67 protein-coding genes (1 of these 67 only partly in view) are annotated in these 53,406 nt (G+C 63.6%); 48 read left to right on the top strand and 19 right to left on the bottom strand.

Annotation, left to right across the window (positions count from 1 at the left end):
- From HV701_RS17990 to HV701_RS17960, 7 genes are all read left to right on the top strand, one after another.
- Positions 1-153, top strand: the 3' end of a protein-coding gene (locus HV701_RS17990) for a hypothetical protein (RefSeq protein WP_175134385.1). 324 nt of this gene lie to the left of the window's left edge; only the last 153 of its 477 coding nucleotides appear in the window; its start codon lies beyond the left edge, outside the window; its stop codon occupies positions 151-153.
- On the top strand, positions 150-728 hold the full coding sequence (locus tag HV701_RS17985; RefSeq protein WP_254595200.1) for a RuvC family protein: 579 nt from the start codon (positions 150-152) through the stop codon (positions 726-728). Before HV701_RS17990 ends, HV701_RS17985 begins: the two co-directional genes overlap by 4 nt.
- An 83-nt stretch (positions 729-811) precedes the next feature.
- Positions 812-1,048: a hypothetical protein gene (locus tag HV701_RS17980; RefSeq protein WP_175134384.1), complete on the top strand. Its 237-nt coding sequence runs from the start codon at positions 812-814 to the stop codon at positions 1,046-1,048.
- Positions 1,045-1,296, top strand: coding sequence for a hypothetical protein (locus HV701_RS17975; protein ID WP_175134383.1), 252 nt, complete (start codon positions 1,045-1,047; stop codon positions 1,294-1,296). Before HV701_RS17980 ends, HV701_RS17975 begins: the two co-directional genes overlap by 4 nt.
- Positions 1,293-1,718 (top strand): hypothetical protein, encoded by a 426-nt coding sequence (locus tag HV701_RS17970; protein WP_175134382.1) that lies wholly within the window; start codon positions 1,293-1,295, stop codon positions 1,716-1,718. The genes HV701_RS17975 and HV701_RS17970 overlap by 4 nt, the downstream gene beginning before the upstream one ends.
- Positions 1,715-1,921, top strand: a complete 207-nt coding sequence (locus HV701_RS17965; protein WP_175134381.1) for a hypothetical protein — start codon at positions 1,715-1,717, stop codon at positions 1,919-1,921. Before HV701_RS17970 ends, HV701_RS17965 begins: the two co-directional genes overlap by 4 nt.
- On the top strand, positions 1,918-2,367 hold the full coding sequence (locus HV701_RS17960; protein WP_175134380.1) for a hypothetical protein: 450 nt from the start codon (positions 1,918-1,920) through the stop codon (positions 2,365-2,367). The genes HV701_RS17965 and HV701_RS17960 overlap by 4 nt, the downstream gene beginning before the upstream one ends.
- A 385-nt stretch (positions 2,368-2,752) precedes the next feature.
- On the opposite strand, the gene HV701_RS17955 is transcribed toward HV701_RS17960, so the two are convergent.
- Positions 2,753-2,980 carry a hypothetical protein gene (locus tag HV701_RS17955; protein WP_175134379.1) on the bottom strand — a complete coding sequence of 76 codons (228 nt, stop codon included), beginning with the start codon at positions 2,978-2,980 and terminating at the stop codon, positions 2,753-2,755.
- A 208-nt stretch (positions 2,981-3,188) separates the two neighbouring features.
- Here HV701_RS17955 and HV701_RS17950 point away from each other — a divergent pair, with 208 nt between their 5' ends.
- The 30 genes from HV701_RS17950 to HV701_RS17800 all read left to right on the top strand — a co-directional run bounded on the left by HV701_RS17950 (position 3,189) and on the right by HV701_RS17800 (position 25,284).
- Entirely contained in the window at positions 3,189-3,869 is a 681-nt protein-coding gene (locus tag HV701_RS17950) for a hypothetical protein (RefSeq protein WP_175134378.1), read from the top strand.
- Positions 3,787-5,289, top strand: coding sequence for a phage terminase large subunit (gene terL / locus HV701_RS17945; protein ID WP_175134377.1), 1,503 nt, complete (start codon positions 3,787-3,789; stop codon positions 5,287-5,289). The genes HV701_RS17950 and terL overlap by 83 nt, the downstream gene beginning before the upstream one ends.
- On the top strand, positions 5,286-6,836 hold the full coding sequence (locus tag HV701_RS17940; protein WP_175134376.1) for a DUF1073 domain-containing protein: 1,551 nt from the start codon (positions 5,286-5,288) through the stop codon (positions 6,834-6,836). Before terL ends, HV701_RS17940 begins: the two co-directional genes overlap by 4 nt.
- Positions 6,829-7,713, top strand: coding sequence for a phage head morphogenesis protein (locus HV701_RS17935; RefSeq protein ID WP_217467976.1), 885 nt, complete (start codon positions 6,829-6,831; stop codon positions 7,711-7,713). The genes HV701_RS17940 and HV701_RS17935 overlap by 8 nt, the downstream gene beginning before the upstream one ends.
- Complete coding sequence (locus HV701_RS17930; RefSeq protein ID WP_175134375.1) at positions 7,710-9,080, top strand: DUF2213 domain-containing protein; 1,371 nt, start codon at positions 7,710-7,712, stop codon at positions 9,078-9,080. Before HV701_RS17935 ends, HV701_RS17930 begins: the two co-directional genes overlap by 4 nt.
- Positions 9,081-9,566 (top strand): structural cement protein Gp24, encoded by a 486-nt coding sequence (locus tag HV701_RS17925; RefSeq protein ID WP_175134374.1) that lies wholly within the window; start codon positions 9,081-9,083, stop codon positions 9,564-9,566.
- Between the two features lie 4 nt (positions 9,567-9,570).
- On the top strand, positions 9,571-10,590 hold the full coding sequence (locus HV701_RS17920; protein WP_175134373.1) for a DUF2184 domain-containing protein: 1,020 nt from the start codon (positions 9,571-9,573) through the stop codon (positions 10,588-10,590).
- 67 nt (positions 10,591-10,657) lie between these two features.
- On the top strand, positions 10,658-10,996 hold the full coding sequence (locus HV701_RS17915; RefSeq protein ID WP_175134372.1) for a hypothetical protein: 339 nt from the start codon (positions 10,658-10,660) through the stop codon (positions 10,994-10,996).
- Positions 10,997-11,005: 9 nt separating this feature from the next.
- Positions 11,006-11,437 carry a DUF4054 domain-containing protein gene (locus HV701_RS17910; protein ID WP_175134371.1) on the top strand — a complete coding sequence of 144 codons (432 nt, stop codon included), beginning with the start codon at positions 11,006-11,008 and terminating at the stop codon, positions 11,435-11,437.
- A gap of 41 nt (positions 11,438-11,478) precedes the next feature.
- Positions 11,479-11,877 (top strand): hypothetical protein, encoded by a 399-nt coding sequence (locus HV701_RS17905; RefSeq protein ID WP_217467975.1) that lies wholly within the window; start codon positions 11,479-11,481, stop codon positions 11,875-11,877.
- Complete coding sequence (locus tag HV701_RS17900) at positions 11,874-12,251, top strand: hypothetical protein (RefSeq protein ID WP_175134369.1); 378 nt, start codon at positions 11,874-11,876, stop codon at positions 12,249-12,251. Before HV701_RS17905 ends, HV701_RS17900 begins: the two co-directional genes overlap by 4 nt.
- Positions 12,248-12,781: a phage neck terminator protein gene (locus tag HV701_RS17895; RefSeq protein ID WP_054435360.1), complete on the top strand. Its 534-nt coding sequence runs from the start codon at positions 12,248-12,250 to the stop codon at positions 12,779-12,781. Before HV701_RS17900 ends, HV701_RS17895 begins: the two co-directional genes overlap by 4 nt.
- A 4-nt stretch (positions 12,782-12,785) precedes the next feature.
- Positions 12,786-14,264, top strand: coding sequence for a DUF3383 domain-containing protein (locus HV701_RS17890; protein ID WP_175134368.1), 1,479 nt, complete (start codon positions 12,786-12,788; stop codon positions 14,262-14,264).
- A 12-nt stretch (positions 14,265-14,276) separates the two neighbouring features.
- Positions 14,277-14,708, top strand: a complete 432-nt coding sequence (locus HV701_RS17885) for a phage tail fiber protein (protein ID WP_175134367.1) — start codon at positions 14,277-14,279, stop codon at positions 14,706-14,708.
- Position 14,709: 1 nt separating this feature from the next.
- Complete coding sequence (locus HV701_RS17880; protein ID WP_175134366.1) at positions 14,710-15,147, top strand: hypothetical protein; 438 nt, start codon at positions 14,710-14,712, stop codon at positions 15,145-15,147.
- 169 nt (positions 15,148-15,316) lie between these two features.
- On the top strand, positions 15,317-17,137 hold the full coding sequence (locus HV701_RS17870; RefSeq protein WP_175134365.1) for a phage tail tip lysozyme: 1,821 nt from the start codon (positions 15,317-15,319) through the stop codon (positions 17,135-17,137).
- Positions 17,137-17,772, top strand: coding sequence for a hypothetical protein (locus HV701_RS17865; protein WP_175134364.1), 636 nt, complete (start codon positions 17,137-17,139; stop codon positions 17,770-17,772). Before HV701_RS17870 ends, HV701_RS17865 begins: the two co-directional genes overlap by 1 nt.
- Positions 17,769-18,068: a phage baseplate plug family protein gene (locus HV701_RS17860; protein WP_175134363.1), complete on the top strand. Its 300-nt coding sequence runs from the start codon at positions 17,769-17,771 to the stop codon at positions 18,066-18,068. The genes HV701_RS17865 and HV701_RS17860 overlap by 4 nt, the downstream gene beginning before the upstream one ends.
- On the top strand, positions 18,065-18,928 hold the full coding sequence (locus tag HV701_RS17855; RefSeq protein WP_175134362.1) for a baseplate hub protein: 864 nt from the start codon (positions 18,065-18,067) through the stop codon (positions 18,926-18,928). The genes HV701_RS17860 and HV701_RS17855 overlap by 4 nt, the downstream gene beginning before the upstream one ends.
- Positions 18,921-19,700 carry an oxidoreductase gene (locus tag HV701_RS17850; protein ID WP_175134361.1) on the top strand — a complete coding sequence of 260 codons (780 nt, stop codon included), beginning with the start codon at positions 18,921-18,923 and terminating at the stop codon, positions 19,698-19,700. Before HV701_RS17855 ends, HV701_RS17850 begins: the two co-directional genes overlap by 8 nt.
- Complete coding sequence (locus tag HV701_RS17845) at positions 19,697-20,047, top strand: contractile injection system sheath initiator (RefSeq protein ID WP_175134360.1); 351 nt, start codon at positions 19,697-19,699, stop codon at positions 20,045-20,047. Before HV701_RS17850 ends, HV701_RS17845 begins: the two co-directional genes overlap by 4 nt.
- Before the next feature lie 7 nt (positions 20,048-20,054).
- Positions 20,055-21,263, top strand: a complete 1,209-nt coding sequence (locus HV701_RS17840; protein WP_175134359.1) for a baseplate J/gp47 family protein — start codon at positions 20,055-20,057, stop codon at positions 21,261-21,263.
- The gene (locus HV701_RS17835; protein WP_175134358.1) at positions 21,260-21,934 is read left to right on the top strand and encodes a DUF2612 domain-containing protein; all 675 of its coding nucleotides are present in this window, start codon (positions 21,260-21,262) and stop codon (positions 21,932-21,934) included. The genes HV701_RS17840 and HV701_RS17835 overlap by 4 nt, the downstream gene beginning before the upstream one ends.
- Complete coding sequence (locus HV701_RS26645) at positions 21,924-22,724, top strand: gp53-like domain-containing protein (protein ID WP_217467974.1); 801 nt, start codon at positions 21,924-21,926, stop codon at positions 22,722-22,724. The genes HV701_RS17835 and HV701_RS26645 overlap by 11 nt, the downstream gene beginning before the upstream one ends.
- 17 nt (positions 22,725-22,741) lie before the next feature.
- Positions 22,742-23,122: a phage tail assembly chaperone gene (locus HV701_RS27045; RefSeq protein ID WP_420867822.1), complete on the top strand. Its 381-nt coding sequence runs from the start codon at positions 22,742-22,744 to the stop codon at positions 23,120-23,122.
- A gap of 20 nt (positions 23,123-23,142) precedes the next feature.
- Complete coding sequence (locus tag HV701_RS17820; RefSeq protein ID WP_175134356.1) at positions 23,143-23,652, top strand: hypothetical protein; 510 nt, start codon at positions 23,143-23,145, stop codon at positions 23,650-23,652.
- 136 nt (positions 23,653-23,788) lie between these two features.
- Complete coding sequence (locus HV701_RS17815) at positions 23,789-24,121, top strand: hypothetical protein (protein WP_175134355.1); 333 nt, start codon at positions 23,789-23,791, stop codon at positions 24,119-24,121.
- Complete coding sequence (locus tag HV701_RS17810; protein WP_175134354.1) at positions 24,118-24,336, top strand: DUF7940 domain-containing protein; 219 nt, start codon at positions 24,118-24,120, stop codon at positions 24,334-24,336. The genes HV701_RS17815 and HV701_RS17810 overlap by 4 nt, the downstream gene beginning before the upstream one ends.
- The gene (locus HV701_RS17805; protein ID WP_175134353.1) at positions 24,320-24,823 is read left to right on the top strand and encodes a lysozyme; all 504 of its coding nucleotides are present in this window, start codon (positions 24,320-24,322) and stop codon (positions 24,821-24,823) included. Before HV701_RS17810 ends, HV701_RS17805 begins: the two co-directional genes overlap by 17 nt.
- On the top strand, positions 24,820-25,284 hold the full coding sequence (locus tag HV701_RS17800; protein WP_175134352.1) for a hypothetical protein: 465 nt from the start codon (positions 24,820-24,822) through the stop codon (positions 25,282-25,284). Before HV701_RS17805 ends, HV701_RS17800 begins: the two co-directional genes overlap by 4 nt.
- Here HV701_RS17800 and HV701_RS17795 read toward each other — a convergent pair.
- The 3 genes from HV701_RS17795 to HV701_RS26990 all read right to left on the bottom strand — a co-directional run bounded on the left by HV701_RS17795 (position 25,281) and on the right by HV701_RS26990 (position 26,640).
- Positions 25,281-25,499: a hypothetical protein gene (locus HV701_RS17795; protein WP_175134351.1), complete on the bottom strand. Its 219-nt coding sequence runs from the start codon at positions 25,497-25,499 to the stop codon at positions 25,281-25,283. The genes HV701_RS17800 and HV701_RS17795 overlap by 4 nt on opposite strands.
- 290 nt (positions 25,500-25,789) lie before the next feature.
- Positions 25,790-26,293: a site-specific integrase gene (locus HV701_RS26830; RefSeq protein ID WP_254595199.1), complete on the bottom strand. Its 504-nt coding sequence runs from the start codon at positions 26,291-26,293 to the stop codon at positions 25,790-25,792.
- Positions 26,290-26,640 (bottom strand): DUF1173 family protein, encoded by a 351-nt coding sequence (locus HV701_RS26990; RefSeq protein WP_338077771.1) that lies wholly within the window; start codon positions 26,638-26,640, stop codon positions 26,290-26,292. Before HV701_RS26990 ends, HV701_RS26830 begins: the two co-directional genes overlap by 4 nt.
- Between HV701_RS26990 and HV701_RS17780 the strand changes: the two genes are divergently transcribed.
- From HV701_RS17780 to HV701_RS17770, 4 genes are all read left to right on the top strand, one after another.
- Entirely contained in the window at positions 26,639-26,788 is a 150-nt protein-coding gene (locus tag HV701_RS17780; protein ID WP_175134327.1) for a hypothetical protein, read from the top strand. The two genes, HV701_RS26990 and HV701_RS17780, sit on opposite strands and share 2 nt — an antisense overlap.
- A gap of 58 nt (positions 26,789-26,846) precedes the next feature.
- The gene (locus HV701_RS17775) at positions 26,847-27,065 is read left to right on the top strand and encodes a hypothetical protein (RefSeq protein ID WP_175134349.1); all 219 of its coding nucleotides are present in this window, start codon (positions 26,847-26,849) and stop codon (positions 27,063-27,065) included.
- A 258-nt stretch (positions 27,066-27,323) separates the two neighbouring features.
- Positions 27,324-27,569 carry a toxin-antitoxin system TumE family protein gene (locus HV701_RS26985; protein WP_338077770.1) on the top strand — a complete coding sequence of 82 codons (246 nt, stop codon included), beginning with the start codon at positions 27,324-27,326 and terminating at the stop codon, positions 27,567-27,569.
- 2 nt (positions 27,570-27,571) lie between these two features.
- A complete protein-coding gene (locus tag HV701_RS17770; RefSeq protein ID WP_175134348.1) occupies positions 27,572-27,949 on the top strand; it encodes an HVO_A0114 family putative DNA-binding protein in 378 nt (125 codons plus the stop codon).
- A gap of 328 nt (positions 27,950-28,277) precedes the next feature.
- On the opposite strand, the gene HV701_RS17765 is transcribed toward HV701_RS17770, so the two are convergent.
- The 7 genes from HV701_RS17765 to HV701_RS17735 are packed head-to-tail and all read right to left on the bottom strand — an operon-like array spanning position 28,278 to position 33,384.
- A complete protein-coding gene (locus tag HV701_RS17765; RefSeq protein ID WP_175134347.1) occupies positions 28,278-28,799 on the bottom strand; it encodes a 4'-phosphopantetheinyl transferase family protein in 522 nt (173 codons plus the stop codon).
- Positions 28,774-29,157, bottom strand: a complete 384-nt coding sequence (locus HV701_RS17760) for a thioesterase family protein (RefSeq protein WP_175134346.1) — start codon at positions 29,155-29,157, stop codon at positions 28,774-28,776. Before HV701_RS17760 ends, HV701_RS17765 begins: the two co-directional genes overlap by 26 nt.
- Positions 29,158-29,943 carry a class-II aminoacyl-tRNA synthetase family protein gene (locus HV701_RS17755; protein WP_175134345.1) on the bottom strand — a complete coding sequence of 262 codons (786 nt, stop codon included), beginning with the start codon at positions 29,941-29,943 and terminating at the stop codon, positions 29,158-29,160.
- A gap of 56 nt (positions 29,944-29,999) precedes the next feature.
- On the bottom strand, positions 30,000-30,956 hold the full coding sequence (locus HV701_RS17750; protein ID WP_175134344.1) for an NAD(P)H-dependent flavin oxidoreductase: 957 nt from the start codon (positions 30,954-30,956) through the stop codon (positions 30,000-30,002).
- Positions 30,957-30,970: 14 nt separating this feature from the next.
- A complete protein-coding gene (locus HV701_RS17745) occupies positions 30,971-31,864 on the bottom strand; it encodes a diiron oxygenase (protein WP_175134343.1) in 894 nt (297 codons plus the stop codon).
- A 22-nt stretch (positions 31,865-31,886) separates the two neighbouring features.
- Positions 31,887-32,135: an acyl carrier protein gene (locus HV701_RS17740; protein ID WP_175134342.1), complete on the bottom strand. Its 249-nt coding sequence runs from the start codon at positions 32,133-32,135 to the stop codon at positions 31,887-31,889.
- A gap of 31 nt (positions 32,136-32,166) precedes the next feature.
- A complete protein-coding gene (locus HV701_RS17735; protein WP_254595198.1) occupies positions 32,167-33,384 on the bottom strand; it encodes a methyltransferase in 1,218 nt (405 codons plus the stop codon).
- Between the two features lie 123 nt (positions 33,385-33,507).
- On the opposite strand from HV701_RS17735, the gene HV701_RS17730 reads away from it, so the two are divergent.
- Complete coding sequence (locus HV701_RS17730; RefSeq protein ID WP_236756046.1) at positions 33,508-34,260, top strand: sulfite exporter TauE/SafE family protein; 753 nt, start codon at positions 33,508-33,510, stop codon at positions 34,258-34,260.
- Positions 34,261-34,276: 16 nt separating this feature from the next.
- Here the strand turns inward: HV701_RS17730 and HV701_RS17725 are convergent, their stop codons facing one another.
- The 6 genes from HV701_RS17725 to HV701_RS17700 form a co-directional block, all read right to left on the bottom strand.
- Positions 34,277-34,675, bottom strand: coding sequence for a PPC domain-containing DNA-binding protein (locus HV701_RS17725; protein ID WP_175134340.1), 399 nt, complete (start codon positions 34,673-34,675; stop codon positions 34,277-34,279).
- Positions 34,662-35,243, bottom strand: coding sequence for a PPC domain-containing DNA-binding protein (locus HV701_RS17720; protein ID WP_175134339.1), 582 nt, complete (start codon positions 35,241-35,243; stop codon positions 34,662-34,664). Before HV701_RS17720 ends, HV701_RS17725 begins: the two co-directional genes overlap by 14 nt.
- A 55-nt stretch (positions 35,244-35,298) precedes the next feature.
- Positions 35,299-36,063, bottom strand: coding sequence for an SDR family NAD(P)-dependent oxidoreductase (locus HV701_RS17715; RefSeq protein WP_175134338.1), 765 nt, complete (start codon positions 36,061-36,063; stop codon positions 35,299-35,301).
- A gap of 87 nt (positions 36,064-36,150) precedes the next feature.
- Positions 36,151-37,794, bottom strand: coding sequence for an acyl-CoA synthetase (locus tag HV701_RS17710; protein WP_175134337.1), 1,644 nt, complete (start codon positions 37,792-37,794; stop codon positions 36,151-36,153).
- On the bottom strand, positions 37,791-38,963 hold the full coding sequence (locus HV701_RS17705; protein ID WP_175134336.1) for an acetyl-CoA acetyltransferase: 1,173 nt from the start codon (positions 38,961-38,963) through the stop codon (positions 37,791-37,793). The genes HV701_RS17710 and HV701_RS17705 overlap by 4 nt, the downstream gene beginning before the upstream one ends.
- A 45-nt stretch (positions 38,964-39,008) precedes the next feature.
- Positions 39,009-39,836, bottom strand: coding sequence for an IclR family transcriptional regulator (locus HV701_RS17700; RefSeq protein ID WP_236756048.1), 828 nt, complete (start codon positions 39,834-39,836; stop codon positions 39,009-39,011).
- Between the two features lie 235 nt (positions 39,837-40,071).
- Here HV701_RS17700 and HV701_RS17695 point away from each other — a divergent pair, with 235 nt between their 5' ends.
- Both HV701_RS17695 and HV701_RS17690 read left to right on the top strand, forming a co-directional pair.
- Positions 40,072-41,085: a TRAP transporter substrate-binding protein gene (locus tag HV701_RS17695; RefSeq protein ID WP_175134334.1), complete on the top strand. Its 1,014-nt coding sequence runs from the start codon at positions 40,072-40,074 to the stop codon at positions 41,083-41,085.
- A gap of 8 nt (positions 41,086-41,093) precedes the next feature.
- Complete coding sequence (locus HV701_RS17690) at positions 41,094-42,974, top strand: TRAP transporter large permease (RefSeq protein ID WP_254595197.1); 1,881 nt, start codon at positions 41,094-41,096, stop codon at positions 42,972-42,974.
- A 118-nt stretch (positions 42,975-43,092) separates the two neighbouring features.
- Here the strand turns inward: HV701_RS17690 and HV701_RS26820 are convergent, their stop codons facing one another.
- The gene (locus HV701_RS26820; RefSeq protein WP_236757102.1) at positions 43,093-43,632 is read right to left on the bottom strand and encodes a hypothetical protein; all 540 of its coding nucleotides are present in this window, start codon (positions 43,630-43,632) and stop codon (positions 43,093-43,095) included.
- On the opposite strand from HV701_RS26820, the gene HV701_RS17685 reads away from it, so the two are divergent.
- The gene (locus tag HV701_RS17685; RefSeq protein WP_236757002.1) at positions 43,567-43,719 is read left to right on the top strand and encodes a cold shock domain-containing protein; all 153 of its coding nucleotides are present in this window, start codon (positions 43,567-43,569) and stop codon (positions 43,717-43,719) included. The two genes, HV701_RS26820 and HV701_RS17685, sit on opposite strands and share 66 nt — an antisense overlap.
- Positions 43,720-43,932: 213 nt before the next feature.
- Here HV701_RS17685 and HV701_RS17680 read toward each other — a convergent pair whose 3' ends face one another.
- Positions 43,933-47,193: an autotransporter family protein gene (locus HV701_RS17680; protein ID WP_175134332.1), complete on the bottom strand. Its 3,261-nt coding sequence runs from the start codon at positions 47,191-47,193 to the stop codon at positions 43,933-43,935.
- 675 nt (positions 47,194-47,868) lie between these two features.
- Here HV701_RS17680 and HV701_RS17675 point away from each other — a divergent pair.
- The 3 genes from HV701_RS17675 (at position 47,869) to HV701_RS17665 (ending at position 53,154) form a co-directional block, all read left to right on the top strand.
- Positions 47,869-49,116, top strand: coding sequence for an EAL domain-containing response regulator (locus HV701_RS17675; RefSeq protein ID WP_175134331.1), 1,248 nt, complete (start codon positions 47,869-47,871; stop codon positions 49,114-49,116).
- Positions 49,117-49,212: 96 nt separating this feature from the next.
- Positions 49,213-52,482 carry a hybrid sensor histidine kinase/response regulator gene (locus HV701_RS17670; RefSeq protein WP_175134330.1) on the top strand — a complete coding sequence of 1,090 codons (3,270 nt, stop codon included), beginning with the start codon at positions 49,213-49,215 and terminating at the stop codon, positions 52,480-52,482.
- Positions 52,483-52,512: 30 nt separating this feature from the next.
- On the top strand, positions 52,513-53,154 hold the full coding sequence (locus HV701_RS17665) for a response regulator (protein ID WP_175134329.1): 642 nt from the start codon (positions 52,513-52,515) through the stop codon (positions 53,152-53,154).
- Positions 53,155-53,406 lie beyond the last annotated feature (252 nt).

Genomic DNA, 53,406 nt, shown 5'->3' with positions numbered 1-53,406 from the left:
CGCGGCGTCACCGCCTACCACCTGGGCGTCCACATGCTCCGCGTCCTGGGAGACGAATGCCGCCAGCCCCAGGAACACATGGGCACCCCGAAACGCGCCGGCCAGGGGACGACCTGGCTGGACCAAAACCAACCCGAGGAAATCGACGCATGACCTCTTCACAGAACCTCACGGACGCCTACGACCCGATGGCCGGCACGCTGGCCAGGACCGCGATGCAGTGCGCTGCCCGCGGCTGCGACGGGTGCCTGGTGTGCAGGCCTGCCGCACCGGACAGCTTCGCGCGCGCGCTGGACGAAATTGCCAACTTTCGAAATTCGGAAAGTTCGGTTCCCGGCGCCGCGCCGGCGCTGAACGTCAACATCCTGGCGCTCGACCTGGGCACGAAGCTGGGCTGGGCGGTGCGCGCTCGCGACGGCGCGGTATGGCATGGAACCGAGGTCTTCACGCCGCGCAAGAGCTGGACACCAGGGCAGCGCTGGCTGCGCGCGCGGTCATTCGTCACGGATCTGGTGGTCCGCCACCAGGTTCACGCCATCGCCTACGAAGATGTGAAGCGCCACGCCGGCACCGACGCCGCCCATGCCTATGGCGCCTTCCTGTGCCTGGTGCAGATGGTGGCCGACAGCCACCGCGCCGCGCTCATGCCGGTGGGCGTGGGCACGATCAAGAAGCACTGGACGGGGAAGGGCAACGCCGACAAGGCCGCCATGGAAGCCCAGGCGTGAGCCCGCGGCTTCCGCCCCGATTCCGACAACGACGCCGACGCCCTGGCAATCCTGCACTGGGCCGTGGCGCAGGAGCGCAAAGCATGAAGCCCGGCCGCAAGCAACCCTACACCGCTGCCGGCATCCGCCGCCTGGCCTGCGTGCGCTGCGGCGGCCAGGCGCGCTTCCAGTGGAACGTGTGCGCGGACGGGAATCTCTTCCGGCCGATCTGCACGCCCTGCGACATCGCGCTCAACGAGCTGGTGCTGAAGTGGATGAAGGACCCGCATTGGAAGGCCAAGATCGCCGCCTATCGGCAAGAGAAGGAGCTGCGTCCATGAGCGGCCACCTTGCCCTGGGCGTGTGGCCCGTCATCCGCCTGGAGGGCTGGGGCCTGCTGCCGTTCCGCGGCGACAAGGCCCACTACTTCCAGCGCGGCAACGAAACAGGCGACGGCGGCCGGTTCGTGCATTCCACCTGCGGCATGCGCGGCGCCGAAACCCACCAGGTGCCGCTGCTGGTGCCGGGCAACTTCCCGCGCTGCCAGCGCTGCGCTCAAGCGCTTCCTCACGCGAAGAGGTTTTCATGACCACCACCCACGAACAGACCGCGCGCAACGCGGAAATCGTTTCGCGCCGCCTGGCCGGCGAAGGCACGGCCGCCCTGGCGCGCGAATACGGTGTGACGTCCACGCGCATCGCCCAGCTGGTGCGCCGCCACCGGGAAAAGATCGGCGAAATTCCGACCCGGCCCCGCGTCAAGGCCAAGCCGAGAAAGCGCGAGCCGCGCGAGGTGAAGGCCGCCGGCGCACCGCGGCGCAGGGTGGCGCAGGCCGTAGTGCCAGTGTGGCCGGATCAGCCCTACACCGGCCCGGTGACTGTCGTGCCCGGAACGCAGGTGGCGGCGCGCCCGTTCTCTATGTCGCCGGCTATGGCGCTTGCCGCCGCGCGTGCCCGCGCCGAGCAGGAACCGCTGCGCTCGCTGGCCGGGATCAGGGAGCGGCGCATATGACCTGGGCCCGCCGAGCCGAGCGCGGCGACCCGGCCAAGCTGCTGGAGCGCCGCCAAGAGCCGCCGCCGGCGCGCACCTGCGCGGGCTGCAAGGAAATCCGCCTGATCACCAACCCATTCGGCGGCCGGCGCGTCCTGCGCTGCGCCTTGGGCGAAGAGATCGGCCAACGTTGTTCGAAGTACGAGGAGCGCACCGCGCCATGACCATTCCGAAACTGCTCCTGGACCGGCTGCCGGCCGACTTTCACGAACGGCTTGAAAATTGGGGCGCGGTGATGCGCGATCGGCCGTCATTCTCGGTATCGCCCACGTATCAGGTATGCCAGGAACTGGCGCGCAAGGCTGGCAAGCTGCCGCGTGGAGAAGACAGTGAGCATCTGCGCCCGGAGAAAGACGAGGCGGATGCAGAGTTGATCGAGGCCTGCTGGCGGACGGCGGCGGGATACCGAGGTCTGCCACGCGAAACGGCGCTGTTGCGCTCCTACTACGTTCTGCGACAGCCGCCGGCCATCATCTGCCGCATGCAGGGGATGCGTGTACGGGAGTTCGACGACATTCTGGTTCGGGCTGTCTACGAATTCGAGTCTTATGTTGCCAAGTTCGTCTCCCGGGTGCATAATCCCCCTCAATCCGTGATGACTACCGTCTAACGACGAGACTGATGCCCGTAGGCGGATGTCGCGTTTCCGGAAGAAAAGCCCCGAGCCAATGGCCGGGGCTTTTTGCATTGCGGGCGTCGTCGTCTGACCGTGATCGAGCTGACGACATTGGTGCATCTGCACCTTTTGTTTCCAGAGAGCAGGGGCCAGAGAGAACCGTCCGCCGGGCCGCATGGGCACCGGCTGGCAGACGTCACGTTCTGGCCTCTGCTCTGTGGGAACAGCCGCCGCAATCGACCAGACAGCAGCGCGCCGCCGCGGCCGCTGCACTCGGGGAACGCCCCGTACCGCTGGCTCCGACCGGCGCCGCCCGAAGTCTCCCTGCGCCACACAGCGCCACGTGCAACGCGTGCTTGGGGGAGGGGCCCCACAGTCATCAACCGACCAGGATCTCGATTTCCTGGGCCACGTAGACGCCGACGCCGTACTTGAAGTGGCGAGATTTCACCGTGAACGTCCCGCTGTGTTCCGGCGACGGTTGCAGCGTTACCGTGTCGCCTGGCACCGGAAGCGGCGTGCCTATTGGCACATGGGCGATGGCGGAGACATTGACGATTTTTCCGCTATCGATGCGAAACACCACCTTGTTGGTCTCTTCCGACATATCTGGCTCCTTGGCCGTTGAGGGAAGCCAACGATAGCACCTTCGTAACACCCCCATGAGTCGCCTCAGCTGGCCTGGCGCCCGCGCAGGGGCAAATGCGCGGGGCACTTCTTTCCGGTCTTGTCGCCGGCGGCCAGCACGACGAGAACCGCCGCGCCCAGCCCGCCGTGGCGGGTAGTCGGATGGGGGCAACCACACCGAGAACCGAATGACACAGCCCAAGAAGGCGCAACCCGACTGGGAGCGCATCGAGGCGGGCTACCGCGCGGGCGTCATGTCCTTGCGCGAACTCGCCACCCTGCACGGAATCACCGAGGGGGCCATCCGCAAGCGTGCCAAGCGCGACGAGTGGCCCCGTGACCTGGCTGCGAAGGTGCAGGCCAAGGCCGACGAGCTGGTACGCAGGGAGGAGGTACGCAAGGAGGTACGCAGTGAATCAATTGCGTACCGCGAAGCGGAAGCGGTGGCCATCGGCGCCAAGCTGGTGGCCGAGGTCAAGCTGTCGCACAAGACCTCGCTGACGCGCATGCGCACCCTGTGCGACACCCTGATGAGCGAGATCGAGGCCGAGACGAACACCCCCGGCCTGTTCCAGGAGCTGGGCGAGTTCCTGCGGGGCGAGGACGACGCGTCGGCCGACAAGCGGGCCGAGGTCTACCGGCGCGCCATATCGAGCGCTGGTCGTCTGGACGGCGCCAAAAAGCTGGCCGACATGCTGAAGGTGCTGATCCCGCTGGAGCGCGAGGCCTACGGCATCCTGCCGACGCCGCAGCAGATCAACCTGAACACGACGCCGCGGAAGGCCGATGACCTCACCGACGAAGAGCTACTTGCCCTCGCGACAGGAAGCGGCCAGGGAGCTGCTGATCCGCAGGCGGGCGAGGGCTGACATCCTCCAGTACGCCAACGCCATCGAGGTGCCTGGGCGCCCGGTAGACGAGGAAGACCCCGACACCGAGTTTTTCGAGCCCATCGAGACCACCATGGCGGTGCACCACCGCTTGCTGCTGGCCAAGCTGGAAGAGACCAGCCAGCGCCGGCACGGCCGGATGATCGTCTGCATGCCGCCCGGGAGCGCCAAGTCAACGTATGCGTCGGTGGTGTTCCCCTCGAAGTACCTGGGCGCCACGCCCGGCCGGCGAGTCATCCTGGCCAGCTACGGCGACGACCTGGCCCGCAAGATGGGGCGCCGCACGCGATCGATCATCAAGCAGCCGCGGTACCGGAACATCTGGGGCGCGGCCCTGGTGTCGGATTCGAACGCCGCCCAGGAATTCGCGCTGTCCAACGGCAGCGAGTACATGGCCTGCGGCATCCTGTCGGGCATCACCGGCAACCGCGCCCACGGCATCATCATCGACGACCCGATCAAGGGCCGCGAGCAGGCGAACTCCGACACGATTCGGAACAAGACCTGGGATGCCTACGAGGACGACCTGAAAACGCGCCTTATCCCGGGCGGCTGGATTGTCCTGATCACCACGAGGTGGCACGAGGACGACCTGGCCGGCCGGATTCTGCCGGACGACTGGAAGGGCGAAAGCGGCCTGATCCGGTGCAAGGACGGCAACGACTGGGAGGTGCTGTGCATCCAGGCGCGCTGTGAGGTCGACAGCGACCCGCTCGGGCGTGCCAGGGGTGAATACCTTTGGCCGGAATGGTTCGATCGCCAGCACTGGGCGCAGTTCGAAAGCAACTCGCGCACCTGGTCGTCGCTGTATCAGCAGCTACCGACGCCGCTGGATGGCGACCTGTTCAAGCCCGACCAGATCCAAACCATCGACGCGCTGCCGGCTGGCCGCATCGACTGGGTGCGGGGCTGGGACTTCGCCAGTACCGACGGCGCGGGCGACTACACGGCCGGCCCGAAGCTGGGGCGCCTGCCAACCGGTCAGTACGTGATCGGCGACATGGTGCGCGGCCAGTGGGGACCAGACCGGCGCGACAAGGCTCTGGAGAACACCGCGGCGCTGGACGGCCGGCAGGTCCGCATCAGCATCCCGCAGGACCCGGGCCAGGCCGGCAAGACGCAAGTGCTGTACCTGACGCGCGGCATGCCCGGGTATCGGATCGTGAGCAGCCCGGAAAGCGGCGACAAGGTCGTGCGCGCCGAGCCGTTCGCCGCCCAGGTCAACGTCGGCAACGTGCTGATGATGCGCGGCGACTGGAACAAGGCGCTGATCGACGAACTGCGGTCTTTCCCGAACGGCAAGCATGACGACCAGGTCGACGGGCTCTCACGGGCCTTCGCCGAGCTGATCACCAAGCGGCCGATGCAAATCAACCCCGACGCATTGAGGCGTGCATGAAGCTATTGAACTGGATCCTGCGCAGGAATGCCCTTGTGGCTCCCGCGCCGGCGCCGGGCGCGCGCCGCGAGCCTGGGATGAAGATCAGCCTGGAGGCGCTGGGCCGCGCCAATATCGCGGCCGCCGAGCCCGAAGAGCCGCCGAAGGGCGAGTTCAAGCGCCCCGACGTGGCCCCGTTCGTCATCCCGGCAGACAAGAAGAAGGCGCTGCTGGCGATGGACGAGGCGATGAGCCCCGTGTACGCGTACGTGAGCGAGGCCTATGCGGGCATGGGCTTCCTCGGGTATCCGTACCTGGCCGAGCTGTCCCAGCGCCCCGAGTACCGCAAGATGTCCGACGTCATCGCCAAGGAGATGACCCGGAAGTGGATCAAGCTGGAGGTCAAGGGCGAAGACGACAAGAGCGACAAGCTCGAGGTCATCGAGAAGGCCATGCGCCGGCACCGCCTGCGCGCCAAGTTCCGCCTCGCCGCGCTGCAGGACGGTCTGTTCGGCCGGTCGCAGATCTATATCGACGTGAAGACGCCCAGCGGCACGCTGGCCTGGGCCGATCCGGACGAGCTGCAATCGATCCTGGTCAAGAGCCCGGCGAAGATCGCCAAGGGCTCGCTGGTGGGCTTCAAGGTCATCGACCCGGTTTGGACGACGCCCTACCTGTACAACAGCGACAACCCGATGCGGGCGGACTTCTACAAGCCCACGTCCTGGTTTGTGCTGGGACGCCAGGTGCACAGCAGCCGCCTGCTGAACATCGTGTCGCGCGAGGTGCCGGACTTGCTGAAGCCGTCGTACAACTTCGGCGGCATGTCGATGACGCAGCTGGCGATTCCCTACGTCAACAACTGGCTGAAGACGCGCCAGGCCGTGGCCAACCTGATCGACGGCTTCTCGGTCGGCGTCTTCAAGAGCAACCTGCAATCGCTGCTGTCCGGTGAGCCGGGCGACGACGTGTTTTCCCGGATCGACGTCTTCAACCGCACGCGTAGCAATCGCGGGACTTACGCAATCGACAAGGACACCGAGGAATTCGGCTTCGAGAACGTGCCGCTGTCGGGCCTGGACGCGCTGCAAAACCAGTCGCTGGAGCAGCTTTCCGTCGTCTCGGGTATCCCGCTGGTCAAGCTGATGGGCATTTCGCCCAGCGGCCTGAACGCCACGGCCGACGGCGAAATCCGGGTCTTCTACGACGACATGCACTCGGCGCAGGAAGCGGTGTTCCGCGACCCGTTGCAAACGTGTCTGGAAATGATCCAGCTCAGCGAGTTCGGCGAGATCGACCCCGACATCACCTTCAGCTTCGTGCCACTCTGGCAGATGAGCGAGAAGGAGCTGGCCGAGGTCCGCAAGTACGACGCCGAGACGGACGCGGTGCTGGTCGATATCGGCGCTGTCAGCCCGAAGGAGGTGCGCGAGCGCGTCGCGGCGGACGAGACGAACGGCTACCACTCGCTGGACATCAGCGACGACGATGACGACGGTCGGCCGGATGCAGTGCCCGGCGCGCCGCCGCCATTGGAAGACGAACCCCAGGGACAAGCCTATGCCTGAGACTGATCGCGCCAAGATGTTGCGGCGTCGCCGCTATGTCACGGCCGACGGTCGCAGACTCCAAGCGGAACTGGCTGCCGGCCTGGTATCTCCCACCGGGCGCGACCAGCCGCTGCGCCCCGTGCACGCCAATCAGGGGATCGAGGCGGCCTACCGCAAGCGCCTGGACCGTCTGATCGACGAGATGCAGCGGTCGGTCGTGTACTGGCTGACAGCTGCCTACCGGCGCAACGTGCCGGAGATCGCCCAGGACGAAAGCCCGGCGATGGCACTGACCAAGATGATGCGCCGGCTCGCCAAGCAATGGCAGCGGCGCTTCGACGAGGCCGCCCAGCCGGTGGCCACGGAGTTCGCGGAAGCCTCGATGAGCGCGGCGGACTTGTCTCTGCGCAACGCCCTTCGGCAGAAGGGATTCAGCGTGCAGTTCCAGATGACCCGGGCGGCCAATGACGTCTTCCAGGCCACGGTGCAGGAGAACGTCGGGCTGATCAAGTCGATCGCGTCCGAGTATCTGACTGAGGTCCAGGGCATGGTCATGCGGTCGGTTACGCAGGGCCGGGACCTGGAAGGCCTGGTTGAAGACCTGCAGAAGCGGTACGGCATCACCAAGCGGCGCGCGGCGTTCATTGCGCGCGACCAGAACAACAAGGCCACGGCCACCATCACGCGGGTTCGCCAGCAGGGGCTGGGCATCAAGCAGGCCAAATGGCGGCACTCGCGTGGCGGCAAGCACCCGCGCAAGTCGCACCAGGACGCTGACGGCGAGATCTACGACGTCGATAAGGGCATGCTCATCGACGACGAGTACATCCGCCCCGGTGAGCTGCCGAATTGCCGCTGCGTGGCCATCAGCATCATCCCGGGATTCGACCCATGACACAGCAGAACCATCACGGCCTGGCTTTCGACCGCGCCACCGTCCGCCGGATCGACGTGGACGGCCGGATGCATGTCGAGATCAGCAACATCAGCAAGGCCACGGTCAACCCATACCGCGGCAACGAAATCCCGGACTGGGAGGCCCTGGGCCTCGACGCCAACCGCATCTACTTCCTGCTGCGTGACCCGCAGGAACTGGAAAAGGCGGCGCCGACCTTCAACAACATCCCGCTGCTGTCCAAGCACATCCCCGTCTCGGCCGCCGAGCCGCAGAAAGAGTTCGTGGTCGGGGCCACGGGTTCGAACGCCTCCTACCAGGCGCCGTACCTCAAGAATTCCCTCGTCGTGTGGGACGCCGTCGCGATCGCGCTGATCGAATCCGAAGAGCAAAAGGAGCTTTCGAGCGCCTATCGCTACCGGGCCGACATGACGCCCGGCGTCTATGAAGGCGTCGCATACGACGGGGTGATGCGAGACATCCGCGGCAATCACGTCGCGCTTGTCGAAGTGGGCCGCGCAGGCCCGGACGTCGTCGTAGGCGACAGCAGTACCCTCAACCCTTCGGAGATCCCGAAAATGAAACTGAGCAAAACCGCCGCCGTCGTCGCCGGGGCACTCGGGGCGCATATCCGGCCCCGGCTGGCCCAGGACGCGGCACTGGGCGACCTGACCCCCTTCCTCAAGGGCGTCAGCCGCAAGAGCCTGAAGTCGGAGCTGCCGCGCATCGTGCGCGCCATGCAGAACCACTTCAAGGGCAAGCTGGCGCAGGACGCCGACCTGGAAGACCTGAAAGAGGTCATCGAGGTGTTCACCGACCCGGCCGTGGCGCCGATCGGCGAGGACGAGGACGACGAGGTGGTCGATCCCAAGCCGGTTGCCCAAGACGACGAGCTGATGGGCAAGATCCGCGAAATGCTCGGCGAGAAGCTGGGCCCGGAAGAAGCCGCGCGCGTCATGGCTGCCCTGGGCGAGCCGGCCGCCGGCGCAGCCGACGAGCCGCCGCCCACGCCCGGCACGCCGCCGGCGCCGGTGACCAAGCAGGCCATGGACGCCGCGCTGGCCAAGGCTCAGAAGGATGGCGAGCAGGCCGCCGTCAAGCGCTGGACCGAAATCCGCACCGCCGAGCAGGAATGCCGGCCCATCCTCGGCGAGATCGTCGCCCAGGACTCGGCCGAGGCGGTCTACAAGATGGCCCTGGATGCCAAGGGTGTCGACCTGACCGATACGCCGCCCTCGGCGTACCGCGCGCTGGTCAAGATGCTGCAGGCGCAAGACCAGGCTCCCCAAACCCCGCGTGTGGCGATGGACTCGGCCTCGGTGCAGAGCTTCAACCAGCGCTACCCCCATCAGCCGAAGGTGATCTAAATGGGCTTCCAGAAACAGGTCTACATCGAACCCGCCGCCGCGGTGGCGGGCGACTTTGCCAGCTCGAACCCGCGGTCCACCGTTCTGGCCGGGCCCGGCGCGCTCGTAGCCGATACCGCCGGCGTGACGGTCGGGCGCTTTGCCTGGGCCGACGCCAACGGCAAGGTCACCAATGCCGGCACCGGCGTGCCCACGGGCTTCGTGCACCGTGAGCAGCAGGGCGTCATCACCATCTGGCTGGCCGAGGCCACCATGGTCATCCCGGCCGGTCTGGGCGTCACTCTGCACAACCTGGGCGATTTCTGGGCCGCCACCAATACCGTGGCGACGATCGGCCAGAAGGTGTTCGCCTCCAACACGGACGGCACCATCTCCACCGGCGCCGCTGGCGCCACCATCGCCGGCAGCACCGAAACCGACTGGTTCGTCGCCAGCGCGGGGGCCGTCGGCGCGCTGATCAAGATCACCTCCACCAACCTGGGGTAATGACATGAAACGACATCAAGACCTCGCGATGCTGGAGAAGCGCTTCGGCATCGTGTTCCCGGGCGCTCAGGACTACCTGCCCGACGGCTTCCGCAGCGACTATGGCTTCGCCATGGACGCGGCCGGCCCGCTGGTGACGGTCAGCAACTCGGGCATCCCGGGCTACCTGCTGAACTACATCGACCCCGAGCTGACCCGCGTGCTCACGACGCCGATGCAGGGCGCGGTGATCCTGGGCGAGTCGAAGAAGGGCGACTGGACCACCCTGACCACCACCTTCCCGGTGGTTGAATCCACGGGTGAAGTGTCGTCCTACGGCGACTACAACAACAACGGCCGCGCCAACGCCAACGCCAACTTCCCGCAGCGCCAGTCGTACCACTACCAGACCATGACGGAATGGGGTGAGCGCGAGCTGGACATGGCCGGTCAGGCGAAGATCAACTGGGCGTCCGAGCTGAACATCGCGTCGGCCCTGGTGCTGAACAAGTTCCAGGACAACAGCTACTTTTTCGGCATTGCCGGCCTGCAAAACTACGGTCTGTTGAACGATCCGAACCTGCCGGCCTCTATCGCTCCGAGCGGCGGCGCTGCCTGGTCGACCAAGGACGGCCAAGGCGTCTATGACGACATCAAGAGCCTGTTCGCACAGCTCGTGCGTCAGACGCGCGGCTTGGTCACGCGAAAGGACAAGATGACGCTCTGCCTGTCGCCGGAGATCGACGCTGACAACCTGACCAAGACGAACCAGTACAACGTCAACGTCATGGACCTGCTGGCGAAGAACTTCCCCAACATGACCGTCGAGACCGCCGTCCAGTACGACACGTCCTCGGGCCAGTTGGTGCAGCTCATCGCCGACTCGGTCCAGGGCCAGCGCGTAGCCACGGCGGCCTTCACCGAGAAGATGCGCGCCCACGCGATTGTCCGCGAGACCTCCAGCTTCAAGCAGAAGAAGTCTCAGGGCACCTGGGGTACGGTCATCCGGGTGCCTGCGGGCATCGCCAGCATGATCGGCGTGTAACGTCTATCACCAACCGAAATGAGGGGCGCCCAGGTGGCGCCCTTCTTCTTTTTCTGAGGGAAGAAAAATGCCGAAAGTTACAGTCGCGTGCAAGTTGCCCAACGGGGTGATCATGGACATCCCGGGTGCCAAGGAGCCGGTAGTGCTGAACGGCGCCAATCACCCGGATGCCGTCGCAGGCCATGGCCTCACCGAAGTGGACGCCGACTTCTGGGAAGCCTGGAAAAAGCTGTATGCGGATTTCCAGCCGCTCAAGAAGGAAATGATCTTCGCCCAGGGCAGCGAGCGAAGCGCCACCGCCAAGGCCAAGGAGCGCAAGGACGAAAAGAGCGGCTTGGAAGGCCTGGACCCCGACAAGCCCGCGCCCGGCGTCGAGCCGGAGAACTACGAAGGCAAGAAGAAATAGGAGCGGCCCATGGCTGTCGTCGTCTTTGACCCCGCCGAGTTCCGGCTGATCTACCCGTCCTTCGCCACGCTCTCGGACGCGCAGTTGAATCATGCCTTCAGCATGGCCACGCTGTACCTGAGCAACAAGGACACCAGCGCGGTCTGTGACGTCGATGAGCGCAAGGTTCTCCTGTATCTGCTGACGGCCCACGTGGCGGCGCTGACCTATGGCGAGAACGGCCAGGGTCCGCGCCCGCTGGTGGGGCGCATCAGCAGCGCGACCGAGGGTTCCGTGTCCGTGTCGGCCGAGTACAACGTGGCGCCAGGATCGGCGCAGTGGTACGCGCAGACCGGCTACGGCGCCCAGTATTGGGAGGCCACCGCCAAGTACCGGGTGGGGCGCTATCGGCCCGCTCCGACGGGCTACGCGGCCCCCGTGGGGGGCCCATGGCGTCCGTAGGCCTGAAGGGTGGCCAGGCCCTGGTGCGGCGGCTGGAGGAAATGGCCAAGAAGCTGGGCGACGGAGGATCCCTGCGTGTGGGGTTCCTGGAAGGCGCCACCTATCCGGACGGCACTCCGGTCGCGCTGGTGGCCGCCGTCAATGAGTTTGGCCGGCCGGAACGCAACCAGCCGCCGCGGCCGTTTTTCCGATCGATGATCGCCGAAAAGCAAAAGGACTGGCCGCGCGCGCTGGGCGCTGTGGCCAAGAACAACGACTACGACATCGACAAGACGCTGGGCCAGATGGGCGAAGGCATCAAGGGGCAGCTGCAGGAATCTATCCGGAGCCTGGATAGCCCGCCGCTTGCTCCGGTGACGGTGGCGCGGAAAGGTTTCGCCAAGCCGTTGGTGGACACCGGCCACATGATGAACAGTGTGGATTACGAGGTCGACACATGAACCTGCACGGAATCGCCGGCCCGATCATCGCCGCGGTGAACCCGATGATCGACGGCACGCTGCGCGCCAGCGACGGCTATGAGATCGGCGCCGGCCGCAAGCAGGTGCCGAAGTACAAGCCGGATGCCGCCGCGCGGCTCCAGGTGCAGCCGCTGAGTGGCAAGGACGTGGCTCACCTGGAGGCGCAGAACATCCAGGGCGTGCAGCGCAGCGTGTATATGTACGGCGACACCCAGGGTGTCGTCCGTCCACTGGCCAAGGGTGGCGATCTGCTGGTTTTCGGCGGCCAGGTGTGGCTCGTGGAGGTGGTCTTCGAGACCTGGCCCGACTGGTGCAAGGTCGGTGTGACCCTTCAGATGGACGCGTCGCCATGAGCATTCCTGTTTCCCTCACCGAGGACGCGCTGGTCGATGCGCTGGGTGCGTTCGTCCAGGTAATCGTCGGCGACCAGGTCACGGTGGTGCGCGGGCAGCAGAACCGCGTGCCGCCGCCCGCCGGCCGCTACGTGTACATCACGCCTATTCTGGCGCCCGCGCTTTCGCTGCCGCACACAACCTACGCCGACGTGACGAACGCCGGCACCATGACCCTGACGCGGCCGACCCAGTGGACTGCGCAGGTCGACTGCTACGGCGACAGTGCGCAAGACATGGCCCTGGCCATCTGCATCGCGCTGCGCAGCTCCTACGGCTGCGATGCATTGAAGTCGAGCGGCGCCCAGCCGCTCTATACCGGTGATCCGCGGCAACTGCCGTTCATCACCGGCGAGGATCAATACCTGGAACGCTGGTCAGTCGACGCGGTCCTGCAGTTCAACCCATCCATCACCGTGCCGCAGCAGTTTGCGGACCAACTCCACGTAGACCTCACCGAGGTCGACACTACCTACCCTCCGGGAGCTTAAAGCTATGTCCATTCCCGCCAGTGAAATCGTCCAGGTGGTCCCTGGCGTGATCGGCGCCGGCGGATCGGCGCTCGACCTGAACGGCCTGATCCTGACCTCCGATACTGCCGTGCCGGTCGGCACCGTCCAAAGCTTCGCCACCGCGCGCGACGTGCAGCGCTTTTTCGGCCCCACGTCCACTGAAGCGACGTTGGCCGGCATCTACTTCAACGGCTTCGACAACTCGACGCGCAAGCCCGGGAATCTGCTGTTCTCGCAATACCCCACCGCTGCGGTGGCGGCGTACGTGCGCGGCGGCTCGATGGCTTCGATGACGCTGGAGCAGCTGCAAGCGCTGAGCGGCGTATTGACCGTCTCCGTCGATGGCACGCCGAAGACTTCCAGCGCCATCGACCTGTCTGGCGCCACCAGCTTCTCGAATGCCGCGTCGATCATCCAGGCCGCCTTCACGACCTTCGGTGCCTCGTGCACCTATGACGCCCAGCGCGCGGCTTTCATGATCACCTCGGGCACCGACGGCGCCGCCAGCACCATCACCTACGGCAGCGGCACGATTGCCGCGGGCCTGAAGCTGACGCAGGCCACGGGCGCGGTGTTGTCTCAGGGCGCGGTCGCCGGCGTGCCGGCCACGAACATGAGCGCTATCACCGACATCACCCAGAACTGGGCGTCGTTCATGACCACGTTCGAACCCGACACGGACGGCAAGGTGGCGTTTTCGGACTGGACGAACAGCCAGGGCAACCGCTACGTCTACGTCGGCTGGGACACCGATGTGCAGGCCACCACGCAGGGCAGCACCACGAGCTGGGCTGCTCGCATCGCGGCGAACGAATATTCGGGGTCGGTGCCCATCTACCAGGACATCCAGCATGCGGCCTTTGTGCTTGGCACGGTGGCGTCGATCGACTTCGCGCGCACGAACGGCCGGATCACACTGGCGTTCAAGGGCCAGTCCGGGCTGACGTTCTCGGTGACGGACGCCACGACCGCGCAGACGCTGATCGACAACGGCTACAACTTCTACGGCGACTACGCCACCAGCAACGACCAATTCCGCTTCTTCTACCCCGGGCAGATCAGCGGCAACTGGAAGTGGATCGACACCTATGTGAACCAGATCTGGCTCAACGCTGCCTTCCAGCAAGCGCTGATGACGCTGCTCACGCAGGTGAACTCCATCCCCTACAACCTGGACGGCTACACGCTGATCGATGCTGCCTGCCTGGACCCGATCAACAATGCGGACAACTTTGGCGCCATCCGCGCCGGCGTGACGCTGTCCGCGCAGCAGAAGGCCCAGGTGAACAACCAGGCCGGCGTTGACATCTCCGATACGCTCCAGACCCGCGGCTGGTACTTGCAGATCAAGGACGCCACGCCGCAGGTTCGCGAGGCGCGCGAGACGCCGCCCATGACGTTCTGGTACATGGATGGCGGTTCCGTCCAGCAGATCACCCTGGCCTCGTTGGCCGTCCTGTAAGGGCTACACATCATGACGACTTTGACCAGTGCCAATTCCTCCTTGATGCTGGGCATCGGGCTTGTATTCCCGATTCCGCAGAAGATCGAGGGCTATGCCACGGATGACGCTTTCGCGTTCGATGCGGTGCAGACTGCGCAGGCGGTGATGGGGGTCGACGGTTATATGTCCGCCGGCTTCACGCCGCAGCCCGTTGTCCAGAACATCACCATCATGGCAGACTCGCCTTCGAAGTTCCTCTTCGAGGCATGGCTCGCCGCGATGAAAACGGCGCGGGAAGTGTTCTATGCCAATGGCTCCTTGGCTATCCCGTCCATCGAACGCAAGTACACGCTGCAGCGAGGCGTTCTGACGCAGGCACCACCCGTTCCCACGGCCCGCGCCCTCCTGCAGCCCATGACGTTCCAGATCACCTGGCAAAACGTCTCTCCGTCCCTGGTGTGATATGGCTCGAAAACAAAAGACCATCACCATCAGCGCGCCGGGACGCGACAAGGGCAAGGCGTTCTTGATCACCGAGCTGCCAGCGGCCGACGCCGAGGAGTGGGCCGGTCGGGCCATGTTCGCGCTGATGAATGCGGGGGTCGAGATCCCCGATAACATCGCGCAGGCCGGTCTGGCCGGGCTGGCCTCGATCGGTCTGAAGGCGCTCCAAACTCTGAAGTTCGAACAGGCGAAGCCGCTTTTCGACAAGATGATGGAGTGCGTCCAGATGGATATGGGCCGTGCTGGCACACGGCGGCTGACCGACGACGACATCGAGGAAGTGGCCACGCGGCTGCTGTTGCGGCGCGAGATCGTGGCGCTGCACCTGGATTTTTCGCAAGCCGCCGGCCAATCGACTTCGGCGTCCAGCCATGGCACGGCGGCAACCACAGGCTGATCAGCTACGCCAATGTGCCCCCCAACATCGCCGCGGTCATCTCTCGGCACCCGCACATGCTGCACGACTTGCAGACGGTGTACGGCGCCGAGGATCTCTACAACCTGCTTGAGGTGATCGCGGTGGACGCGCACAACAGGCGTGTTCTGTCCGAAGTGAGAAAGTAGATATGGCCACCATTCTGGATGCCCTGTTCGTCGAGCTGAAGCTGAACGCCAAGGGGTTCAAGCAAGGCGTTGCGGAGGTCGACCGTTCGCTGAAGCACACGACGGAGGAATCCGGCCGCGCCGCGCGGACAATGGAAGCCAATGGTAAGCAGGCGGCCATGTTCTTCAGCCGCATGCGCAACGAGGCGCTGGCGCTGCTGGCGGTGTTCACGGCCGGGATGGGCCTGAAGAATTTCACCGCGAACACCATCAGCGGGGCGGCCGGCCTGGGGCAGATGTCCAAGAACTTGGACATGAGCACGGAGCGCCTGCAGGCCTGGCAGCGAGCCGCAGAGCGTGCCGGCGGGTCGGCTGACGGCATCACGGCTCAACTGCGCCAATCGACCAGCGAGGTGGCGAAGTTCCGACGCGGCATGTCCGCTGAGACGCTACCGGCGTTCTTCCAGTTCGGCGGCAAGGTCGAGGATCTGAAGGACGGTAACAGCTACCTGCTGGCGCGCTCGCGCATCGTTTCGGAGATCTACAAGACTGATCGGGCCCGCGCCGCTCTGGCTGCCCAGATGATGGGCATCTCGGACGACCAGTTCGACCTCATCAAGCAGGGACCAGCTGCCATTCAGCAATTGGTGCTGGCCCAGGAGAAGCGCTCGGCCATCTCGGAAAAGGATTCTCAGGATGCCAAGCGGCTGCGCAACATCTACCTGGATCTTCGGGACACATTCGAGTCGGTGGGCACGAAAGTTCTGATCGCGCTGATTCCAACTTTCGAAAAGCTGTTGAAAATCGCGCAGAAGGTCGGCGATTACTTTCTGGAGAACCGCGACCAGATCGTGAAGTGGATTGACGGCGCCGTGGATGGTCTGGGTAACTTGCTGAAGAAGGCGGATGAGGCTGCCCAGTCCGTTGGCGGCTGGAAGAACGTCCTGATTGGCCTAGCCGCGCTGAAAATCCTGTCGATCGTCGCGCCCATGGCATCGCTGGCTACTGCCCTGGCGTCCATCGGCGCTTCGCTAGGCTTGATCGGTGGCGCCTCGGGCGCGGCTGGTGTCGCCGCCCTAGGTACCATTGCGACGGTCGCGGGTGGCGTGGCCTTGGCCACCTACAGCAAATCGCTCAACCAAGGCGAGGGCACGCAACAGGATGCACTGAACAACCCGGCGTACCAGAGCGGCAACAAGGCCGCGATGGACGCCATCAAGTTCTTCGAGGGGAAGGGTTACTCGCGCGAGCAGGCGGCCGGCATCGTGGCAAACCTGATGGCCGAAAGTAACCTGAACCCGAAGGCCATTGGCGACAACGGGCAGGCGGTTGGTATCGGGCAGTGGCATCCGGTGCGCCAGGCTGACTTCAAGAAAGCGTTCGGCATTGACCTGAAGGATGCGACGTTGGCGCAGCAGTTGGCATTCGTGGATTGGGAGTTGCGCAACACCGAGCGCACGGCCATGGAGAAGCTGCAGGCGGCCAAGACACCGCAGCAGGCCGGCGATGCAGTGTCGCGCTATTACGAGCGCCCGAAGGACAAGGACGGCGAGGCTGAGAAGCGGGCGGCTGCGGCCGGTGCGTTGTATGGCGCCGCGCACATCTCCAGCATGGAAGCCTCTGCTGGTGCTTCGACCGCTGCGGCGGCCCAGGCTGCTCCGGTACTTGCACAGGCCGGCGCGAAGCCGTTGCCGCTGAACACCGAGAACAATCACGAGGTCAACATCAACGGGCCGGTGACGATTCACACGCAGGCGACCGACGGTCAGGGCATTGCCCGCGACCTGGGCGCGCTGGGTGGTAGCCAGAGCTTGGTCAATCAGGCGAATACAGGGACTTTCTGATGCCGCTGATCGAATTTCCGAACGTGCCGCAGGTGCCGGGGGTGCCGGCGGTGCTGCGCGGGCTGACGATTCCGTCGCTGGATGAGCTGGCCAACCTTGGCCTGGGCGCCATCGCTGCGCTGATCTTCGGCATTCCGCGCTGGGGGCTTTATGACCAGAATGGCCAGCAGGTTCTTCTGTTCGATACCTTCCTAGGCATCCGCTTTCGCAACGGATCGCGGATATCGAGTTTCCCTGTGGAGCAGGGCACATTCTCGTCGTTCAACAAGGTGGACACACCGTTCGACGCCATGCTGAGGTTTGCCCTCAGCGGCGATATGGCATCGCGCGGCGCGCTGCTGAACACCCTGGAAGCCCTGAAGGGGAGCGTCGACCTGTTCTCGGTGGTGACGCCGGAAATCGTCTACCCGTCGGCCAACGTGGTGGCGTATTCCTACGAGCGAAATACGCGCTCCGGGCCCAGCCAGTTGATCGTGGACCTGTATGTCGAAGAAGTGCGGCAGACCGCACAGGCGGAATTTGAAAACACAGCCGAGCCAGACGGCGCCGGCGAGCAGAACAACGGGCAAGTGCAGAGCTTTCCGCTTGGCACTGAGCCCGGCGAGCCGTTGATACTGACGACGGAGTTTCAATGAGGAAGATCCCACTGCGCGCCGTGGCGGCGCAGGCCTGCAGCGTCGTACTGGGTGGCCAGAACTGCCAGGTCAGCGTCTATCAAAAGTCCACGGGGGTATATCTCGACCTGCAGGTGAACCATGAGCCGGTTGCCATGGCGGTGCTTTGCCATGACCGCGTCTGGCTGATCCGCGAGACCTACAGCGGCTTTGCGGGAGACCTGAGCTTCGTCGACACCCAAGGTCGCGATGACCCCGTCTATACCGGCTTCGGTGGCCGCTTCCAGTTGATGTACCGAGAAAGCACAGACCTATGAGTTTCATCAAACGCCGGATAGACGTGACTATCAGCCTTGGAGAGGGGCAGTTCGGTGATCAGAAGGGCCCCGACGTCACTCTCACTGGCCACCGTGTGCAGGTAGTGGTGGTTTCCTACAACGGGGACGCCCAGGCGCAGATGCAGATGCGCATCTATGGGCTTCCTCAGGACGTCATCAACAAGCTGACGACCGTGGGGCCAGTCCTGACCCAGCGCCGCGGTCAGAATCGGATTCTGGTCGAGGCCGGAGATGCGGGGCAGGCCCTGTCCGTTCTCTACGAGGGAAAGATTGACCAGGCCTGGGCAGATTACAACCAGGCTCCGGAGGTGGTTTTCTACGTGACGGCGCTGGCAGAGGCCAGCGCAGCGCTAAAACCTGTGCCTGCAAGAAGCTACAGGACGGCAGTGAGCGTTGTCGATGTGGCTCGCGACATTGCTACCAGTCTGGGCCTCGCTTTCGAATCAAACCAAGTCGAGGGGCGGCTGGTCAACCCTTACTTCCCTGGAACCGCCATAGACCAGTTGCGCGCGCTGGCCAAGGCGGCGCGATTCAACTACACGATCGAGGGCGGAATTCTCGCAATCTGGCCTTGGGATGGCGGCCGCCAGAATGACGCCATTGCTATTGACTCCGCAACCAACATGATCGGGTACCCGACGTTCACCGGTGGTGGGATCGTGGTGCGAGTCCTGTATGAGCCTCGCCTGGGCGTGGGGAAAAAGGTGCAGGTCGTGAGCGTGAACGAAGGTGCTCACGGCGAATGGATTGTGGTGAGTCTGGTCCACAGTCTAGAAGCAGAAAGTCCGGGCGGGGCCTGGGTGTCCGAAATAATGTGCGTGAGGTCTTTCAATGGCTAACCCGGAATTCGGCTACCAAGGCTTGGCAAGGGCGTCCGACGGGAGTGGCGAGTATGGCGCCTTTTCCTTCCTGGTGGCGCAGATGCTGAACCGGCTGAACACCTGCACGCTGGTGCGCGTGGTCGCGGTGACGAACAACGGTGGCGTGTCACCGGTCGGCTTTGTCGACGTGCAGCCGCTGGTGAATCAGCTGGATGGAAACGGGAATGCTGTGCCGCATGGCCAGTTGTTCCAGCTGCCGTATTTCCGGCTGCAGGGCGGCACGGACGCCGTGATTCTGGACCCCAAGGTCGGAGACATCGGCATGGCGGCATTCGCGAGCCGGGACCTGTCGGCCGTCAAGGCGAGCAAGCAGCAAGCGAACCCTGGGTCCTGGCGGACGTACGACATGGCCGACGGCCTCTACTTTGGCGGCTTTCTCAACGGCGCGCCGGTGCAGTATGTGCAGTTCACGGAAGGCGGCATCAACGTGGTGTCGCCGACCAAGGTAGAAGTCATTGCGCCGACGGTGGCAGTGACGGCATCTGGCGCAGCGACTGTTGACTGTGCCACTTCTACCGTAACAGCGAGCGGCAGCGCCAGCGTGACGGCGCCGTCCATATTGCTCGGTGCCGCTGGCCAGAGCTTGAAGGCGTTCGTCACTTCCGCCTTTCAGGCTCTTTTCAACAGTCATACCCACCATGAGAACGGGGTGGGGTCTGAAACGAATACGCCGACGCAGCAGATGAACTCATCACATCTGACCTCTACGGTGGAAGGGGGGCTGACGTGAACACCCTATTGCTGGATCGCACGGTGTGGGATGTTTGTCTCGATGCTGCTGGCAACATCGCGATGGCGTCGAATCCGTACGCAGTGGCGCAGGACGTGGCCAGCGCCATCAAGCTGTTCCGCGGCGAGCTGTTCTATGACACCGCCAAGGGCATACCGTACTGGACCGAGGTGCTGGGCCAACTGCCGCCTCTGGCGCTGGTTCGCGAACGGCTGCGCACTGCGGCCTTGACCGTGCCTGACGTGGCCGATGCCATACCGACCATCACCGCATTCGAGAATCGCCGCCTGAGCGGCTATGTCGAAGTCACGCTGACCAACGGCACGACATCGACCATTACTTTCTAGGGACCCCATGGCTACCTCCCAAGTACCGCGCGTGAAATTCACGCCGGAAGGCCTCGTATTGCCTCAAGAATCCGAGATCTTGACCGGTGTGCTGGCGGACATGGACAGCGCGTTCGGCGGCGGCCTGAACAAGAACCTGGACACGCCCCAGGGCCAACTGGCCAGTACCACCACTGCGATCATCGGCGACAAGAACAGCGAGTTCGCCAAGTACGTGAACCAGGTGGACCCTGCCTTCGCCGCGGGCCGGATGCAGGATGCCATCGGCCGCATCTACTTCCTGGACCGCAAGCCTGGAACGGCCACCACTGTGATCGCGACGTGCATGGGATTGACGGGCGTTACGATACCGGTGGGCGCTCGCGCGCAGGCGGTCGATGGCAATATCTACCTCTGCACGCAGGCCGGCACTATTCCGCCCTCGGGCAGCATCGACTTGCCTTTCTCCTGCTCGGTCAACGGTCCGATCAGCTGCGCGGCTGGCACGCTGAGCCAGATCTATCAGGCTATCCCGGGCTGGGATTCAGTCCTGAATGCGGATGCCGGCACGGTCGGCAGCAATGTCGAATCGCGCGCCGAGTTTGAAGAGCGGCGCCGCCAGTCGGTGGCGATCAACGCCCGAAGCTCGCTGCAGTCCATCTACGCCGCGGTAGCAAACCTGGACGGCGTCATCGACGTCTATGTGACTGAGAACAACCTGTCCGTCGACCAGACAATCGGCGGGGTGTCGCTCGTGCCGCATTCCATCTGGGTGGCGGTGGTGGGCGGCGAGGCGGCTGATATCGCCACGGCCATCTGGCGCAAGAAGAGCAACGGCGCGGACTATAACGGGAATACGTCTTACACGGTCGAAGATCTGGATGGCTATGCCTACCCGTACCCGTCCTATGTTGTGAAGTGGGAAACCCCGGCGGCGCTGCCGGTGAAGTTCGCGGTGCAGCTGGCCGACAACCCGTCGCTTCCTTCGAACATCGTGGACCTGACCAAGCAGGCCATCATCGACGCGTTCAACGGCACCGACGGCGGCCAGCGCGCGAGGATCGGCTCCACCATCTACGCGAGCCGCTTTTACGCGCCCGTGTCGCTGCTGGGTGCGTCGGTGTCGATCCTTTCATTGCTGCTGGGCGACGTGACTCCGACGGCGGCAAGCCTGACCGTGCCCATCAACCGGCGCCCGACAGTGTCGGCTGCCGATATCTCGGTGACCTTGGTATGAGCGTGCAACCAAAACCCGGCTTGGTGGCGAGGACCATCATCAGCCAGTACGCGAACAGCCCGACGCTCGTCCAGTTGGCCAACAACATGGACGAATACATCAACCCTGACGTGGATTTCGACGCCTTCTACAACTTCGTGTGGAACGTGGAGACAGCGCAGGGGTTCGGGCTGGACATCTGGGGAAGGATCGTAGATATCGGGCGGCTGCTGACGGTGCCTGGAGATGTGACCTACCTGGGCTACGACGAGGCAGCGAGCTGGCAGCCATTCAATCAGGCACCGATGTATGTAGGCGAACAAGAGACGCAAACCTACCGCTTGGCTGACGATGCATACCGTAGGCTGATATTGGTTAAGGCGCTTGCGAACATCACGGATTGCACGTCGCCAAGCCTGAACCGGCTGCTTTCGAACTTATTCGAAGGCCGTGGGCGATGCTACGTCTCCGACACGGGCAATATGGAATTTCGTTATGTGTTCGAGTTTTTGCTGGAGCCGTATGAAATCGCGATCCTGACTCAGTCGGGCGCTATTCCCAAGCCGGCCGCAGTCTTGGCCAACGTTTTGCAGGTCGACCTGCCTACCACCTTCGGATTCAGTGAGGGGCTTATGCAGCCCTTCGGTTCTGGGGTGTTTTTCACTTCTTCGGGGCTCATAAATGCAGGCTAGCAACGCACCCTCCAAATCGCCGGTACCTTTTGCGGAAAGCGGCTCCAAGAACACCATCCCCGTAGATTCTCAGATCGGTATCACTCCGGGGCTTGCATCGTTCACGGATGGATTCCCTCCGCTGACCATGACGCCGCTGTCTGCTGGTGGCATTCCGCCCCGAGGACAGGACTTTAACGGCATCCTATATTTTCTGAGCGCGGCCATGCGCTGGCAGCAAGCGGGAGGCTCGTATAACTACGATTCCACGTTTGCCACGGCAATCGGAGGATATCCGAAGGGTGCAATTCTGTTGAATTCCGCCGGCACCGGCTTCTGGCTCAATGGCGCCGACAACAACACGACGGACCCCGATAGCGGCGGCACCAATTGGACGGCCGTGATCAGCAATGCTGCGAGCACCACCGCGGCGGGGATCATCGCCATTGCGACGACGGCGCAGGCGCAGGCTATGACGAGCGACGTCGTCGCCCTCACGCCCAAGAAGCTCGCGGACGCTTTCGCCGGCAGCCGACAGAGTCTCACGGCCAATGGGTTTCAAGTGCTCCCCGGGGGCCTCATCATTCAATGGGGAAAATCGAACTTCAGCGCCGGGGTAACCAGCGGAACCATCACGCTTCCCATCGCCTTTCCCAACGCGCTGTTGTCCGTATCTGGCATGGACCAGGCGACTTCCACGGCCGTGGATCCGATCGGGCTTGATCCTGGGGCATCGAATACCACGCAGATCAAGTTCTGGGGAACCGATACGAACTTCGGCGACGTTCGGTGGATCGCTTTGGGGTACTGAGGAGAAAAAAATTGGATATGCTCTATTCTCGAAGCACGCGTGGTTTTTATTCCCCTGATATACACGGGAGTGAAATACCTACCGATGCCATTTCGATCACGCCCGAGCAGCACGCTGCGTTGTTGGCGGAACAATCTGACGGTAAGGAAATCATTCCTGGCGAGGATGGCGCGCCCGTAGCAGTTGAATGTCTCCCATCGCCGCATGACCTAGCTTGTGTCGCGCGGGCGTGGCGAGACCTCGAGCTGGTTCGTTCGGACAACGAAATCCGAAAACATGGAGATCAGGACCCGGCAGCCGTGGCAACAGAACAAGAATGGCGGGCGTATCGTGTGCGCCTTCGCAACTGGCCCCAGACAGCCGAGTTCCCGCAGACCAAACCGATTAGCCCGACTTAGCGTCAAGGAGGGCTTTGCTTATGGGCAATTATGAATGGGTTGAAGGGAGCATTGTTGCAGTGCCGATAGGTGGCCCGGCCAGCCATATGATTTCGCCGGTCTTCATCAATACAGCGACGGGCGCCGGCGTGGCACAGCTCCCGGATTCAGGCGCGCCAGGCAGCAACGGGCCGTGGAGAAAAGTGGACTTGAGCGACATTGTCCCGGAGGGAACCAAGGCTGTTTTCTTGTCGGGTCTGCTCATCATCACGCATGGATCTGAAGCTGGAATAGCAGACCTGGCGATAGGGTTCAGAAAGCCTGGATATGCCCTGAACCCTACGCCGGCCTGGGACCCGAATGACCACTCCTTTGTGATGCAGTGCTGCGAAGTGGACGTTACCGGTGGTCAGCGCAGCACGGCTGCCACTTGGGTGCCGTTGGACGATGACCGGTGCTTTGAAATTCGCTGGCAGAGGTCAATGGCTGGCTCATTCCCGGTGAAACCATCTTACGGCATCAACCTGCGCATCACTGCATATCTGCGATGACTGCGTGTAGCACTTGATAAAGCAGACGCCCGCCTCGACGGGTTTTTTTTCGTCTATAGGGGACGCGATTGAACATCCAAGACTTCGACGCCCTTGGGGCTCCCTATGGCTGCGCGGCATTGATGGAGGCTGCGGCATGATCGCCGATCCCCCGACCCTGGGCGAAGACGCCAAGGTGATTCTGACGGCGTTGCGCGACATGCAGGCCGAGGCCCAGCGCGACAGCGATGCCAAGCATGAGGCCAATCGCAAGGAAATGCTGGCGCTGTCCGCCGCGGTGAAGACCGCATTCCCGGACGGTGACTTCGACGGCCATCGCCGGTATCACGAATTGCTCATCGCGCGCGAAGAGCAGCGCCAGCAGATCCGCCGCGAAGTGCTGACCCATCTGCTCAAGGGCAGCACCTGGGCGATGCTGGTAGGGCTGTTGTGGATGTTGCTGCGCAGCGCAAAGGACTATCTCAAATGAACCTGATCGACGACTGGCGCCGCAAGTTTCATCGATTGTGGAGTGTGCGCCTGGCCCTGATCGCGGCCGTGCTTTCGGCGATCGAGGTGGCCATCAATTGGTGGCTGAGTGGCAAGCCCCCGCTGATCGTGATTGGCGCGGGGCTTTTCTCTTTGTGCGCGGCTGTCGCGCGCGTGATTTCCCAGCCGAGGCTGAACGATGAAGACAGGAACTAAGCGGACCCTGCAGGGGACCGTGGGCGCGGGCGCCGCGGCGATGCTGCTGAACTTCGTGCCCCAGGTGGAAGGCACGATCCTGCGGGGCTACAAGGACCCCATCGGCATCGTCACAGCCTGCTCGGGCCACACGAAGACGGCGGTACTGGGGCGCCCATACAGCCCAGAGGAATGCCGCCGGCTGCTGGAGAGCGACCTGGTCGACCACGCCGAGGGCGTTCTGGCCTGCACGCCGGCGCTGGCCGGCCACCAGTACCAACTGGCGGCGGCCACCTCGTTTGCCTTCAACGTGGGAGTCGGCGCCTACTGCAGGTCGGTGACGGCGCGCCGGTTCAACGCCGGAGACTGGACCGGAGCCTGCCGGGCGATGAACCAGGCCGACAACGGCAAGCCGCAATGGGTTTGGGCCGGCGGCCAGATGCTGCCCGGCCTGGTTAAGCGGCGCGCTATCGAGCGGGAGATGTGCGAGACGGAGCTGCCGAAATGAACCCGTTCCTGCGCATGGCGCTGCCCTGGATCGGCGGCGCGGCGGTGGTGATGGTGCTTGGCGCCGGCGTGGTGCTGTACGGCGCGCACCGGGAGGCCGCCGGCGTTGCCAAGGAGCGCGCCCGCACCGAAGCCGCGCAGCGCGCCATCACCGAAGCCTACCAAGTGGAGAAAGATCTTGCTGATGCCCAATACCGTGGTGCCGTCCTGGCGCGCGAGGCTGCGAAAGCTGGCCTGGCTGCTGCCCGTGCTGACCTTGACCGCCTGCTCCGCGCCGCCGGCCGTGATCCCGCGAATCCCCGAGCCGGCCGCCGACCTGATGAAGCCGGCCCCGACTGGATCGGAGGTTTTGCAGCGTGCTACGCGGAATATGGAGACTTGGCTGCCGACGCCGCAGGATGGGCCGACCAAGTGAACGGCCTGCAGGGCTACATTCGCGGGCTACGCGGCGCCAGGCCCTAGACCGCGTCCGCACGCTGCGCCAGCCAGAACCAATGCATATGCTTGGCGCGCCGGGCCTTCTGGCGCCGGAAGGTGATGCGCACCAGGCCGGCGTGGCCGGCGTCGATCTCGACCGTGTAGTCGCGGTCCTCGGCCGTGGCCGCAGGCGGCAGGGTGAGGGCGGCCTGGGCCACATATTGGCCGGGGACCTGTTCCAGGATTCCATTGTCGTCCATGGTCGTCTGGCTCCTTGATCGAAGCCAGTATAAGGCGGCAAAATGGTGGTGGCGGCGCCCCGGAGAACCGCATGAAACCGTGAGCATTTTGTGTCCCCATGCCACCAGTTTCCAGCGGAGACCCGCATAAATCCTAGGAATTACGCCGGATTGTGATTCCGGTTGTCGTGGGTTCGAGTCCCATCAGCCACCCCAAAGAATTCATGTGAAATCAGGCACTTACGCGCAAGCGGGGTGCCTTTTTTCATTGCGCGATGTGAAAATTTAAATAAAAAGCCGAATGTTTAAATTCACTCGGTCGCATCGGCAGTCCTGACCCGGCGTCGGTCATAGTGCTTGTGGGTCGTGGATGGGCTCGCATGGCCGGCAAAATCGTAGGCATCCTTGGCCTGTTTCTCCAGCTTCATGCTCACCGCGGTCGGCCGGATGTCCTGAAGCGCGAAGTACATCGGATGGTGCGTGACGAGGTCGGCCGCCCGAACCGAGGGATCCAAGGTTCGGATCCAGGCGTTCATGGCGTCCTGCCATGAGGCGCCCCAGCCCGATCTGGAATAGCAGCTTCCACGGCGCGTCGAGGCGAACAGATAGTCGCTGCGTGCGCCGTCCGGGCGCAGAAGCGCTCTTTGCACCACACAGAACAGCCGTTCAGGCCTGCCTGTGTCCAGAGGAAATGCAGAAGGCCCAGCAACGTCATGCTCGCCCGGCTGGATCGCGGGCGAGCTGGGGCTTTGGCTTTGCGGGGGGGGCGCTTCATCAGGGGCGACTGCTGGACGTTGCTGCAGGCCGACCTTCAACTTGATCTTGACGGCGCCGTCGTCGAGTTCTGAACCACCCCGCGACGGTAAGAACCGAGCCCGGACAGGCTGGGGTCAACGCCGTAGTACGTGCAGTCCTCGCTGTGCTCTGGGCCGGTTTCGGGAAAGCGTGCCAGGTGGAAGCGATCGGAGTGGGATCGGCTATGGATCGATAGTCGCCGATCGCCGGTGCCAGGGCAGCCACAGCGAACGTGAGCCTTGTTATGCGCCATAAGCAGAACCCGCTTCCATCCAGCACTATGCTCTTCTGCTGTCTGGAATTCCGGAGAATAGGTGCGGGTTTGGCCGCCCAGGAGAATTTCTACTGGGTAGAGCTTTTTGTCCATGAGCGTGGGTGAGGATACCAGCGCCAAGCTGACGAAATTGCACGCCAACATCAAGAACTGGCGTGGTCAGGTTGGGGCGATTCGCCAGTCGCTATACGGCTATCCCGCCGATCTCAAGCCCTTGGCGGGCGTGGGTGGTGCACGTTGACGGCTACGGCGACCTGTGCGCGAGCCGTGGCCTGATTCGACAGGAGGATCGCGAGGCTGTGACCAAGTTGATCCGCGCCCAGTCAGAGAGTGGCGGCGCAGCCGCCGTGGATCTTCCGCCGGTCAGAACGCGGCCCGTGCACTCGGAGGCGCAGACCAACCGGTTGCCGGCCCAGCGCGTGATTGCCATCCAGGCCGAGATTATGCTGCGCCCGAACCTCGCGCTTTGCTTGCTCGTTGAGCAACTGCTTTCGAAGGTATCGGACTACCCGGGCTGATACGAACCCGGCCGACGGTCAGCGATTCAAAGATAGGTGGAGAAGGATAAAAGCCTCTGGAGGTCGGGGAGCCCAGACCTCCAGAGGCGTGAATGCATCCGCTTTTGCGCATTTTGTGCTGACACGGTTGCTGGGATCCCCCATTGTCGCAACGCCCGCCAATTCTTGCGGGCCGGGGCTTAGCTCGGGACTTCATCTGGAGTGTTGTCAAAATTGACAACATGAGCGCTACTCTGATCATCAACGAGAAAAGCGTCGATGCCGAAGGCGGCATTATGCAAATTGTTATCTGGAAGGTGCCACAGCCTGTTCCGCCGACTTCGCACGGGTTCAAGTACCGGTTGGTATATGCCCGTGGGGGGGCAACGGATCGTTGGTTTCGATAACGAGCGCGGCAAGGGCGACCACAGGCACCAGGGAGACGAAGAGTTTCCCTACAAATTTCGCGGTGTGGCGCAATTGCTAGAGGACTTCGTCGCTGAGGTCACGAAATGGAGGGCCTGAACATGAAGCGGACTCTGACTATCACTATCAATCAGGATTGGCGTGCCTTTCTGACCAGCGCCAGCAAGCGCGCTGTCGCCGGGGCGCAGTCCGGCGAGTATCAGGGGGAGAGGCTGAACTTCGAATCCGCAGCTGCATTCTTTGGGCAGTTGACGGAGCTGCGATGGAACATGGTGCGGGAGATGTTAGGCGCAGGTCGAGTCGGCGTGCGCGAACTGGCCCGCCGCCTGGGCCGGGACGTGAAGCGCGTTCACCAGGATGCGCACGCTCTCGTGGATCTTGGGCTTCTGGAGCAAGATGAGGATGGCGGATTGATATGCCCATTCGCCGATATCCACATCGATATGCATCTCACCGAGGACATGCGCAAAGCTGCGTAGCAGGTTGACGAACCTCGCCAAAGAATAGCCGCCCCGCAACGGGCGGCTTTTCTTTGGTCGTGGCGGTATCCCATGCGGAGCGGCTATACCCACTGGCTGCGCCGGCGGCGCCGTCCTCTGGCCGCGGCGCCGTGGCCGGACTGTCGGAAGCATCGCGGCCGTGCGTAAATCTGCAACCACCTATTCGTTTTGATGAAGAGGTCCTGGCCGCTTTCAAGGTGACTGGACAGGAGGCTGGCAGGGTACCAACCTGTACGCCGACGTGATCGACCCGGCGATGCTGGGCTGACCTGCTCGGATTTTTCACACCACCGAGGTTCCGTCCTGGTCAAGGCCGCAGCAAGGCGATGCGGGGCTTGCCATATTCGGCCCGATAGCACACGCAGAGCAGCACCCGGCCGACCCGTTCGCACCGGGCCACGAATCGCCAGCGACTGAAGGTCAGGCCAATTTCTTCCTGCCCGGGCTGCTCAAGCGGCCGCTTCCAGGTGATGGACAAACGCGGCAGCGCATGCAGCAGCCCTAGTCCCACGCTTTTCGCACAAGCCTCGCGCGCGACCCAGCCGGCCAGGAAATCCACTGTGACGCGGTCCCGCCGCGCCAGCCACGCCGACAGGCGCTGTTGGCGGACCGCCAGGTCAGGGCGGTCCAGATGCTCGATATCGATGCCCACATACTTGCGGTTGGCGTACAGCCGCGCCTGTATGCCGCAACTGTCGCTCACACCGAAGCCGGCATGACCGGATTGGTAGGGCTTGCCCAACTTGGTGCGCGCGGCCTGCCCGTCACGCGCGCAGCGCTGGGCACCCAGCACTACCGTGACGTCAAAGTTCGACGAGGGTTCGGTCATGCGTGCCGGTCGCGATCAGGGTGCCCCCCTCGCCAGTCACGGCGCGAGCGCTGAACCGCAAGGAATTGCCGAACAAGGTCTCGACCGTAATCGTCAGATGCACCGCGCTGCCCCGCAGCGCCGGCGCCACGTGCCGCACGCTGACCGCATGTCCCACCGACCCGCAGCGCCCGCCGCCTGCCAACCGGATGCATTCCGTGGCGTACGACTCGATCCAATAGACAATGACGGGGGTGGCCAGCACGTCCAGATCCCCGCCGTAGTTCAGCGAGCTCGCGGCGGCATCCACCACGCAGGTTTTCTCGAACTGCTGGCCTGTCTGGAACAACGCCCGCGCCTCTAGCATCGGACGCTCCATCTAGGCGCCTTCCAGCGCGGCAAGCGCATCGGCCGCATTGCCGAAACGATCCTTGAACATGGAGATCCAACGCTCCAATCCAAACGCAACACAACTGGTATGGACGAAATTGTCTTCCAGGCGGATATCGAATTTCTCACCGAAGTAGTTGCGGTGATAGTTCAGCGAAGACACCGCATGGCCGTCGAACACCAGTTCACGCTTGGTGGGCGTCAATGCCGACAGCCGCGCCACGCCGCTGCCTGAATCAAAGAAGGGATCGTTGGCTTCTTCGCAACCCGCGTTGATTCCCAACTGCGCGAAGAAGGAGAACAGGCGATCGTAACCTGCTTCCAGATGCGCCTGCGCGCCCTCCGCAGTGCCCAGGTACACGTACTCCTTCATGGTGAAATTGAAGGCACGGTAACGGTCCAGCGCCTTGTCCTCGTGCCGGAAGCAGCGCGCAATGCAGGACTCCACCCGCGCGCCGCCCAGGCGCTGCCCCTGCAGCCCCAGGTAGACCTTGTAGCAAGTCGCCGGCAACAGGGCGACGTCGGCTGTGAGCGCTTTGAAATCTCGGTCCAGCTTGCGCTGGCCGCGCGCGAATCCCAGCAACTCTCCCTCTTCAATCGAGCACATGACGCAGGTCAGATGCGGAAAATTGCGCACATACCCCAGCGCGTTGATCTCTTCATGGGCTAGCAAACTGTCGAACTCCGCGGTGGCGTCTGGCGCGATCGAAAATATTTCATCCAGTTTTCCCTGCAGCACGTTCTTTACCTGATGCCATTGCTTTTCGATTATCACGATGCAATCTCCTAGTGGTCACTGAATTCACTTAAGCGCGCGGATAGGACGAAGCCTTACGCCGTCAAGTCGGCCAGCACCTGCTGCACGCTACGGATGGAATGCGCGTCCTTGCAGGACGTTCCGCAATACAACGCCATGTCTTCAATCAAACCCTCGGTCTGCGTAGTAGGCACTGCCACGCTGTAACGCAGGATGGGATAGCGTTTCCCAAAATAGTGCGCAAAGCCAATCACACCCGCCGGCAGCGTCCCCTCGCAGCTCGCGTTACGGATCACCCGGTGGCAATGGGTATGCCAGCCCACGCTGAAGCGGTCGGTGACCACGGTGTCGCCGGGTGAGGCGTCCACGATCGCCTGCTTGTAGCGCTCGTGCGCGGCGGATTCCCGGGTGGCCGCGAATACTGTGCCGCACAATACGCCGGAGAATCCGGCGTGCAGCACCTGGCGCAACTCGGCCGCGTTGCTGATGCCGCCGCTCAGAAACACCATGCGCTTGTCGACGCCAAGGCGGGCGGCCTGATCCAGCGCTTGCGCGCGCGTGAGCTTGCCCAGGTGATGACCGCCCGCCTCTGTTGTTTGCAACACCCCGAAGCGCGCGCCCGCATCGAACCCCGCGTCCAGCTCCTCCCAGGTGCCCCCTTGCACACCGTAGTCCATTCCCGTCGGCAAGGCGCGCAGCACGGTGTGGTCAGGTAAGCCGAAGAAGGTCACGATCGGCCGTTCCGGCCGGTCCGCGACATACGCCAATCGATCCAGCAATGCGTCCGCATCCAGCACGAACGGCACCAGATTTACGCCGAAGCGCGCCTTGGTCAATCCGGCGGTCTGCGCGACTAGCTGGCCGATTTCGTCACGCGTGTGGCGGTACAGGCCAATCATGCCGAACGCGCCGGCCTCGCACACGGCGGCCGCCAGTTCCGGTTGTGCCACGCCGCCCATGCCGGCTTGCAGCACGGGCAAGCGTGCGCCCAAAAGCGCTTCCACCTGGGGACTGCTGACAATCTGCGCCATGGTGTGCCTCTGCGCTACAGCGCGGCCAGATTCAAGTCCGTCACCAACCCCTGTTTGGTGAAGTAGGCGGCGCTACGCTTGAACCATTGCTCGTGGACAGCCTTGCGCGCCGGGTGCGACCGCAGCGCGTTGCGCATGGCGTTGCCGTTGCGAAATCCCAGCGGCTCGTAGACCTGGGCATCGGCATAGACAGCCGGGTTGTACATCAGGCTGATGAAGTATCGGAACATGTTCGTCACCGTGTGCGACACCTCCGCCCGGATCGCGTCCGGGTCGTCCGCGCGTTCCAGCGCCAGCCGGTAAAGGCGGGGTACCATTTCCCGGCCAAAGGACACATGGCGGGATTCGTCGACATGATGCTGGTAGTTGATCTGTTTGAGGATCTCGGTGATGCCGTCCGTCGTGCCGACTTTATGGTTGTAGTAGTCGACGAACTCTTCAAAGATCAGCGTGCTGGCGAACATGTATAAGTCGCCCAGTTCTGGCGTGGACGCCTGCGCATCGCCCTGCAACTGAATCGACGGATATATCTTTCCCGCATAATCCAAGCAAGCCTTGGCGAAATACCACATGTGGAAGTTCTCTTCACCCATGAAGACATGCAGGTATTCGGACACATCGGCATAGCGCTCTTCGTAGATGCACCGGCTGACAAAGTTCAGTACCCCCTTGATGCCATGCACGTTGAGGCTGAAGAAATTGACCGCCTCCCATTTGCTGAGCCGTATCTGCTGCGCCGCGTCCAACTGCGCTTGCAACGGCGTTCCGTAGGTGGTGAGCAAGTCATTGCTGCACCAGGGTTGGTCGTCCGGGATTCTGGCGGGCCACTCAAAGCGCTCGTAGGGGTCATGCGAACGTCCTTTGGATAGCGTCATCAGTCTGCCGATTCTTGCGTAGTCGATTTCCATGATGCCCTCCTTGCCGCCCGGACTAGCGCTGGACGTGGACGAAATTGACGATGGCATCCACCGTGCGCAGGTCGTCGACGGTGATGGCGGTAGAGACATCTCGTCCCGCCAGTTCGCCCAGGAACATGATGAAGTCCAGGAACTGCATGCTGTCCAGGATGCGTTCTTCGATCAGGTTCTTCTCTTTGATGCCTTCGACCTGCGCATTGCGGTTTTCCTTCAGCCAGGCAATCACTTCGGCTTCGGTATCGGTGACGGTGGGTGTGGACATATAGGCTCCGGTTCAATAAGTGGATATCGCGTCAGACCTTGACGGCCGACAGCAGGCAGAAACCGCTGCTCTCCTGGCGCAGCACGGCTTGGCGCTCGAAGCCGGCAACCGCGATCTGCGCCTGCATGTCGCCCACAGTCCAACTGCGCCCGCCGTCCCACAGCGCCAACGCGGACAGGTTGTGCAAGGTGGTAAACAGCGGCGCACGCCGGTCCTCGGCAAGGAAGTAGCCTTGCACCAGCAAGGTCCCGCCTGGGCGCAGCGCCTGCCACGCACGGTGCAGCATCGATCGACAGACCTCCGCGCTCTCTTGATGCAACACGTTGGAAAAAAGCAGCGCGTCGGCCTCCTCGCCGAAACGGTCCTGGCGATAGTCGGCCACCTGGGCACTGACGCGGTCCGCCAAGCCGGCAGCCTGCGCAGTTTCACGCGTGATCTCGACCACCGGCGCCAGGTCCAGAACCTGTGCGGTGATTTCGGGCCGCGCCGCGCACAGGGCAAGGGAATACGTGCCGGCGCCTCCACCCACGTCCACCAGGCGGCGAATGGGCACGTCTTTCAGCGCCTCTGCGAACGCAGGGCCCGAACGGGACGCAAACTGATGCATGCCCAGGATGAAATCCCGCATGAACTGGGGGTCTTCGCCCAGCCACTTCGATTGGTTATCGACGGCCTCTCCCCGTCGCACGGCTTCGGCCAGTTGCATCCAGGGCCGCTTCCAGCGATCCATGATCCGGATCCAGCACAACAGGGATTCGGGGCTGTCTTCGGTGAGAAAGCGCGCGCTGAGATCGGTGTTGGCGTAGCGCCCGTCCTCGCATATCAGCAGTTTTTGCGCCACCGCGCAGTCCAGCAAGCGCTCCAGCGGCTCGGATTCGCAACCCAGTTCTCGAGCCAGCTCGGTGCACGTGCGGGGGTCGGACAAACGTTGGGCAATACCCAGATCGGCCAGGGCATACAAGGGTTGCCCCTCCCAATGCCCGAACGCCAAACGGGAAAACGCCATGAAGCTCACATCCATCGAGATTCCCTCCTGATTCAGCAGTGATGGCCCGACGGGCCAAACAGGTGAACACGCAACAACCCCAGGATGGGGTTGGAAGCCAGCGATCAGGACGTGGCACGCAAAGCCGATGGTGATCCGGCCGCATGCGCCATCCTGGGAGTTGATAGCGATCTTGCGGTGGCGGTTGAAGAATTTCGCCGGAGTCTCTATAAAGGTCCACAATATGAACCAATATATATTCATTTATTTTCGAGAATTCTATACCTGCTGCCAAAATAGGCAATAATAAATTTCACGCGATATATATAGGTCCGTTATATGGACCTAAACACCATTTAACTTGAAAGGTGCGGCATGGAATGGAGCATGGCGGCACTGCTGGCCGGCGCGGGTGCGCTGGGCGGCGTCATCAATGCGCTGGCGGGTGGCGCCACGCTGATTACTTTTCCCGCGATGGTGGCGGCGGGCCTGCCGCCCGTCATCGCCAATGCATCGAGCGCGGTGGCCATATCACCCGGCCACATCCTGGCGGCCCTGGCTGACCGTGAAAACCTGCCGGCCCCCGATCGGCGGTTCTGGTTGCTCTCGGCCGCCACCACCGCGGGCGGCGCGCTGGGGGCATTCATCCTGCTTGCCATTCCCCCCGCCTATTTCATCCTGCCCGTGCCGGCCCTGATCGCGTTCGCCACCTTGCTGTTTGCCTTTGCGCCGCAGGTGCAGGCCTGGAGCGCGCGCCGGCGCGGCGACCAGGCGCAGGACGGCCCGGCGCGCGGCGTATTGCCTATCGCGTTGGCCTCTGTCTATGGGGGGTTCTTTGGCGCCGGGCTGGGCGTGATCCTGACCGCCGTGATTTCCATCACGGACCCCGGCAATCTGCGCGCCATCAAGTCGCTCAAGAACCTGCTGGCGACGTTTGTCACCGCCGCGGCGATCGTCATCTTTATCGTGCAGGGCTCGGTCCATTGGCCGGCCACCCTGTTCATGCTGGCCGGCGCGCTGGCAGGCGGCTACCTGGGCGGCCACTTGATACGTGTCCTGCCTGCTTCGGCGATCCGGGCGTTCGTCATCGTCACCGGCGCCGTCATGACCGTGATCTATGCGGCGAAGTATTGGTTCTGAACGCCCCGCGCCATCCTCAGCCCCCGCTCGGCGTCGGCAGCCATTCCTCCAGCGTGACCTCGAACGTCATGCAGATCGGGTTGGCGCCGGGCACGAAGGGGCCGCCATGCACTTGGCCCTCCGGATCCGCCACCACCCCCGACAGCGATGCCGTCAAGGACCCATCCGGCTGCGCGCGTACTTCACCGGCGAGACTGACGATCTCCACCGCCGGGCCCGCGATGTGGCGATATCCGCCTTCGCGGGTGTAGAGGCAGGCATCCACTAGGCTGCCCAACGCCCCGCGCACGAACGCGTTGCGAAAACCCTCAGCCAGGCAGAGTTTTTCCACGCCCTGGATCAAGTCCTCGTTCGGGCCGATCCGCGCATAGGCAACGCGGCCCATGCTGCCGCTTTCGATTTCAGGCGAGTTCATGGTGATCGCCTCCTTGGGGTTGCAACAGCCGTAGATTGGTTTCCGCGTCGTAGGTCGCGCGCAGCTCGAACCCCTCCAGCGAGGTGACGAGCACCGGCACGGGACGATCCCCGACGATACTCGTCTGCGGAATGATGTGCCCTCCCTGCGGCGCGAGGCCATCGCGACAAAAGGCGGCATGGCAGTGCACCAGGGGCGCGCCGGCATCGGTCTTGCCCAGCGTGGCGTTGCCAAAAATCAGGTAGGCCGGCCCGGCGGGAATGGGCGCGGTATAGGCCACAACCATCCGGTGTTGGGGGTCAGGCGGTGCCGTGCAATAGTCGATGTGCCGGAAGGCGCCGCCCAGTATGGTCATCGAAGCATTGGCGACGCCGGCGCTGGCCAGTACACCGACCAGGGCGTCAAACAGGCTGACGCCGGGGCGCAACGACAGGCGGATATGGCGGCCATGCCCGGCCGAGCGGCTATGAATGCGTACCGGGTTGAACGCCCCCGGGTGTATCAGCGTTCTGGGGCGGGGCAGTGCTTGTATTCCCCGCAACGAACGATCCACGGTGGTGTATCGCATGGTCTGGACTCCGTGCGCTTGTGGCGCAATAAGTGGAACCTGGGCAATGACAAACTCAGTGCATGGCGGGCAACATGCCTGCGGCCGTGAACCCTCCATCCACGCAGATAATCTGCCCGGTAACATAGCTGGACTTGGACTCATCAAGCAACCATCCGATGGTGCCGTTGAGCTCTTCGGGTGCGGCATACCGGTGCTGGGGCACTACCTGCTGCCAGGCCTGGCGGGCTTCGGCGGTGTGCATCTGCCCGACCAGCGGTGTTTCGATCGGGCCAGGCGCCACGGCGTTGACCCGGATGCCATAGGCCGCCAGCTCCACCGCCATCACGCGGGTCAAGGTCACGACAGCCCCCTTGGATGCGCCATACGCGGCGCGCCCCGCATTGCCGCGTATGCCTGACACCGACGCGATATTGACGATGGACCCGCGCCGTCGTTCCCGCATCCGCCGGGCGGCCTCTCGCGCCACGACGAAAGAGCCGATCAGATTCACTTCCATGATGCGCCGCAGCAAGGCGGTGTCGGTGTCCAGGAACGGAAGATCGCGCCCGATGCCGGCGGAATTGACCAGGCCCGATATCGGGCCGAAGTCCAGTTCCAGCCGCTCCAGCGCATCCACTACCTGCGCCTCGTCCGATACATCCATACGCACGCGACCCAACTGGTCGGCCGGCGCCAGGTCGCGCATAGCGTCCAGCCGCTCCTGGGAAACATCCGCCACCAGCACACATCGCCCTGCGTCCAGCAGGCCGCGCGCGACCGCCAGCCCGATGCCGGACGCGCCGCCCGTCACCAGGATTGCCTCTTGCGTCATCTCCATGATCCAGCCTCCTCGTTCATTGGTGTAGTGGTTGTGTTGCCGCCGCGCGGCGAATTGCGCGGCAGTCTGCGCTGCCGGTCAAGGTGACTAGCGCGCGGCTTCGGTGGCCTCGGTCAGGCAGCCGCGTTCATAGAGGGCATCGCGCACCAGCTTCTTGGTGATCTTGCCGTAGCCCGAACGCGGCAGGGCATCCCAGAAGAAGATCTGGCGCGGCAGTTTGTAGCGCGCCACGCGAGGTGTTATCCAGTCCATCAATTCTTCCTCGCTCAGCGCATGGCCCGCGCGCAGCACGCAGACCATCACACCGACTTCTCCCCAGGTCTGATCCGGCACGCCCAGCACTGCGGCTTCGGCAATCGCGGGATGCGCCAGCACCTTCTCCTCTACCTCTCGCGGGTAGATGTTTGAGCCGCCCGAGATGTACATATCGGACTGCCGGCCGGTGATGTAGAGAAACCCCTCTTCATCCATGCAGCCCAGGTCCCCGGTGCGAAACCAGCCATTGCGAAACGCCTTCGCATTGGCTTGCGGGTTGGCGTAATACCCTGCAAATACCGCCGGGCCGCATACGCAGATTTCACCCGTTTCGCCCGCCGCCAATGACCGGCCCGTATCGTCCTGGATGCTGATCTGCATGCCGGTACGCGCGTAGCCGCAGGTGCCCACGCGCGCGCCTGGGCCATCCGTGGGGTCGTGCAACGCGGGCGGCAGCACCGTAATGTTGCCGGTGACCTCGCCCAGCCCGAAATACTGCACCAGCACCGGACCCAGCTTTTCCAGCGCCCGCCTCTGATCCACGCGATACATCGGCGCGCCGGCATAGACGACGTACCGTAGGCTGCGGTGGTCCCAGGCGTCCACGGAAGGATGTTCGACCAACATCTTCACGATGGTGGGCACGGTAAACATATTGGTCACGCCGTGCCGCTCGACCAGCTGCCAGATCTCGTCGGCATCGAAGCGCGCGCCAGCCGGCAGGACGGTGCAGGCGGCCCGCGCCACCTGGGTCAGGAAGTGGATGCCGGCGCCGTGCGACAGGGGCGCCACCACCAGGCTCACGTCACGCTCGGTGGTGCCGGGCATGAGGTCGCACAAGTGGTTGGTAATGACGAAGGCCATCTGCCCATGAGTCAACACCGCCGCCTTGGGGTGTCCGGTCGTGCCGGAAGTGAAGAAGAACCAGCAGGGGTCATCGTGATCCACATCGGCGCAAACCTGTGTCGCGCCTAGCCGCGCCTTGATCAGGTCGGCCGCATCCAGCGCGGGAAAGTCGCCCGGTCCCAGCCGCGCCAATAGCGACAAGTGCGGCACGGCCTCCATCACCGCCGCGGCATGCCCGGGGTAGTCGCCATGGCACAGGAATGCCTTGGCGCCAGAGGTTCGAGCCAGATACACGGCTTCGTCGGGAGAAATTCGAAAATTGGTCGGCACCCACACCGCCCCCAGTCGCAACGTGGCAAACAGTGTTTCGACGAACTCGAAGCAATTGCGCGAATGCACCAGCACGCGGTCCCCCTTGCCGATGCCGCGGTCAGCAAGCGCCTGCGCCAGCGCCGCCGTCCGCGCATCGAGTTCACGCCAACTGTAGCGGGTGTCACCGCAGATCAGGGCCGGCTGCAGGGGGTGGCGGCGCGCGGCCTGCACCAGGAAGTGGCCCAGGTTCATCACCCGCCGCGAGACTGGCGCGACGCCTCCCGGCGGCGCCAGCGCCTGCTCCTGTGGGCCGCTCATTTGACGCGCTCCAGGATGCTGACGTAGTTGGCCACGGCCGCGCCGCCCATGTTGAAGACGCCGGCCAGTGTCGCGTCCGGCACCTGCATGGCGCCAGCCTCGCCGGCCAGTTGCAGGCACGCCATGACGTGCTGCGACACCCCGGTGGCGCCCACTGGATGCCCCTTGGCCTTGAGCCCGCCCGAGGGATTGATGGGCAGGCGCCCGCCCTTCTGCACCCAGCCTTCCCGCAATGCCCGCGCGCCGTGGCCGCGCGGCGCCAGGCCCATGGCCTCGTATTCGATCAGTTCGGCGATGGTGAAGCAGTCGTGCGTTTCCACCAGGCTCAGGTCGTCCAGGGTCGCGCCGGCATCGGCCAGCGCCTCACGCCAGGCTCGCGCCGCACCCTCGAAGGCGATCGGATCGCGCCGGCTCAGCGGCAGGAAGTCATTAACGTGGCGGCGCGCCCGAAAGCCGATGGCGCGCCGCAGGCCCGCCGCCGTTTCCGCGTCGGCTAGCACCAGCGCCGCCGCGCCGTCGGAGATGGGCGAGCAATCGGTGCGCCGCAGCGGCGCCGCCACATAAGGGTTTCTATCGGAAACGGTATTGCAGAACTCGAAGCCCAGGTCCTTGCGGATCTGCGCGTAGGGGTTGTCCAACGCATTGGCGTGGTTTTTGGCGGCGATGCGGGCCAGCGCCTCGCCATGGTCGCCGTGGCGCTCGAAATAGGCCGTGGCGATGCGGCTGAACACGCCGGCAAAGCCGCCTGGCAGCGTGGCCTCTTCCTTGCGGTAGCTGGCATTGAGCAGGATGTCGCCCGTGTCCTCGGTGGAGCGAGCGGTCATCTTCTCGGCTCCCACCACCAGCGCCACGCGGCCGCGCCCCGCCTCGATGAAATCCATGGCCGCGTACAGCGCGGCCGACCCGGTGGCGCAGGCGTTCTCCAGTCGCGTCGCCGGCACGTGGGCCAGCGACGGGTCGGCCAGCGCCACCAGCGCCGCCTGGAAATCCTGCTTCTGGAATCCGCTGTTCATGACGCCGGCATAGATGCCGTCGACGGCATCGGGGCTCACGCCTGCATGATCCAGCGCGGCGCCGGACACGCGCGCCATCAGGCTTTCGGTGTCGGGGTCGTCGAGTTTGCCGAACGGGATGTGCGACCACCCCACGATGACGGCACGCTTGCTCATTGCTGTCTCCTCTGTTGGCAGCCCCGTCCCTGCCGGCTTGGCGGATCAGGACCGGGGCTTGGCGGCCGGCGGGCGCGCCCGCGCCTCGCGGCCTGCCGGGTTGGCCTGCGCGAGCAGGCGTTTGGCCTCGCGTGACAACAGCTTGGCCAGCTGGAACTGTCTTTCCTCGTCCATGCGCGATTCGACCGCAGCGATGCTGAGCGCGCCCAGCACATGGCCTTGCTCGTCGCGCAGCGGCATGCCGATGCCCCACGAACCGGGCACCACCAGGCCGCGGTTCACGGCGTAGCCCTGCTCGCGCACCTCGTCGACCAGCGTGCGGATCAGCGGCACCGAATAATGCGGATAGCGCCGCTCGATCAGGGCGGCATTGGCCTGCAGGCAGGCCTCGACCTCGTCATCGGGCAGCGCCGCCAGGATGGCGAGGCTGCCGGCGCCGATGCCCAGCGGGTGGCGGTCGCCCGGCAGCAGCACATGGGTCTTGAGTGGGTAGTCGCCGTCCTCGCGCAACACGCAGACCGCGAACACATCGCGGCGCAGCGAGAAAAAGGCGGAATCGCCGCATTCGTGCGCCAGCCGCGCCACCACCGGCGCGGCCAGGCGGTTGATGCCGAAACGCTCGCTGGCGATGTTGCCCAGCACATGGCATTCGGGGCCGAGGAAGTAGCGGCGATTGGCCGGGTCCTGCTCGACCATGCCCTCGGCGGCCAGGGCGGCCAGCAGGCGGTGCACGGTGGGCTTGCTCATGCCCGTGTCGCGCGTCAACGCCAACAGGCCCGCGCCTTCGCCGCGGGTGCGCGACACCGCGCGCAGCACCAGCATGGCGCGGGAAATCGCCTGAGCGCCTCCGACCTGGGATGAGGTCTCCGTCACATCTCCGCCTGTTTCATTATCAGGTCCATTTAGTGGACCATGTGATTGATTTTGTTTTTTCATTCTGCACCAGTTTTATTGATTTACGCTAGTGAATCAGTGTGATTAAATAAATTTAAGGGTATTGATATGGTCCATATAATGGACCGCATGCAAAGATAAAGCAATAGGCCTGGCAAGGCGCTTTATCCGGCCGTCCTCGATGGCGGCCGGATCTCATAACCAAGGAGACAGCATGAACACGACTCGACGCAACCTCATGCGCGCCGCGGGAGGCGGCGCGTTGCTGGCCCTGGCGCCGTTCCAACGGACGCTGGCGGCGCCACAGTTCCGCTACAAGTACGCCAACAACCTGCCGCCCTCGCATCCGATGAACCTGCGCGCCACCGAGGCCGCGCAGAACATCCTCAGGGACACCGGCGGGCGCTTCGAGCTGGCCGTGTTCCCCAGCAGTCAGCTGGGATCCGACACCGACACCCTGAGCCAGCTGCGCGCCGGCGCTGTCGAGTTCTTCACGCTGTCGGGCCTGATCCTGTCGACCCTGGTGCCCACCGCCTCCATCAGCGGCGTCGGCTTTGCGTTTCCCGACTACGCCAGCGTCTGGAAGGCGATGGATGGCGACCTGGGCGCGCACATCCGCAAGGAAATCAACGGCAAGGGCCTGTTCGTCATGGACCATATTTGGGACAACGGCTTTCGGCAGATTACGACCAGCAACCGCGCCATCAACGGCCCGGACGACTTCCGCGACCTGAAAATCCGCGTGCCCGTCAGCCCGCTCTGGACTTCGATGTTCAAGGCCCTGGGTTCCTCGCCCGCCAGCATCAACTTCAACGAAACCTATTCCGCGCTGCAGACCCGTGTGGTGGACGCCCAGGAGAATCCCCTGGCCATCATTCAGACCGCCAAGATCTACGAAGTGCAGAAGTACTGCTCGATGACCAACCACATGTGGGATGGCTTTTGGTTCCTTGGCAACCGCCGCGCCTGGGAAAAGCTGCCCGCCGACATCCGTGAAGTCGTCGCCAAACACATCAATGCGGCCGGCATGGCTGAACGCGCCGACGTTCTGGCGCTGAACAACCAGCTGCAAACCAAGCTGGCGGAACAAGGACTGGCGTTCAATACGCCAGAGCCGGAACCCATCCGCGCGGTCCTGCGCAAGGCCGGCTTCTATAGCGGTTGGAAAGAAAAGTACGGCGAAAAGGCCTGGGGCCTGCTGGAGCAATCCGTCGGGAGCCTGTCATGAGAGTGGCAATGACCCACGTCGGGGACGTGTTGACCGACGCGGGGGCGCCCGCGGCAGTCAGCCGGCCTTGGGCCGCCGCGCTGGACCGCATGCTGGGACACCTGGTCGAAATCCCGGCGGCCATCCTGGTGGTCGCCGAGATCGTCATTCTGTTCTCGGGCGTCGTCGCGCGCTATGTGCTGCACACGCCGCTGGTCTGGTCCGACGAACTGGCCTCCATCCTGTTCCTGTGGCTGGCCATGCTGGGCGCGGTGGTCGCGTTCCGCCGCGGCGAACACATGCGCATGGCTGCGCTGGTCAACAAGGCATCGCCCTCTACCCGGGCAGTGCTGGACATGGTATCCATCGCCGCCGCGCTGGCGTTCCTGCTGATGCTGCAAGCCCCCGGCTTTGAATACGCCTCCGAAGAGCGCTACGTCACGACCGCCGCCATGGAAATCCCCAACGCCTGGCGAGCGGCGGCACTGCCCGTGGGCTGCGCACTGATGCTGCTGATTGCGTTGCTGCGCCTGGTCGAAAAGGCGCAGTGGCGCACCACCGGGTTGGCGATATTGCTGGTGGGCGGCGTGGTGGCCGCCATGGCCGCGCTGCAGCCCGTGCTGGCCGGCCTGGGCAATTTGAACCTGCTGATCTTCTTCGTCGGCGTGGTCGCCGCCACCGTGTTCGCGGGCGTGCCGATTGCCTTTGCCTTCGGACTGGCCACCTTCGGGTACCTGTCGCTGACCACCGACCTGCCCATGATGGTCGTGGTGGGGCGCATGGATGAAGGCATGTCCCACCTGATCCTGTTGGCCGTGCCGCTTTTCGTCTTCCTGGGCGTGCTGATCGAAATGACGGGAATGGCGCAACGCATGGTGGCCTTTCTGGCAAGCTTGCTGGGCCATGTCCGCGGCGGCCTTTCCTACGTGCTGATTGGTGCCATGTGTGTGGTGTCCGGCATATCCGGCGCCAAGGCGGCCGACATGGCAGCGGTCGCACCCGTGCTGTTTCCCGAGATGCGCAAGCGCGGCGCCGACGAAGGCAATCTGGTCGCACTGCTGTCCGCCACCGGCGCTCAAACCGAAACCGTGCCGCCCAGCCTGGTGCTGATCACCATAGGGTCGGTCACGGGCGTGTCGATCACGGCGCTGTTCACCGGCGGCCTGCTGCCGGGCCTGGTGCTGGGCGTGATGCTCTGTCTCGTCGTCTGGTGGCGCAATCGCCGGGAAGATCTCAGCGGCGTCCGCAAAGCCACCGGCCGCCAGATTGCCCACGCGCTGTGGGTGGCCTTGCCTGCGCTGGCGCTCCCCTTCGTGATCCGCGCCGCTGTGATCGAAGGGATCGCCACCGCGACCGAAGTCTCCACCATCGGCATCGTCTACGCCACGCTGGTGGGGCTATTGATCTACCGCTGCTTCGACCCCAAACGCCTGTTGCCGATGCTGGTCGACACGGCCTGCCTGTCCGGCGCCATACTGCTGATCATCGGCACCGCCACCAGCATGGCCTGGGCGCTGACCCAATCGGGATTCTCCACGCAACTGGCTGGCGTCATGGGAGGGTTGCCCGGCGGCGCGACCACCTTCATGGCCGTGTCCATCGTCGCCTTCGTGGTGCTGGGCAGCGTGCTGGAGGGGATTCCGGCCATCGTGCTGTTCGGCCCGCTGCTGTTTCCGATCGCGCACCAGATGGGTATCCACGAAGTGCACTACGCGATGGTCGTCATCCTGTCCATGGGTATAGGCCTCTTCGCGCCCCCCTTCGGCGTGGGCTATTACGCGGCATGCGCAATTGGCCGAGTCGCCCCTGAAGCCGGCATCCGGCCTATTGCGGGCTATCTTTGCTCGATTGCGGTCGGGATCGTGATCGTGGCCGCGGTGCCGTGGATTTCCACGGGTTTCTTGAAATGATGGGGCCCGCGGCGCGGTGACGCTTCGACAAGGGTTGCCGGACGGTCCCAAAGGCCTATCCGGCCGCGCGTGCGCGGGCAGATGACCGGGTGAGGATTCGTGAGCCTCAACCTAGGTTTCATTTTGTAGGATCTCTGCTGAAAGAAAATTGAAAGGCGGAGACATGTCGCTGTGCGCGGACTGCTGCGGGATCATTCAGCACAAGCGGGGTGCCGAGGGGCACGCCGGGCTGATCAGCCTTGGCTATGTCCGCAGTCTTGCCACCGCCCGCAGCGGCGCGAGCCATGAGGCGTTTGTCTGCTCCGAATGTGGAGCGGAGTGGGACTACTTCCACGACAAACGTGATGAGTCGGCTGGGTGGCGTCTCGCCTAGGGCATGGGCGGCGTCGAGGTCGTGCAGGGTGTCGGGCCCATCGTGCCGCGGCATGCCGTCCGTGGCGATGAATGTGTCTTTGCGTAACAGCGGTATCTTTATGCTGAGGAAGGGTCCATAGTGCCCCTGGGAGTACTTTTCCCTGAACATCAAGGACTTACATTGAAAATTGAAACTGGTATTGTGAAGTGGTTCAACAACGACAAGGGCTTCGGCTTTATCATGCCGGAGCTGGGTGGCAAAGACCTCTTCGCGCATTACTCTGAGATTCAGGGTGATGGTCACAAATCTCTTGAAGAGAACCAGCGAGTGTCATTCGTTGCCGGCCAGGGGCAAAAAGGCCCGACTGCGACGATGATCAAGACGATTTAGTAGCCCACGTGCTCGCTGGAATGTGAGCAATTGGGTAGAGTGCGGGGCCGAATCCTTTGAAACATTGGATTCGGCCCTTTGCTTTTGGGCGCCATCGAGCCCGCTTGGTGCAGACGGGCGATTTCGTGGCGGTGATGCCGGGGCTGTTCGATGCGGCGGGCTACGGCTTGCAGTCGGTGCGCTTGGACGGCCCGGAATGCGAAGCTTGTGCCTTCACCATAGCATTCGCAGCCCGAGCCGCCCGCTCAATGCATAGTTCGCGCCAGGGCGATCCAAGCCGGTTTGCGCCGAGATTTCAGCATAGGCCGAGATGCGGTCGTCGCGTGTGTAATGGGCGCCGATGTCCAGGCCCGCCAAGGTGCGTTCCACGGCGGAGGAAAACTGTTCATTGGTGATCCCGACAGTCTTGGAACCGCGCAGCGTCCGGTACAGATTCAGCCCGCCGTGATAGGCCAGGCCGCGCTGCGGCGAGTGCGTGTCTGAGCCGTCCGGTCGATACGCCAGGTCCAGACCGAGCCGCAGCCGCGTGTCCTTGCCCTGGGTGCTGGCCACCCTGGCGCCGTAAGGATCGGTGAACGGGTCGAAACGGATTTTCGAGTACAGCAACTGTGCCTGCGGCGTGATGCGCCAATGCGGCGTCAGCGCGAGCGGCATCCCTGCCTCGATGCTCGCGGCGTGGCCCAGCCCTCGGTTGTTCTTGATGAGCGGCGAGCCCGTCGTCGCGGAATGGATGTCGCCTTCGGTTCTGACAAGCTGCGCCTGCAAGTCGGTATAGAAGCCTCGCGCGGAGTACCAGGTCAGTGTTGCCCCGGCGCCGTAGCCGGAGGCACGCACACGGCCGCTTCCCTCGGGGGAGCGGACTTGGCTGCTGACGTGACCATACTGGAGATTCAAGCCACCCTGCACCAGGTTTCGTGGTGTGCTTGACAGCGTCCAGTCCCGCCCCACTTGCAGCACGTACAGATCGGCATCGGCGGTCGCTTTGCCATTTGAGAGATCGAGCTGTTGCCTGGCGTGGCCTGCCTTGGTCCGCATCCATACCGAGCCGTTGGCGGTCGGGTGCGAATTGAAATCCGGCCGTGCCGCCGAGTTGGCGGCGTCCGGCCAGGGAGCGCCGCCTTGGCTCGCTCGTTGCCGCAGCGTGGGCAGGTCGATCAATGCCTGCAGCGCCAATGGATAGCTCGAATACACGGGCACGGTAGGCGCCACCGCTGTGTCGCGCAGATACCAGCGGCCGTCGCGATCGGCTTGACCGACCCCGTTGAAATAGAGCCCGTAGGCGCGGGCGCCGCGAATGATGAATGGCCGGCCTTCACGCACGTAGTCGCCTTGCAGTGTGAAGGCGTTAGCGTCCGACGCGGCGGGGTTGCGCACGTCGACGACCAGAATGCCGTTGTCGGCAGTCGCCATGCCGGGCCCTTCCCGACGGTCGACCACGATGGTCGTTGCCGCCTGGCCCCGCCGAGTTCCATCCACCGCCAGCACGTCCGCGACGCCGGTACTGCCCTCCGCGCCAAAGGCCGCATTGACGAGCAGTGTGCCGCCCTCGGACACGAACATGCCGGTGCCCGCCGGGCCGTTTGCCGTGGGCCGGGACGTCATGACCAGCGAGTTGCCGGCCGTGGCGCCGCGCAGATCCAGGACACCGGCGTGCACGAAGGCGCCAAGGTTGACAAACTGGCCTTGGGCAACACCTGGACGAACCGACGGCGGCTGCGGCGTATCGACGCGCGCCGCGGCCGGTTGGCTGCCTGGCACGTAATAGCCGGCGGTATCCTTCACCAGGGCGGGCGCCACGGGCGCCAGCCGTACCGTTGCACCCGGGGCGTTATCGAAGCGGCTGGTCGGCGCGCCGAAGTCGGAGATGGCCACGCGATGGGTGTCGCGTACGCCGTTGCCGTCGGTGTCGGCGAAATGGCGCACCTCCCAAACCCCTCCCGGTGCATTGGTAAACCGGTTGCTCCCGTCGGCGGCAAGTTCGACAAAGCCCGTCAGTCGCCCCGTGTTCAGGACAGACAGGTAGCCCGCCTTGCCATCAATGCGGCCCTCGTCGAAGATGGCCCGGTCGGATTGGGCGCCGATGGCGCCGGCGTTCTCCAGAGTGCTCGCGGTCGCGCCGCCCAGGATGACGCCGGCACTGGGCTGGCCGAGCGGCGCATCTCTGCCGGCCACATCGGCCTGCCAGCCTCCTTCGATCGATGCCCCGGGCGCCACCGCCAGATGGACCCCGCCGGCCCGGGCCAGCAGGGCGACGCCGGTGGCGTGCCGACCCTGCGCGCGGACCGTTCCGCCCACGGCCGCATTGACCGAAGGGCCGCCTATCAACAGCACGCCGATGGCTTGCGCGCCGGACGTCGTGACAGTCGAGTCCGCGCGTTGACTCAGCAACACAGCGCCGTTTCCTTCCGCGTTCAGGCCGTGTGAAAGCATGCCGGAAGTGAGAAGCGCGGTGTCTCGATCCAGATGAACCCGGATGTCGCCCGTGCCTTCATGCGACAGCGCGACGCCGACGGCGGTATCGCCTTCGGTGATCACTCGCGCGCCGTTGCCCAGTTCGAGGTGCATGACAGAGGCATTGCCGGCGCTGGCTTGCAGGTGAAAGCCGTTGGATGAGTCGCCGGAGGTCTGCACCACGCCGCTGGACGCCAGAAAAGTGGTGCCCGTGCCGTAGTTCAGGATCCATGCGCCATTCGATTGGTTTGCGCGCGTCCTGACGCGCGCCAAGGGCGAAAGCGTGACGGAGGCCGGCGCGTTGTTGGCATTGTTGCGGTTGAAAAGCAACACGCCGTCGGAATTCAGGCCCAGGGTTTCGATCGACCCGCTGACGTCCACCGTGGCGGCGCCGGTGGAATCGTTGATCGCATAGACGGCCGCCCCGGCCTCGCCGTCGGTCAACACGGATGCGGTCGTCAGCAGCCGTATACGCAGCGAACCGGCATCGCCGTCGCTGTCGGCAACGATGCCGTAGGGACCGCTGGAATCGAATGTGGGCGGCGTGGCATCGCGAGTGACGATGGCGCCGGCCGACACGACGGACACATTGCCTGCGCCGGTTGCCAGAATGCCGGCCGCGTCCATGCCCTCGGTCCGGATGCGGGCGCCGCGCGCCAAGGTGACCGATATGTCCTGGGTGCCGGAGGTAGAAGCCGCGACGCCATAGATCAAGGTATCGGGGGCGGGTACGATCGTGGTTCCTGGACCGATACGCAGGTCCAAGCCCTCTGCCATGTTGTAACTGATGCCGCTCGCGTAGGGGTTCAGGGTGATGTCGTTGCACTGCACGAGATAGTGGGGCGCCGCGGAGGCGGGGCCGCACGCATTCGCGGCATGGGCGCGCTCCGTGGCGAGGCTGGCCAGGAACGACAACGCCAGCAGGTAGCGGGTCCGGTGGCGGTCCGCGTCGCGCCCAAGCAGGCGCAGGGGCGCGAAAGCGTTCTGGCGTCGGCTGCGGCGAAGGGGGAAATGCGCTTTCACGGTGTGGTCTCCGTCGGGAAGGGGGGGCGCGGGTAGAAGAGGGAAGCGCGGGTCGCCAGAAGACCTGATGGCCCGCGAACATTGCGTTCGGGTCAATGCGAGGAGAGGTTTGCGAAACGCGGCGTGACCGGCTGCTTGCAGCACCGACGGCCTGCGCATCTCGGGCTCACGTTGGCGAGCGGATGGCGGGCAGCGCCGCGATCATCGGTGACCAGATCGGATTCGGTGGTGAGGCCGCGGCGGTTCCAGTGCTAATGGAGACAGCGTATCAATGCGCAAAGGTAAAAAAAATAAGACGAATCTAAAATCGATGCGGGACCGCACCGAATATCGCGGGAGGTCGCGAGCCGGCCTGCATGGATGACCCAATCGATGGGGCCACGCAACACTTTCCGGCGCCGGCGTCAGACTGCAGCGCCGAACAACGTCAATAAATGAAAAGTCGCCGCTTTGCGTTGCATGGGCGTGGTAGCGTTGCCAGCGCATTGTGTGCGCCGAAGTGCCGGGCCGCAGGACACGCGGCCGACGTGGCTGACATTTGAGATTTGTCTGAAACAAATCTGTAATTTCTTCACTTAGACTAATCCCACTGCGACCCGAACGTTTGGGTGGGGGCGCCGACATATTCCTCAATAGTTTCCGATAGTCCTCGTAATGCGATGATCGTCAAAATCAATGTCTTCGTTGAACATACTTATCGTCGATGATCACGCGTTTCAGCGCGAATATATGGCACACCTGGCGCGCGAAGCGAGCGCCGGTCACGTCGATACCGCGGCCAATGGTTGGGACGCGCTGCGGAAATTGAGGGTGCGCCGCTTTGATCTGGTTGTCACCGACCTGATGATGGCCGGCGTGGACGGCGTGCAATTGATACAGAGCCTGGCCGAGTTCCGGCATCCTCCTGCCGTTGCCTTGGTCAGCGCATCGCCCAAGAGATTGCTGGCCAGTGCCTGTCTCGTGGCCAAGCTGCTGGGGGTGCGTGTCATCGGGCAGGTCTGTAAGCCGCTGTCGGCAGGGGATGTCGACAACATGCTGCGGCAGCTTCAATATCCTCACAGTCGTCAGGCGTCCGGCAATGGCGACGCCCGCAAGGATAAATACTCCTTGCTGAACGCGCTCGAGAACGGGCAGATCCAGGCCTGGTTTCAGCCGAAGCTGGCTTTGATCGACAATTCCATCTGTGGCGTCGAGGCGCTGGCAAGATGGGTGCAGGATGATGGTGCGGTGCTGTTACCGGGCGAGTTCCTGCCGTGGGTGAGCCTGCATGGACTTGACGAGAATCTCTTGAGCCGCATCATTCAGGTTTCGGTTCAGGCGCAGAATGCGTGGCTGCTGCAGGGGTATTCGGTACCCGTTTCGATAAACCTGCCGACCCATTTGCTGGATGATCGATCGTTGCCGGATCGGCTTTTGGCCATGGTTCATGCGGCCGGTGGGCGATCCCAGAGCATCTGTTTCGAACTGACCGAAGGTACCACCACCAGCAACCTGAGCGATTTTCACGCAGGCGCTTGCCGCTTGCGGATGATGGGATTCAAGCTGGCGCAGGACGATTTTGGCCAGGGATATAGCTCGATTTATAACTTGCTGTCGGTGCCCTTCACCGAATTGAAAATAGATCGATCCCTGATACAGGGCTGTGTGAGTGACGACAAGGTAAAGGCGATTCTTGAAAGCGCCATTGCTCTCGGCCGAAGGTTGGGAATCGTCATCGTTGCCGAAGGGGTCGAGACCGCCGAGCAGCTGGCGGTGTTGCGGCGCCTGGACTGTACCGCCGTGCAAGGCACTTATGTTGCCGAGGCGATGGACCGTGAATTGATGAGCCATCGCTTGCGCCGGGGCTTTCTCGACGATGGTTGCCGGGTGCCGGTGGTCCATAAGGCACTGACCGCGCTGCCAGCGCCCTCGGTGTCTCGATGAGGCGCGCACCCTAGGTTTCGCTGGTTTCAATTCCGGTTATTTCTTTTACTTCAGGAGAGGGCGCTGCCGCTCGTCAGTGGCCCGCTTCAATAACTCATGTCGACCTTTACGAATCGCTGGGTGCAGAGCTTGGCGCTACTGGCTGCCTGCCTCATTGCCGTGACGATGGCACTTTTCTATTGGACGATCGATAGGGAAGTCAGCATCGAAAAAGAGGAAATGCAGCAGCATTTTCAATACATTATGGGCGACATTCTTGCCTTGCAGGATGCGCTCCTCTGGGCTGCGGATATCGAGGAATTCGATCATCTTCCGCTGACGATGTACCCATTGAAGCTGGCGCGTCAGCGCCACCAGATCGATTCCGCGCTGCAAGCATATTCCGTCACTAATGTGGTGACGGGTTTGTCCTACCAATTGACTTTCCGGTCATTGGGTAGCGAGGAGAGCGATCTCGATGAAGCTGAGGCGGTCTCCGCGTTGTCGAGCTTGGTTCTGGTCCGCCTCCTCTCACGCCTGACCAGGTTCGAGGTCGACCGGTTGCCGATAAATCTGCTCGACTTGAAGGAAGGCAGGCGCACGGCTTTCGGCTGCGACTTGCCTTTCATCGGCGATGCGCCAAGCTCGCGGCGTGCTTGTGCCTATGCCGACGACAAACTGGCCCAGATCATGCGTTCGAGACGAAAGAACGCGAACCAGGTGGTTTTCTGGAGTGGGCTTGGCGGCGAGGGCGAGCGCCAGGGGTTGATTGCATTTGCCAAAGTCAACGAGAAGCGCTCTTTTGTGCAAGGTGATTGGTGGGTCTCGGCGTCCTTGAGTTTCAACGATATGCCGCAGTTTCCCCATGTCGTAGGCGGTCACGGGCATATGCCGTCGTCTTACGAGGTTTACTCGCCCGAGGGGGAGTTGCTGACCACGAACATTCCGCAAGCCCGTCCGCTTTTGGCGGGCATCGGATTCTTGCGGGATTCCTGCATCGTCGAATTTACGAGCAAAGACGGCTGGAAAATAAAATACCAGCTCTCTTACTTGAATATATTGCGCGAGCTATATCCGCAGCTGGTCGTGCTGAGCCTGTTCCTGGCGGTCGGCTGCATGGCGGTCTATCTGTTTTCATGGTGGTACTTCAAGCGCCATTACTTGCCCGCGGTCGAGCAACGGCGGCGCACCATCGAAAGCGAGGAATTCGCCCGGGGGGTCATCGAAGTCGCGCAGGTCGCCATGTGTGTGGTGGATCGCCGGACGGGCAAGCCCTTGAAGGTGAACGCACTTGCCAAAGCATGGTTGGGCGACGACGATAATGTGCAGCATCTGGCGCGCAACTGGGTAGCTAGCTACGGGGCGAAGGGGACGGGCATGCAGACCGTCGCGTTGCGCATCGGGAATCGCCATTTCTCTGGCTGCTTTGCCCATGCTCGCTACGAGGACCATGACGTGCTTCTGTGTACGCTCTCGGACATCAGCGCGCACGTCAAGGCCCAGGAGTCCCTGGAATGGGAGAAGCGGTTGGCTGATCAGTCAAGTGCCGCGAAATCCGCATTCCTGGCAATGATGAGCCATGAGATCCGCACGCCGCTGTACGGCGTGCTGGGCACGCTGGAACTGCTGTCCGAGACGCGTCTTTCCCCCGAGCAGAAGGGGTATCTGGACACCACGCAACGCTCGGCCGGCATCTTGCTGCGGATCATCGGCGACGTCCTGGATATGTCGAAGATCGAGTCCGGCGTCATCGAGCTGGACGAAGCCGCGTTTTCGCCCGTCGAACTGACCGAAATGGTCGCGCAGGGCTATACCGCGACGGCGGTCAACAAGGCGCTTTCGCTGCATTGCGTCATCAGTCCTGACGTGCCACGAACGGTGTTCGGAGATGCCGATCGTGTCCGCCAAGTGCTGAACAATCTGCTCAGCAATGCCATCAAATTTACCGAGATCGGCCGCGTCCGGATCAGTCTGGATGCGGAAGCGGAAGCCGCCGGCCGTACGAAGTTGATCTGGCGGGTTTCCGATAGCGGCATCGGTATATCGAGCCAGGATCAGGCGCGGCTGTTCGAGCCTTTTTTCCAAGTGCGCGCCGAGCCGGGCATGGCTTGTGGAACCGGCCTGGGCCTGGCGATCTGCAAAAGCCTGGTTGACCTGATGGGCGGCGGCATGGAGGTGGCCAGCAAGCTGGGCGATGGCAGCACTTTCTCGGTCAGCCTGGAGTTGCCCAGGGTCGATGACAGCATCGCGGTGGCCCCTGCATTCGAGCCGCCAAAGGTGAGCGTGGTCGTTCGCGCGCCCACGGTGGAACTCAGGCGCCATTACCGTCAATGGCTGGAACGTTGGGGCGTGCAGTGCGACGGCGAGGACTTCGAAGCGACGCAGGGGCAGGAGAGGGTGCTCTTGAACGTATCGCCCGAGTTGATGACGCCGTTGCATTGGTCGGGCCGGCAAATCGTCGCGACGGAGCGCGGGCCTTTGCAACCGCAATGGCTGGCCGATGTGGTCTGCGTGTGCAGTCTCTCTCTCGCGGCGCTGGCGCAGGCGTTGTCGATGGTGATGGATGATAGGCAGGAGAGCCGCCCTTCGCCAGGAACCGCGGTAGCCGGCGCGCAGCCCAGCTTGATGGATGCGCCTTCATTACCGACCCAGCTTCTGAGGAGCACGGGGTTGCGGGTACTGCTCGCCGAAGACAGCCCCATCAACAGAGAGGTGTTGAGGCGGCAGCTCAAGTCGCTGGGCTGTTCGGTTGTGATCCGTGGCGACGGCGTCAGCGCGCTCAAGGCCTGGGACGCGGACAAATTCGACGTGCTCCTGACAGATGTCAACATGCCAGGCCTGGGCGGCCCGGAGCTGATCGGCCGCCTTCGTCAGGAGGGAATGGACAAACCGATCATATGCGTCACCGCCAACGCCCAGGTGCATCTGGGACGCGCGGCCGAGTATTCGGGGGTCGACGCTTGGCTGGTCAAACCCATATCGCTTCGAACTTTGCAGGAATGTCTATTGCATACCGTCGTGGCCCGGCTGCCTCGTGGCGCCAAGGCGGCGCGGGTTGCGCCCTTGGACGCCCCCGGGCCCCGCTATATCGACGAGGAAATGCCGCGTTTCCTGCATGGAATCTTCCAATCCGCCATGGAGGCTGACCTGAAGGTTATTCACCACTGTTTGGATGCGGCGGGCGAGACCGGCCTGCAGGCTGCTGTGCATCGGATACGTGGCGGTCTGGTGATGGCGGGCCAGGAAAAGATGGCGTTGAGCTGGCAGGAACTGGAAGAGCGGCTGGAGACAGGAATACCTCTAGACGAGAAAGACATCGAGCGCGTATATGCCGCCGTCGGCATGCTGGAGACGATGCTCGATCGGTTGCAGGAGAAGACGTCGTGATCGAAAGATCGTGATATCCGGGGGACATCAATGAAAAGCGCAACCATCGTACTCGCCGACGATCATCCGATCGCGACCGCCGGCGTTCGTTACGCCCTCTCGCGATTTCCGAACTACCAGATCCTGGGGGAGGCGCGCTCGTCGGATGAATTGGTCGACCTGATATCCGAGGTTCGACCGGATGTCGTCATTACCGACTACAACATGCCGGGCTCTGGGCGATTGGCCGACGGTCTGCGGATGATCGCCTATCTGAGAAGGACTTTTCCCGAGATCGGGATCGTCGTTCTTACCGTGATTTCATCGGCATCAATCGCGGCGAGCCTATACAAATTGGGCGTATCGGCCGTGCTTGTGAAGACGGGCAGTCTTGACGACCTGAGCGGATCGATCGACAGAACCCTGCAAGCCGTCCAGCGCTCGGCCCCCCAACCCGGTGTTCAGGTGCAAGACCAGGACGCCAGTGTCGACGTCCTCAGCAACTTGACGCGGAAAGAGTTGGAGGTGCTGCGGGAACTGTTCTCCGGGTTGAGCGTCAGCCAGATCGCCAAAAAGCAGCAGCGCAGCGTCAAGACCATCAGCGCGCAGAAAGTGTCGGCCATGCGCAAGCTGGGGACTTCCAATGATCACGAGCTCATCATGTTCCTGGCCGCGCACAACTTATTCACCTAGCGTTCGTCTGGTGGGAGTCAGGACGCCTGTTCCAGGCATGGACGAACCCCATACGCCTTTTGACACAGTCTTTTCAACCGCATCACTGTGCGGCAGCGTTTTCGCCGCGAGCCCTTGGGGCTTCTCCCTGAATCGGAAATAAACATGGCCAACTCCTCCCCCGCAGTCGTCACTGAAATCACCGGTCGCGCGTGGATACGCAACAGCGACGGGTCCCTGACCGAGTTGCATCAGGGCAGCAACGTGCCCGCC

Origin of the sequence: Achromobacter pulmonis (assembly GCF_902859765.1) — a bacterium.
In the GTDB taxonomy this organism is placed as follows: Bacteria; Pseudomonadota; Gammaproteobacteria; order Burkholderiales; family Burkholderiaceae_B; genus Achromobacter; species Achromobacter pulmonis.
This window is presented reverse-complemented; position numbering and strand designations above follow the sequence as displayed.

Bases quoted from the DNA above. Each gene is read 5' to 3' on its own strand.
- HV701_RS17805 (WP_175134353.1), top strand. From the start codon at position 24,320: ATGAAGACAGGAACTAAGCGGACCCTGCAGGGGACCGTGGGCGCGGGC.
- HV701_RS17765 (WP_175134347.1), bottom strand. From the start codon at position 28,799: ATGACCGAACCCTCGTCGAACTTTGACGTCACGGTAGTGCTGGGTGCC.
- HV701_RS17950 (WP_175134378.1), top strand. From the start codon at position 3,189: ATGACACAGCCCAAGAAGGCGCAACCCGACTGGGAGCGCATCGAGGCG.
- HV701_RS17665 (WP_175134329.1), top strand. From the start codon at position 52,513: ATGAAAAGCGCAACCATCGTACTCGCCGACGATCATCCGATCGCGACC.
- HV701_RS17935 (WP_217467976.1), top strand. From the start codon at position 6,829: ATGCCTGAGACTGATCGCGCCAAGATGTTGCGGCGTCGCCGCTATGTC.
- HV701_RS17675 (WP_175134331.1), top strand. From the start codon at position 47,869: ATGTCTTCGTTGAACATACTTATCGTCGATGATCACGCGTTTCAGCGC.
- terL (WP_175134377.1), top strand. From the start codon at position 3,787: ATGACCTCACCGACGAAGAGCTACTTGCCCTCGCGACAGGAAGCGGCC.
- HV701_RS17735 (WP_254595198.1), bottom strand. From the start codon at position 33,384: ATGAATATATATTGGTTCATATTGTGGACCTTTATAGAGACTCCGGCG.
- HV701_RS17885 (WP_175134367.1), top strand. From the start codon at position 14,277: ATGACGACTTTGACCAGTGCCAATTCCTCCTTGATGCTGGGCATCGGG.
- HV701_RS17780 (WP_175134327.1), top strand. From the start codon at position 26,639: ATGAGCGTGGGTGAGGATACCAGCGCCAAGCTGACGAAATTGCACGCC.
- HV701_RS17905 (WP_217467975.1), top strand. From the start codon at position 11,479: ATGGCCAAGAAGCTGGGCGACGGAGGATCCCTGCGTGTGGGGTTCCTG.
- HV701_RS17740 (WP_175134342.1), bottom strand. From the start codon at position 32,135: ATGTCCACACCCACCGTCACCGATACCGAAGCCGAAGTGATTGCCTGG.
- HV701_RS17930 (WP_175134375.1), top strand. From the start codon at position 7,710: ATGACACAGCAGAACCATCACGGCCTGGCTTTCGACCGCGCCACCGTC.
- HV701_RS17835 (WP_175134358.1), top strand. From the start codon at position 21,260: ATGAGCGTGCAACCAAAACCCGGCTTGGTGGCGAGGACCATCATCAGC.
- HV701_RS17795 (WP_175134351.1), bottom strand. From the start codon at position 25,499: ATGGACGACAATGGAATCCTGGAACAGGTCCCCGGCCAATATGTGGCC.
- HV701_RS17815 (WP_175134355.1), top strand. From the start codon at position 23,789: ATGATCGCCGATCCCCCGACCCTGGGCGAAGACGCCAAGGTGATTCTG.
- HV701_RS17710 (WP_175134337.1), bottom strand. From the start codon at position 37,794: ATGAGCGGCCCACAGGAGCAGGCGCTGGCGCCGCCGGGAGGCGTCGCG.
- HV701_RS17985 (WP_254595200.1), top strand. From the start codon at position 150: ATGACCTCTTCACAGAACCTCACGGACGCCTACGACCCGATGGCCGGC.
- HV701_RS27045 (WP_420867822.1), top strand. From the start codon at position 22,742: ATGCTCTATTCTCGAAGCACGCGTGGTTTTTATTCCCCTGATATACAC.
- HV701_RS17890 (WP_175134368.1), top strand. From the start codon at position 12,786: ATGTCCATTCCCGCCAGTGAAATCGTCCAGGTGGTCCCTGGCGTGATC.
- HV701_RS17770 (WP_175134348.1), top strand. From the start codon at position 27,572: ATGAAGCGGACTCTGACTATCACTATCAATCAGGATTGGCGTGCCTTT.
- HV701_RS17670 (WP_175134330.1), top strand. From the start codon at position 49,213: ATGTCGACCTTTACGAATCGCTGGGTGCAGAGCTTGGCGCTACTGGCT.
- HV701_RS17760 (WP_175134346.1), bottom strand. From the start codon at position 29,157: ATGGAGCGTCCGATGCTAGAGGCGCGGGCGTTGTTCCAGACAGGCCAG.
- HV701_RS17840 (WP_175134359.1), top strand. From the start codon at position 20,055: ATGGCTACCTCCCAAGTACCGCGCGTGAAATTCACGCCGGAAGGCCTC.
- HV701_RS17745 (WP_175134343.1), bottom strand. From the start codon at position 31,864: ATGGAAATCGACTACGCAAGAATCGGCAGACTGATGACGCTATCCAAA.
- HV701_RS17940 (WP_175134376.1), top strand. From the start codon at position 5,286: ATGAAGCTATTGAACTGGATCCTGCGCAGGAATGCCCTTGTGGCTCCC.
- HV701_RS17965 (WP_175134381.1), top strand. From the start codon at position 1,715: ATGACCTGGGCCCGCCGAGCCGAGCGCGGCGACCCGGCCAAGCTGCTG.
- HV701_RS17915 (WP_175134372.1), top strand. From the start codon at position 10,658: ATGCCGAAAGTTACAGTCGCGTGCAAGTTGCCCAACGGGGTGATCATG.
- HV701_RS17870 (WP_175134365.1), top strand. From the start codon at position 15,317: ATGGCCACCATTCTGGATGCCCTGTTCGTCGAGCTGAAGCTGAACGCC.
- HV701_RS26645 (WP_217467974.1), top strand. From the start codon at position 21,924: ATGCAGGCTAGCAACGCACCCTCCAAATCGCCGGTACCTTTTGCGGAA.
- HV701_RS17720 (WP_175134339.1), bottom strand. From the start codon at position 35,243: ATGCGATACACCACCGTGGATCGTTCGTTGCGGGGAATACAAGCACTG.
- HV701_RS17925 (WP_175134374.1), top strand. From the start codon at position 9,081: ATGGGCTTCCAGAAACAGGTCTACATCGAACCCGCCGCCGCGGTGGCG.
- HV701_RS17730 (WP_236756046.1), top strand. From the start codon at position 33,508: ATGGCGGCACTGCTGGCCGGCGCGGGTGCGCTGGGCGGCGTCATCAAT.
- HV701_RS17980 (WP_175134384.1), top strand. From the start codon at position 812: ATGAAGCCCGGCCGCAAGCAACCCTACACCGCTGCCGGCATCCGCCGC.
- HV701_RS17800 (WP_175134352.1), top strand. From the start codon at position 24,820: ATGAACCCGTTCCTGCGCATGGCGCTGCCCTGGATCGGCGGCGCGGCG.
- HV701_RS26985 (WP_338077770.1), top strand. From the start codon at position 27,324: ATGCCGAAGGCGGCATTATGCAAATTGTTATCTGGAAGGTGCCACAGC.
- HV701_RS17960 (WP_175134380.1), top strand. From the start codon at position 1,918: ATGACCATTCCGAAACTGCTCCTGGACCGGCTGCCGGCCGACTTTCAC.
- HV701_RS17880 (WP_175134366.1), top strand. From the start codon at position 14,710: ATGGCTCGAAAACAAAAGACCATCACCATCAGCGCGCCGGGACGCGAC.
- HV701_RS17690 (WP_254595197.1), top strand. From the start codon at position 41,094: ATGACCCACGTCGGGGACGTGTTGACCGACGCGGGGGCGCCCGCGGCA.
- HV701_RS17705 (WP_175134336.1), bottom strand. From the start codon at position 38,963: ATGAGCAAGCGTGCCGTCATCGTGGGGTGGTCGCACATCCCGTTCGGC.
- HV701_RS17975 (WP_175134383.1), top strand. From the start codon at position 1,045: ATGAGCGGCCACCTTGCCCTGGGCGTGTGGCCCGTCATCCGCCTGGAG.
- HV701_RS17850 (WP_175134361.1), top strand. From the start codon at position 18,921: ATGGCTAACCCGGAATTCGGCTACCAAGGCTTGGCAAGGGCGTCCGAC.
- HV701_RS17715 (WP_175134338.1), bottom strand. From the start codon at position 36,063: ATGGAGATGACGCAAGAGGCAATCCTGGTGACGGGCGGCGCGTCCGGC.
- HV701_RS17810 (WP_175134354.1), top strand. From the start codon at position 24,118: ATGAACCTGATCGACGACTGGCGCCGCAAGTTTCATCGATTGTGGAGT.
- HV701_RS17750 (WP_175134344.1), bottom strand. From the start codon at position 30,956: ATGGCGCAGATTGTCAGCAGTCCCCAGGTGGAAGCGCTTTTGGGCGCA.
- HV701_RS17695 (WP_175134334.1), top strand. From the start codon at position 40,072: ATGAACACGACTCGACGCAACCTCATGCGCGCCGCGGGAGGCGGCGCG.
- HV701_RS17970 (WP_175134382.1), top strand. From the start codon at position 1,293: ATGACCACCACCCACGAACAGACCGCGCGCAACGCGGAAATCGTTTCG.
- HV701_RS26990 (WP_338077771.1), bottom strand. From the start codon at position 26,640: ATGGACAAAAAGCTCTACCCAGTAGAAATTCTCCTGGGCGGCCAAACC.
- HV701_RS17855 (WP_175134362.1), top strand. From the start codon at position 18,065: ATGAGTTTCATCAAACGCCGGATAGACGTGACTATCAGCCTTGGAGAG.
- HV701_RS17910 (WP_175134371.1), top strand. From the start codon at position 11,006: ATGGCTGTCGTCGTCTTTGACCCCGCCGAGTTCCGGCTGATCTACCCG.
- HV701_RS17860 (WP_175134363.1), top strand. From the start codon at position 17,769: ATGAGGAAGATCCCACTGCGCGCCGTGGCGGCGCAGGCCTGCAGCGTC.
- HV701_RS17725 (WP_175134340.1), bottom strand. From the start codon at position 34,675: ATGAACTCGCCTGAAATCGAAAGCGGCAGCATGGGCCGCGTTGCCTAT.
- HV701_RS17955 (WP_175134379.1), bottom strand. From the start codon at position 2,980: ATGTCGGAAGAGACCAACAAGGTGGTGTTTCGCATCGATAGCGGAAAA.
- HV701_RS17895 (WP_054435360.1), top strand. From the start codon at position 12,248: ATGAGCATTCCTGTTTCCCTCACCGAGGACGCGCTGGTCGATGCGCTG.
- HV701_RS17920 (WP_175134373.1), top strand. From the start codon at position 9,571: ATGAAACGACATCAAGACCTCGCGATGCTGGAGAAGCGCTTCGGCATC.
- HV701_RS17820 (WP_175134356.1), top strand. From the start codon at position 23,143: ATGGGCAATTATGAATGGGTTGAAGGGAGCATTGTTGCAGTGCCGATA.
- HV701_RS17865 (WP_175134364.1), top strand. From the start codon at position 17,137: ATGCCGCTGATCGAATTTCCGAACGTGCCGCAGGTGCCGGGGGTGCCG.
- HV701_RS17900 (WP_175134369.1), top strand. From the start codon at position 11,874: ATGAACCTGCACGGAATCGCCGGCCCGATCATCGCCGCGGTGAACCCG.